Source organism: Leisingera sp. MMG026, from assembly GCF_021654205.1.
Lineage (GTDB): Bacteria > Pseudomonadota > Alphaproteobacteria > Rhodobacterales > Rhodobacteraceae > Leisingera.
This window is the reverse complement of record NZ_JAKFZM010000012.1, coordinates 1-57671: the sequence shown is the minus strand read 5'-3', so window position 1 is coordinate 57671 and position 57671 is coordinate 1. Positions and strand designations below refer to the sequence as shown.

The following is a 57671-nucleotide window of genomic DNA, read 5'->3' as shown; positions in this document are numbered from 1 at the left end:
CGAAGGCCAGATCAGCCCGTTCAACGCGCTGATGACCTCACTGTCGGCCACCATCGGTACCGGCAACATCGCCGGTGTTGCCACCGCGGTGTTCCTGGGCGGCCCCGGCGCGCTTTTCTGGATGTGGATGACCGCTCTGGTCGGCATGGCCACCAAATACGCCGAAGCTGTCTGCGCGGTGAAATACCGTGAAAAAGACGAGCTGGGCAATTTCGTCGGCGGCCCGATGTACTACATCAAAAACGGCCTCGGCGCGAAATGGGCCTGGCTGGGCGTTGCGTTCGCATTGTTCGGCGGTGTGGCTGCTTTCGGCATCGGCAACGGTGTGCAGGCCAATGGTGTGGCTCAGGTTCTGGAAACGAACTTTGGTGTGAACACCTCGGTCACCGGCGTGATCCTGATGGTTCTGACCGCAGCCGTTATCCTGGGCGGCATCACCCGCATCGGTGCGGTTGCCGGCAAACTGGTTCCATTCATGGCGATTGCATACATCATTGCAGGCCTGCTGGTTTTGCTGCTGAATGCTGGTGCAATCGGCAATGCGATCAGCCAAGTCTTTACCTATGCCTTTACACCCTGGGCCGCAAAAGGCGGCGCAGCAGGCGCGGCTGTCTGGCTGGCGATCCGCTTTGGCGTGGCTCGCGGCGTTTTCTCGAACGAAGCGGGCCTCGGCTCGGCTCCGATCGCCCACGCAGCGGCTGAGACCAAAGGTCCAGTTAACCAGGGCCTGATCGCGATGCTGGGAACCTTCATCGACACCATCATCGTGTGCTCGATCACCGGTTTGGCGATTATCGCTTCTGGCGCGCTCGACGCATCTGTGGCTGATTTCCTGGCCAACGGTGAAACCGAAGGGTTCAAGGCCATTTCCGGTGCGGCACTGACCTCGCTGGCATTCGAAACCACCTTGCCCGGCATCGGCGGCTCACTGATTGCAGTCGCCCTGTCGATTTTTGCCTTCACCACCATTCTGGGCTGGTCCTTCTACGGCGAGAAATGCATCGAATTCCTGCTGGGTGTGAAGTCGCTGATCCCCTACCGTGTCCTGTGGATCGTCATGATCTACTTCGGCGCAACTGCTGATCTGGGCTTCATCTGGCTGCTGGCGGATACGCTGAACGCCATGATGGCCATTCCTAACCTGATCGCCCTGGCCCTGCTGAGCCCGATCGTCTTCAAACTGACGAAAGAGTTCTTTGCCACCGGCGGCAAGTCGGAAGAAGCCGGCACAGCCGCCAAGTAACCGACCTCTTTGGGGGGCTGTAGCGGCCCCTCAGCCCCTTGCACTCATTTTACCACCTGAGGTGATGACAGATGGCCACGAAAATCCTGCTGACACTTGATCACAACGATGACCGGTCCTGGAAAAAGGCGCTTCCGCTTGCTTTGGAGCAGGCCAAGTTCTACGGTGCGGAGCTGCACGCTGTTTCGGTCATCCCCGAGATCATTCAACTGCCCAACCTGCCCGCCAACTATGGCGCCGGCGCCAAGGATCATGTGCGCAAGGCCGTGCAGGCGATCCTGGACAACGCCAGCGCTTCCGATGTGCCGGTGCATATCGAAGAAGGCAGCGTTTACCGCGAAATTCTCAAGCTTGCCCACAAAGAAGGCTTTGACATGATTGTCATGGCATCGGCCAAGGGCGACTTCCCGAACTATGAAATCGGCCCGAACCTAGCACGTGTCGTGCGCAACGCGCATTGCACCGTTATGGTTGTCCGTGACTGACCCCGTTTGAAAGGCTCAAGACTATGACCGACGCACCCAAACGCACCCCGCTTTATGACCTGCACGTCGAGCTTGGCGGCAAGATCGTCGATTTTGCCGGCTGGGAAATGCCGGTGCAGTATCCCATGGGCATCATGGGCGAGCACAAGCAGTGCCGCGAGAAAGCCGCTCTGTTTGACGTCTCCCACATGGGTCAGGTGATCCTGCGCGGCGACAATGTGGGCGAGAAGCTGGAAACGCTCTGCCCGCAGGCCTTTGCCACCCTGAAAGAAGGCAAGGCCCGCTACGGCTTCTTCACCAACGAGGACGGCGGCATCATGGACGATCTGATCGTCTCCAACGCCGGTGACCACTACTTTGTTGTGGTGAACGCGGCGCTGCGCCACCAGGACATCCCGCATATGCAGGCCAACCTGGACGGCGTCGAAGTCACCGAGATCTTCGACCGCGCGCTGGTTGCCGTCCAAGGCCCCAAGGCCGAGGATGTTGTGGGCGAATTGTGCCCTGCCGCCCGTGAGCTGAAGTTCATGGAAACCGTCCTGGCCGATATCGGCGGTGTAGAATGCCGCATCTCGCGCCTTGGCTACACCGGCGAGGACGGCTACGAGATTTCGATCCCGGACGCGGACGCAATCCGTGTGTCCAAACTGTTCCTGGCCCATGACGACTGCGAACCCGCAGGCCTTGGCGCCCGCGACAGCCTGCGCCTTGAGGCCGGTCTGTGCCTCTATGGCAACGACATCGACCAGTCGACCTCCCCGATCGAGGCCTCGCTGAACTGGGCCATCCAAAAGCGCCGCCGCGAAGAAGGCGGCTTCCCCGGTGCCGCCCGCATCCAGAAAGAACTGGCCGAAGGCACGGCCAAAAAGCTGGTCGGCATCAAGCCCGAAGGCCGGGCACCGGCCCGCCAAGGCGTGGAAGTCCAGAGCGAAGGCGGCGATACTCTTGGTGCCATCACCTCGGGCAGCTTCGGCCCCACCGTCGGCGGCCCGGTTGCCATGGGCTATGTTGCGGCAGATCATAGCGCAGCAGGCACCAAGGTGAACCTCATCATCCGCGGCAAGGCACAGCCGGCTGAAATCACCGCCCTGCCCTTCGTCACACAGAACTACAAACGCTAAGACATCATCAGGAGAGTCAAAATGGCCACCTATTATTCCGAAGACCATGAATGGATCACCGTTGAAGGCGATGTGGCAACCCTGGGCATCACCCAGCACGCCGCCGATCAGCTGGGCGAAGTTGTCTTTGTCGAGCAGCGCGAAACCGGCGACGAGTTCGAAAAAGGCGGCGAAATCGGCGTGATCGAGTCGGTGAAAGCAGCCTCCGAAATCTACGCACCGCTGGACGGTGAAGTGGTCGAGGTGAACGAAACCCTGGCCGACAACCCCGGCGCCCTGAACGAAAGCCCGGAAGCCGACGCCTGGATTTACAAGATCAAGCTGTCGGACGCGTCCCAGCTGGACGATCTGATGGATCTGGACGGCTACAAGGCCCTGATCGGCTGAACCTGTCTGCGGATCCGCTGCCGTTTGCGCGGATCCGCCCCTTCTTCTGGCTGAAAATATCCCCGCCGGAGGCTCCCGTGCTTCCGGCCGGACGTGACCCTTTCAAAGGAACGCTGCAATGGCCTTCAAACTTACCGATTACGAAGCCTATGACTTTGCCAACCGGCGCCACATCGGCCCGTCTCCGCAAGAGATGGCCGACATGCTGCAGGTGATCGGCTTCAAAACCCTGGACGAGCTGATCGACGCCACCGTGCCGCCCGCCATCCGCCAGAAAGAGGCGCTGGACTGGGGCCCGGCAATGACCGAGCGCGACGCCCTCTTCCACATGAAAGAAGTGGCATCCAAGAACAAGGTTCTGACCACGCTGATCGGTCAGGGCTATTACGGCACCACCACCCCGGCGCCGATCCTGCGCAACATCCTGGAAAACCCGGCCTGGTACACCGCCTATACGCCCTATCAGCCGGAGATCTCCCAAGGCCGTCTCGAGGCGCTCTTGAACTTCCAGACCATGGTCAGCGACCTGACCGGCCTGGACATCGCCAACGCCTCGCTGCTGGACGAAGCAACCGCCGCCGCCGAAGCCATGTCGATGGCGCACCGCGGTTCGCGCTCCAAGGCAAACAACGCCGCCTTCTTCGTCGACAAGAACTGCCACCCGCAGACCGTCGCCGTGATCCAGACCCGCGCCGAGCCTCTGGGCATCGACGTGGTGGTTGCGGATCCCGACGATCTGGATCCGGGCGCGGTCTTCGGCGCCATCTTCCAGTACCCCGGCACCTACGGCCATGTGCGCGACTTCACATCGGAAATCGAAGCCATCCACGCGCACAAGGGCATCGCCGTTGTCGCCGCCGACATCCTGTCGCTGGCCCTGCTGAAATCGCCGGGTGAAATGGGTGCTGATATCGCCATCGGCTCGACCCAGCGTTTTGGCGTTCCGATGGGTTACGGCGGCCCGCACGCGGCCTATATGGCGACCACCGACAAGCTGAAGCGCGCCATGCCCGGCCGCATCATCGGTGTGTCCGTCGATGCCCGCGGCAACAAGGCCTACCGCCTGGCGCTGCAAACCCGCGAACAGCACATCCGCCGCGAAAAGGCCAACTCGAACGTCTGTACCGCACAGGCGCTGCTGGCTGTTATCGCGTCGATGTATGCGGTCTACCACGGCCCCGACGGCATCAAGGCGATTGCTCAGTCGGTGCACCGCAAGACCTCGCGCCTGGCGGCCGGCCTGGAGGAGAACGGTTTCAAGGTTGAGCCGGAAGTCTTCTTCGACACCATCACTGTCGATGTTGGCCCGCTGCAAAAAACCGTCATGGAAGCAGCCGTTGCCCGCGGCGTCAACCTGCGCAAAGTGGGTGAAGACCGCATCGGCATCTCGCTGGACGAACAGACCCGCGCCGGGACCATCGAAGCCGTCTGGGCAGCCTTTGGCATCGACAAGAAAGACGACAGCGTCGCAAACCGCGCCTACCGTCTGCCCGACTATGCGCTGCGTGAAAGCGAGTATCTGACCCACCCGATCTTCCACAAAAACCGGGCCGAAGCAGAAATCACCCGCTACATGCGCCGTCTGGCCGACCGCGACCTGGCGCTGGACCGTGCGATGATCCCGCTCGGCTCCTGCACCATGAAGCTCAATGCCACCATCGAAATGATCCCGGTCACTTGGCCGGAATTCGGCAACCTGCACCCCTTCTGCCCCGAAGATCAGGCGCAGGGCTACCACCAGATGATCGACGATCTGAACGACAAACTGTGCCAGATCACCGGCTATGATGCGATCTCCCAGCAGCCGAACTCCGGTGCGCAGGGCGAATACGCGGGCCTTTTGACCATCCGCAACTACCATGCGTCGCGCGGCGAAGCGCACCGCAACATCTGCCTGATCCCGACCTCCGCACATGGCACCAACCCGGCTTCGGCGCAGATGGTGGGCTACAAGGTGATCCCGGTTAAAGCGGACGACAGCGGCAACATCGACGTCGCCGACTTCCGTGCCAAGGCCGAGCAGCACAGCGACAACCTTGCGGCTTGCATGATCACCTACCCGTCGACCCACGGTGTGTTCGAGGAAACCGTGCAGGAGGTCTGCCAGATCACCCATGATCATGGCGGTCAGGTCTATATCGACGGCGCCAACATGAACGCCATGGTGGGCTTGGCCCAGCCGGGCAAGATCGGCGGCGACGTTTCGCACCTGAACCTGCACAAGACCTTCTGCATTCCGCACGGCGGCGGCGGCCCCGGCATGGGTCCGATCGGCGTCAAGGCGCATTTGACCGAGCACCTGCCGGGCCACCCGGAATACGGCACCGCAGTTGGTCCGGTTTCGGCGGCTCCGTTCGGCTCGCCTTCGATCCTGCCGGTCAGCTGGGCCTACTGCCTGCTGATGGGCGGTTCGGGCCTGACCCAGGCGACCAAGGTTGCGATCCTGAACGCCAACTACATCGCAGCGCGCCTCAAGGATGCCTACAAGATCCTCTACACCTCGGAAACGGGCCGTGTGGCGCATGAATGCATCCTGGACACCCGCCCATTGGCTGATGACGGCAACGTCACCGTCGACGACGTTGCCAAACGTCTGGTCGATTCGGGCTTCCACGCCCCGACCATGTCCTGGCCGGTGGCGGGTACGCTGATGGTGGAACCCACCGAATCCGAGCCCAAGGATGAGCTGGACCGCTTCTGCGACGCCATGCTGTCGATCCGCTCGGAGGCGCAGGATATCATCGACGGCAAGATCGATCCTGAAAACAACCCGCTGAAGCACGCGCCGCACACGGTGCGCGACCTGGTGGGCGAATGGGACCGTCCCTACAGCCGCGAACAGGCCTGCTTCCCTCCGGGCAACCTTGGCGTCGACAAATACTGGCCGGCTGTGAACCGGGTGGACAACGCCTATGGCGACCGCCACCTGATCTGCACCTGCCCGCCGATGTCGGACTACGAAGAAAACGAAGCCTGATCCTTTCAGGCTCCGCGCCCTGCCGGCACCGCCCGGCAGGGCACCCCCGCATGACCCGCTCAGAGGAGAGAATGATGTCCCGTCTCGAACCGCTGACCGTGCCAGCTTCCCAGCACTCCGCTGACAGCGCGGCACTCGCCCGCTTCCACGACGTCGAAATCATCCTGCCGCAGGCCGAACCCCCTGCCGCGGCGCAGATGATTTGCGAAGTTTTCCGCGCCGCCAATGATCTTTTTCCGGACAGCGGCTACCGAACAGCCGTGCGCAACCTCAGCTCGCAAATGCGCGCCGTGCCCGCGGGGTGGAAACCGCAGACGGTCATTTTCCTGGGTGGTATCTCCAGCCGCTGGCCGCTCAATTCCGGAGAAAAGGCCAGCCTGCAGCGGATCTGCCGCCAGGCGCAACGCTGCCTGTTTGCCGGCAGCGCCATCTTCCTGCTGGCCGAGTCCGGTCTGCAGGCGGCATTCGAGACTGCGGTGCATTCGAATTTCGCCGCCGCCGCAGAGGAAGAGCAGCTGACCTGCGCCCCGGCCGGCACGCTGACTACCGCCGCCGGCCGCATCAACACTGCCGTCAGCAGCTTTGCCGCCCTGCGCCTGCTGGCCGGTTTCCTGCGCGCCGACCGCGGGCCGTTCATTGCCGATGCGGTCTGCGACTATCTCGGCCTGGCTTTTGGCCCGGCATCGGAACAATCCAGAATATCGCTGCAACTGCGCCAGACCGCCGGCGGCGACGCGCTGATCGTCAAGATCCTCGACCTGATGCAGCAGAACCTCGAAGAACCGCTGCTGATCCGCGACATTGCCCAGCAGGCCGGGGTCTCTCCGCGCAAGCTGGAGCGCCGCTTTCAGCAAAAAACCCGCACCAGCCCGCTGGCTGCCTATCGCAGGCTGCGGATTGAGAAGGCCCGTCAGCTGTTGCTGCACACCACCCTGCCGCTGGCCGAGATCGTCGCCGCCACCGGCTTTGGCTCGCGCAGCAACCTCACCGAATGGTTCAAGCGGGAATACAAAACCAGCCCGCTGGCTTTCCGCAAACAATACTACGCAGACAGCCACCCGGCAGGATCCGCCGCCTGAGAACAAGCTGGATCATGCATGTAAAAAGGCGGCCCTAAAGCCGCCTTTTGTCTGTTTGGGCCAGGTTCAATTGCCTGATCCGCTGTCCTCGCCGTCATTTGAGAGGGCGCCGGGGTCAAAGACATTGCCGAAACCGGAGCTGTTGCCCTGCGGCTCCTGCTCGGTCTCTGCGCCATCCTCTTCGTCCCCCGACAGGCTGCCGGGCGCAAAGACCCCGCCAAAGCCGGAATTGTTGCCGGTGCCGTTTGCGGGTGCGGATTGGGCCGGGGCGCCGCCCTGCTCTTCCAGCTGCTGCTGGCGGCGCAGTTCACGCTGACGGCGCAGCTCCTGGATGCGCTCTTCAGTCTCCAGGCGCTTTTGCTCCTGAATGTCGGCAATGCACTGCTGCGGGCTGTAGACCGTGGCGGTCCCCACCACTGCCACCGTTGCACAGGCCACAACAACCAGCGCCACCGCCGCAACATTGGAACTAAGGAACCCGGGCAGCCGCAGCTTGCCGTTTTCCAGTTCCTCCACCGTCGCCTTCTTACGGGCCGCTGCGACCAGTTCCTTGCGGCGGATGCCGGCCTCGTTCGCCAGCGCTGCAAACACCGTCAGCACCACGATGATAAAGGCCAGCGCCGAGATCGCCGGGGTGATGCCATAACGCACCTTCTGCGCCAGTTCGATGGTCAGCGTCGGGTATTCGCCGAAGGTGAAGGTGGTGGTGTTGTAGTTCTCAAAACTGGCCAGGAACGCCAGCACCGCGGCCGACGCGATGGCCGGCCGCATGAACGGCAGCAGCACCTTGCGGAAGGCCTGGGCATGGGTGGCGCCCAGATCCAGTGCCGCCTCGGTCAGCGCAATGTCGTAGCGCTGCAGGCGCGCCACCAAGACCAGCATGCAGTAGCTGGCGATGAAGGTCGACTGGCCGATGATGGTCAGGAACAGGCCGTTCGACAGCCAGCTGTCCGCGCCCAGCCCCAGCATCCGGTTGATCCGGTCCCAGAACACCAGGGTCGAGATACCAATGACCACGCCGGGGATCAGGATCGGCGCGATGATGATGGTGTAATAGGTCGCGCGCAGCTTAGGCCAGATCTGGGTCAGCATCAGCGCCCCTGCCAGCCCCATCGACACCGACAGCACAATCGTGCCCGCCCCCACCAGGACAGAGTTCCAGATCCCGTTCAAAATCCGTTCGTCCTGGAACAGGGCCGAGAACCATTCAAAAGTCAGGCACTCCCAGGGAGTCATCCGCGGAAACGAAGGCGAGTTGAAGGCAGTGGCCGACATGATCACCAGCGGCCCCAGCAGGTAGGCAAAGAAGATCGCCAGATAGACCCAGAGGCTTATGCGCATAAAGGAGAAGTTCTTCATTTGCCGATATCCCCCATGTTGACCTTGAACAGCCGCATGATGGCCAGCACCAGCAGGATACAGGTGACCAGCAGCACCACCGCGTAAGCCGCGCCCTGCGGCCAGTCGGAGTTGTCATTGAACTGCTGATAGATCAGCTGGGTGAACCACAAGGAAGACGGTCCGCCAAGGATCTGCGGTGCCGCCAGCGCGCCTGCCGACAGCATGAACACCATGGTGCAGCCCGAGGAAATACCCGGTTTAGCGTAGGGAATGACCACCCGCTGGTGGATCTTGGTCCAACTGGCGCCCATATCCCGCGCCGCCTCGATCTGGTTGCGGTCCAGGCTTTCGATCACGTTGTAGATCGGGAAGATCATCAAGAGGATGTAGGCATAGCCCAAACCGGCATAGAGCGCGATATCATTGCGGATAAAGTCAAACGGGGTGTCGAATACCCCCAGCCCCACCAGCATGTTATTAAGCACGCCGGTCTCGCCGAAGATGATGCGCAGTGCAAAGGCGCGCAGGATCTCGTTGATCCAGTAAGGGATGATCAGCATCAGCGCGAAGATGCGGATGTGATTGCCCTTGGTCTGGGCCAGATAATAGGCGATCGGGTAGCACAGGATCAGGTTGAAGATGGTGACGCAGACCGCTGCCACCAGGGTGCGGAAGAAGACATTGAGGTCGACAGCGTTGTAGCTCTGGCTGCCGCCTTCCGGTCCGAACACCAGATATTTGTAGTTTTCGACCGTATAGACGTCCTTGGGGCCGCCGATCTCTGGCGGCGGCAGGTTGGGACGGAATGAGAAGTCGAGCATCGACAGCTGCGGCAGAATAATCAGGCCGATGGTCCAGAACAGGACCAGGCCCAGCATCAGACTGCCCATGCCGAAACCGTTGCGTTTGAAGAACTCCCTCAGGAAGCTTGGCATGACATGGGCCTCCTCATTCCGCGGCCAGCTCACCGGCGGGAACACAGACGGCGTTTTTCGTCTCGTATTCCAGGGTGATGTTCTGGCCGGTGTGGTCATCAAAGGACTGACCCAGGTTGGGGATCGAGACCTTCAGCTCCTTACCGCCGTCGCCTTCCATGAAGATGTTGAAGCTATTGCCCTCGAACTCCTCGTGGTTGACACGTGCGGTCACGAAATGGTCGCCCGCCGCGCCCTGGGATGCCAGCGCAAAGGCCTCGGGACGGATGAACATCATCGCCTCGTCGCCTTCTTTCATGCGGCCCTGGTTGGCGGTGGAAACCCGCGCCACCAGATCGCCTGACCGGTTGGTGGCGATCAAGGCCTCGTCGCCCATCACCCGCTTCACCTTGCCGCGGAAGACGTTGTTTTCGCCCACGAAAGACGCCGCAAAGGCGGTGGCCGGATCGTTGTAGATGGTTTTGCCATCACCGATCTGGTCAATCACCCCCGCCTTCATCACCGCGATATTGTCGGACATGGTCAGCGCCTCGCCCTGATCGTGGGTGATGTAGATAAAGGTGATGCCGACCCGCTGCTGAATCTCGCGCAGCTCGGTGCGCATATGCTGGCGTAGCTTCAGATCGAGCGCCGACAGCGGTTCATCAAGCAGCAGCACATCGGGTTCGGCGCACAAGGCGCGCGCAATGGCCACCCGCTGACGCTGGCCGCCAGACAGTTCGGAGGGCAGTTTGTCGCCCTGTCCCGGCAGCGCGATCATGTCCAAAAGCTCATCCGCGCGCTTGCGCCGCTCCCTGGCCGAGGCGCCCTTGATCTCCATGGAAAACGTGATGTTCTCCCAGACCTTCATCAGCGGAAACAGCGCCAAATTCTGAAAGATCAGCGCGGTCGGGCGCTTGTTCGGCCCGATCCCCTTCATGTTATTGCCGCCAATCAGCACCCGGCCGTCGCTTGGCTCAAGAAAGCCTGAGACCGCCCGCAGGATGGTGGTTTTGCCGCAGCCCGAGGGCCCCAGAAAGGAGAAAAAATCCCCTCCATTGATGTTCACATTGGCATCGCGCACGGCGACAAAGTCACCGAACCGGATCCAAAGATTCTCGAGATCAACGCCGACCCCAGCACTCATTTGGCTTCTCCCCAGGGTGCAGATCCCCATTCCGGTGGCGCTCCACCGGCCCCGCAAGACCTGCTTCCCTTGTATTGTTGTTGATTGCGCCGTCCCGGCTGGCAGCCAGCGGCACGAAACCGGCCCCCGGGATAGATCTCCCGGGGGCCCGCATGATCAGGCGCTTCGCTTAGGCGCTTTTGAACTTGTTGACGAATTCGGTCCGCACGTCCGCATACCACGGCGCCTCGGCAGGCCATGGGTTCAGATTGGCCAGCGAGTTGCCCGGATAGGCTTCGGCAAAGTTCTTTTTGTAGACATCGCCCGAGTGGCTGTCGGCGCCCAGAACCGGCGAGTTGTAGCCATGGCTGTCGATTGCTTTGCCTGCCGGCTCCTGCTCGTAAGCGTAAGAGACAAAGGCATAAACCTGCTCTTCGTTCTTGGCGCCAACCGGCATCGAGATGCCGTCGACCCAAGCCATCGAGCCTTCGACCGGTGCCTGATAGTGCACAGGTTCGCCAGCAGATTTAAGCGCCAGCGGCGGGCCGTCCCAGGTCTGGCCGACCACCACGCCCTCGTTCAACAGGCCGTTCTTTTGGGTGTCCGCATCGTTCCAGATCAGTTTGATCCGGTTCTTGCGCGCCACGCACCAATCGGTGACCTGGCCCCAGACCTTACGCATGGTTTCCTCGTCGTCGTAAGCCGCCCAGATCGAGCCTGGCTCCATCTCGCCCGAGGCTTCCATGTAAAGACCCGCGCCCAGCATCATCGAATGCGCCCGGCCCATGGTCTTGCCGGCATTTTCTTCCGACCAGACATCGCCATAAGACGGCGCGTCACCGGCCGGCAGCCATTTGTCGGTACGGTAGGCAATGCCTTCGGTGCCCCAGATATGCGGCAGCCAATGCACGCCCGAACCGCCAAAGTTCCAGGCGTCGGTGCCGATCTTGGCCATCGCAGGGTTCACCGCGTCAATGTTGACCTTGTTCATGTCGAACGGCTTTAGCAGTTCCAGCGGCCCCCACTGCAGCGAGCGGTTGTTGGTCGGCGAAACGATGTCGAAACCCTGGCCCTTGGTGGCCTTCATCTTGTTGATGATTTCTTCGTTGGAACCGATACCGGTGTAATTCACCTTGATGCCGGTCTTGGCCTCGAAACCCGCGATGAATTCGGGCGGCAGATAGTCCGACCACATCAGAATGTTCACTTCGCCGGAAGACGCCAGCGCGCTTTTTGAGTAAAGCGGTGCCGCCAGTGCAGCAGCACCCGCGCTTTTCAGCACCGTGCGGCGGCTGATTGAAGTCTTTGCTGTCATATCCAGTTATCTCCCTTTGGACTGTTGTTTGTTGTTCTTATTGTTTCAACCGTGAAACCTTGCGGAGTCATACGCCCCGCCTACAGTGACAGTTTCCAAAACTGATAAGGCCAGAGTTTTCGCAATCCGGCTTTGCATAACGCCAGTTTCGGTGCAGTTAAATATCCTCCACGACAATGCATCGGCTGAAAAACCATCGCTGTGGCTGCAGTGTGCGCCCGTCGGCGCGAGGCGTCAATGTTCATAAACCCTTTACAAGGCAGCGGCATTTTCCGCGCAGGCGCAGGAAGCAGCTGCGCAAGGAGCGGATTGCCTGCGTAACAGCCCAACCGCATCCGGCCCGGCCATGGTGTCCAGCTTATTGGCAAGAATTGGCGAAAATCTAAAAAACCCCTCATGACGCAGCCGCGCAATTGTGGGAGACATATCCGATGCCCAGCCACTCCGCCCGCAAAGATCTGAGCCTGAAAGGGCTGGAACTGTTTCAGATCACCGCCCGCAAAGGGTCTTTGCAGGACGTGTCCGACGAGACCGGCCTGTCAGTCAGCACAATTTCGCACCACCTGCGCAATCTTGAGGATCATCTGGGTGTGGAGCTGTTCAACCACAGCCGCCGCCCCATGGTCCTGACACCCAAAGGCCAGGTTTTCCTGCGCAGCATCGGCGATGCGCTGCACACGATCCGCAAGGCCAAGGCGGAGGCTTCGGCCGGGAACATTTCCGAGGCCAGCTATCTTCGGCTTGGCACGATCGAGGATTTTGACAGCGACATCATCCCTGAACTGGCCGTATTCCTGTCCACCAGCATGCCGCGCTGCGATTTCATGTATCAGACCGATTCAAGCCATGCGATCCTGGCCATGCTGCGTGACCGGCAGCTGGATCTGGGCATCACCACCACCCCGTCTGAGCGATTGCGCGATCTGCAGGACAGGCCGCTGTTGCGCGATCCCTTTGTTGCGGTGCTGCCCAAATCAGACGAACCCATGCTGCAGGAGGTTATCGAAGGCCGCAGCACGCTGCCCTTCCTGCGCTTTGCCAGCAACCAGATCATTTCCCGCCAGATCGAAACCCAGTTGCGGCGGATGGGCCTGTCGCTGCCGCACCGGTTCGAATGCGCCAGCAATCAGACACTGATGGCCATGGTGGCAGCGGGTGCCGGTTGGACGATCACCACGCCGCTGCTGTTTTCCCGCGCCAAGCTGTTCCAGCCCAAACTGCAAATGGTCGCTTTTCCGGGCAAAAGCTTCTCGCGCACATTGGCCATCGTTTCGACGCCGGATTGCTCGCGCTCGATTCTTGATCTGGTCGACAGCCGGATGCGCACACTGATTGCTGATCACGCGATAAAGCCGTTCCAGCAAAGCACGCCCTGGCTTGCGGACAGCTTCACCCTGATCTCTTGACTGCCCCGCATCTCAATAGATCTTGAACCGCGCCCGGATCTCCCGGTCCTGCTCTGCGGTCAGATACGCTGGCTGATGGGTCTGCAATATTTTCTGCGCCCGCACCCGCGCCTGTGCCCAGGCATCCAATCCGCCCTTTTCCGTCCAGGTGCGCGGCTCGTCCCGGTCCGCAATCGCCGGATAGAAATAATCCCGCTCCATCGCCGCCAAAGTATGCTGGCCGCCCAGGAAGTGCCCCTCGCCCAGCACCGCCGCGCAGATCGCCTCGAACCCGAGGTTTTCTTCGCTCACCTCAATTCCGCGCAGGGCGCGGTAGGTGTGGGAATGCATCTCGTCATCCAGCACGAAGCCTTCAAAACTTACCCCCAGAAGGGATGCCGTCATGCCCGAGCTTTCATAGATCAGATTGCCCCCTGCCAGCGCTGCCGCCAGCGAAGTCAGCCCCTTCTCAGCCCCGTATTGCGCATCAATCGCCTTGGCGTCGGTCATAGAGCATGCCACGCCAGAGGGCAGCCCCAGCCAGTTCGACAGCTGCGCCGAGGCCGCATTCAGCACCGCCGTCTCGCCGCTGCCGCCAGAAAACGCGCCTGTACGCAGGTCAATCACCAAAGGCCAGTTGGAGAACACCATCGGGAAACCCGGCTGGATCGCATGGACCATCACCAGGCTGGCCAGGGTCTCGGCCAGTGATTGCGCCAGAAATCCCGCCAATGTGGCGGGTGCCGTTGCCCCGGCCTGGGCCGCAGTGATGCAGGACATTGGAATGTTGTGCCTGATACATTCATAGACAACGTCCACCGCATCCTCGCCATACCGCATAGGAGAGATGACCGGGCTGATATGCGCCTTGACGAAGGGACGTTTGGAGAACTCCCCCGGACCGCCTGCTGCGATATCCAGCATCTCCACAATCGGTGCCACATGCTCAGCCAGTGTGAACGACGTTGCCACCGGTTTGGTGGTGTTCTTCAGCAACGCATAGACCGTGTTCACGTCCAGGTCGTAATTATCCGGCACATCTGTTGCCACGCAACAGCGGGTGAACCAGGTGACATTGGCCAGGGTATCCTGCAGCCTGGTAAAGTCATGCAGGTCGGTCAGCGTCGAAGGCCGGTACACCCCGCTTTCCATATCCAGTGTCTGCACAGCCGCGCCGCCGGTGCCGAAATGCACCGCATTGCCGCCCACAGTGATTGAGCGGCTGTCATCGCGCCCATGCAGGACAAAGGTTTTGGCCGCCTGATCAATCGCCTGCTCCACCAGTTGCGGCGGGAATAGTACCCGCCCGGAGCCATCGTCCTGCGCCCCTGCCGCCAGCAGATCGGCGTGCAGCCGGGGCGGAACTTCCCCCATGCCAAGCTTGGCCAGCAATTCCAGTGAAGTGGAGTAAACCCGTTCCAGTTCCTCAGGGGTCAGCGGTTTATAGGCCCCGCCGATCTGGCCCGGCGGACAGGGATCCACGGCAGGCTTTGCCGCCCTCTGCGCCAAACGCTCCTGGCGCCCGCCCCGTTTGGCTCGCTGCTCTGCCATTCTTGTGACCTCCTGAGGTAAATCTTGCCCCAATGTTCCCGGCACAGCCGCAGGCTGGCAATCACAGCAGCATAACTGACAATTTATTCAACCAAATTTTCGAATTTATGGGAATTACACTCCCGTGCATTGCAGCCTGCCCTGACTGGGCGCTTAGTCATGCAAAATCCATCGGGAGGTCTCTTCATGAAATCGCGCACCAAGGTTGTGGTGATCGGCGGCGGCATCGCTGGCTGCTCCACCCTCTACCACCTCACTCAGGAAGGCTGGAGCGACGTCGTTCTTGTCGAACGCAACGAGCTGACCAGCGGTACCACCTGGCATTCAGCGGCACAGGTCACCAACTTCGGCATGAACCAGACCATGGTCGGCCTCAAGACCCATTCGATCAACCTGTACAAGGAACTGGCTGAGGACCCGGACTACCCGATCAACTACCACCACGGCGACGGCGGCATCCGGCTGGCCAATACCGAAGCACAGATGCAGGGCTATCGCCACTTTACCTCCATGGCGCGCGGTATGGAGGTGGCGTTCGAGGTGATCGACGCCGAGGAATGCGCCCGCCGCCATCCGCTGATCTCCACAGATAACCTGATCGGCGGGTTGTGGGATCCGCTAGACGGCGACATTGACCCGGCCCAGCTGTGCCAGGCGCTGGCGCGGCGCGCCCGCAAGGCCGGCGCCGAGGTCTACCGCAACACGCCGGTAACCGCCCTCACCCAGCACCAGGACGACACCTGGACCGTGCATACAGAACACGGGGATATCGATTGCGACATCGTGGTGAACGCCTGCGGCTACCGGGTGAACGAGGTCGGCGCCATGATGGGCGTGCACCACCCCGTCGCCTCGATGGAGCACCAGTATTTTCTGACCGAGGAGATCCCCGCGATCAAGGACGCAGACCACCGGATGCCGCTGCTGCGCTGCCCGATCAGCGATTACTATTGCCGCCAGGAAAAGAACGGCCTGCTGGTAGGTTTCTACGAACAGGACTGCAAAACCTGGGGTATGGACGGGATCGATCCGAACTTTGTGAACGCGCTCTGCCCCGATGATCTGGATCGGGTCACGGATGTTCTGGAAGGCGCCTTTGCCCGGATGCCCGCCTTGATGGACACCGGCATTCACACCGTGGTCAACGGCCCGATCACCTATACCATCGACGGCGCGCCGCTGGTCGGCCCGATCCCGGGCAAGCGCAACGCGTTCTGCATTATCGGCCTGCGGGCGGGCCTGGGCGAAGGCGGCGGCCACGGCTGGCTTTTGGCGCAGCAGATCGTGCATGGCGAGGCGAAGTACGACACCTGGTGCATTGATCCGCGCCGCTTTACGGGCCACACCAATGTCGAGCTGACCGCGCTGAAGGCGATCGAAGACTACCAGAACGAGTTCCGCTTCCACTTTCCGCATGAGCACCGCCCGGCGGGCCGCCCGGCCAAAACCACCCCGCTGACCCCGGTGCTGGCAGCCGAAGGCGCCAAATTCACCGTGGTGAACGGTTGGGAACGGGTCGACTACATCAAGCCTGCGCCTGACTTCCATCCTTCGCTCAGCTTCAACTTTGACGAAGCCTTTGACGTTGTGGCTGCTGAAGTGAAGAACATCCAGGACAACGCCGGCCTGGCCGAGGTCAACGGCTTCAACCGGTTCGAGATCACCGGCGCCGACCGCCACAGCTACCTTGACCGGATGTTCTGCGGCGCGGTGACGAAACGCGCGGGCCGGGTCGGGCTTGGCTACCTGTTGAACCACCACGGCATGATCAAGGGCGAGGCTACAATCGCCAACCTCCCCGCGTCCGAGCGCGGTCCGGAGCGGGTCTGGTACGGCTCGGCGGCGGCCAGCGAATATCATGACATGGACTGGCTCTCCCAGCACATCCAAAAGGACGAGGACGTGCAGATCCGTTCTCTCACCAACGATCAGACCATCCTGGTCCTGGCCGGCCCCCGGGCGCGGGACGTGCTCTCAGCCTGCGCCCGGGGCGACTGGTCGCGTGACGCCTTCCCATGGCTGTCGGTACGTGAATGCTTCATCGGCTTTGCGCCTGCCACGGTCATGGGCGTCAGCTTCTCGGGCGAGCTGGCCTATGAAATCCACGTCCCCAACGCCTCGCTCTATGCCGCCTATCTGGCGTTGCGGAAGGCGGGCGGGGCACACGGCCTGAAACTGTTTGGTGCCCGCGCAGTTGAGTCGATGCGGATGGAAAAGGGGTTCCTGCACTGGAAAGCCGACCTGATTACCGAATTCGACCCGTTTGAAACCGGGTTGGACCGTTTCGTGAAGATGGACAAAGGCGGTTTCATCGGCAAGGAGGCCTTGCTGAGGCGTCAAGCCGAAGGGCCGCGCAAGAAGCTGGTCACGCTGCAGATCGACGCTACCCACGCCCCGGCCCATGGCGGCGCCTCGCTGATGCAAGACGGCAAGGTCGCGGGCACCGTGACCTCCGGCGATTGGGGCCACCGGGTGGGCATGAACCTGGCCTATGCTTTTGTGGAACCGGCACTGGCAACCGAAGGCAGCGCGATGCAACTCGACCTCTGCGGCGATCTGGTGGCGGCCACGGTCATCGCACCGTCGCCTTATGATCCAGGCTTCGAACGCATTCGGGGCTGAATCTCTGTCAAACAGCAAAACGCCCGGGGAATTCCCCGGGCGCTTTCGTTTGTGTAACAGATTCTCAGATCAGCTGCGGCCTTTCCACGGCACCAGCCAGTTCTCGGCCATGCGCATCAGGATGTCGATGCCATAGCCGATGATGCCAATCAGCACGATCCCCATGATCACGATATCCGTCAGCTGAAACTTTGAGGCGGCGATAATCATCATCCCCGCACCCTTTTGCGCTGCAACAAGCTCGGCGGCCACAACGGTACCCCAGCAAACCCCCATCGCCACCCGCGCACCGGTAAAGATCTCCGGCAGCGAGTTCGGCACGATCACATGGCGCATGATCTGCCACTTGGACGCGCCCAGCGAATAGGCCGCGTGGATTTTCGAGATATTCACCCCGGAAACCCCGGCCCGCGCCGCAATCGTCATGATCCAGAGCGCGGCCAAGAACAGCAGTACGATCTTGCCGGTTTCCCAGATGCCGAACCAAATGATCACCAGCGGGATCAGCGCCAACGGCGGCACCGGCCGCATGAACTCGACAATCGGGTCGAACCAGCCGCGGAACCAGCCCGACAGCCCCATGGCATAACCCAGCGGAATGCCGACAATTGCCCCGGTCACAAAACCCACGATCACCCGTGTCAGCGACCAGCCCAAATGCTGCCACAACGAAAAGTTCTGATAGCCTTCCGAGGCAATCTCAAAGAACCGCGCCACCACCGTTTCCGGCGCCGGCAGCCAGATCGGGTTCATCTGCAACCCGCTATGCGGCGCAAAACTGATTGCTCCTTTGCCGGTCAGCGTCACCGTCCCGTCGCCAGCGTCCACTTGTGTTCCGGGGCCGATGGGTTCGCCGTTGATAGCGACGATCTTTGCGCCTTCCTTGCGCTTGACCTCGTCATTACGGTCAAAGATCAGAGTGGTAGAGCGCCCGGCCTGTGCCGCCAGTCCATCGTTCTTGGCAAAACCATCGCCCGGCTCCACCTCAAACTTGGGGCTTTCTTCACCAAACCCGGCCACCCTGACCGTGATGTCTGCGTCATCGGTGGCCCCGTCAGCATTCTCCAATGTGTAGGTGAATGTGGTTTCGCCGGTAAAGGGCCCCGGCACGTGAATGGGAAGCAGCTTGGAGCCGGTAAAGGCCGCCCAGATCACAAAGATCACAAGGACCGAGATGATCGAGGCCGCCCGGTCCGGCGTCACGGCGCTTTCATCGCCGAACGTTACGGTTTTCAAGCTGGTGAAATCCTGCTGCGACCGCATCCCCTTGCGGATAAGCTGAACCAGAAAAAAAGCACCGGCAAACAGCGCGATATAGAACAGTAGTACTGTCATGCAACTTGCTCCGTCCGGCCCATGATCTCCTCTTCCATTTCCCAGATCATCGAGAGGATCTCATCGCGGGTCTCGGCAAAGCCTTCGGATTTCTTGACGTCGCGCAGATCGGCATTCACCCCGCGTTCCGCAAAGGGCAGCTGGTATTCGCGGTGAATGCGGCCGGGGCGCGGCGCCATCACGATCAGACGCTCGCCCAGCAGCAGCGCTTCCTCGACCGAGTGGGTGATCAGGATGATGGTCTTGCCAGTCTCTTTCCACAGCTTCAGCACCAGGCCTTGCATCTTCTCCCGCGTCAGCGCGTCCAGCGCGCCAAGCGGTTCGTCCATCAGGATCACGTCCGGCTCATTTGCCAGGCAGCGGGCCAAGGCAACACGCTGCTGCATGCCGCCCGACAACTCATATACCGCCTTTTCCTTGAAATCCTGCAGGCCGACTATATCCAGCAGCCGGTCAGAGATCTTTTCCCGTTCCGCCCGCGCCATGCCTTTCATGCGCGGCCCGAATTCCACGTTGTCGCGCACGTTCATCCATTCAAACAGCGCGCCTTTCTGGAACACCATGCCGCGTTCGGCATCCGGCCCGGTGACACCATGGCCGTTCAGTTCAATCGCGCCTTCCGTCGGGGCCAAAAACCCGGCCAGAATGTTCAAGAGCGTGGTCTTGCCGCAGCCCGAAGGCCCCAGCACCGACATCAGCTCACCCGCTTTTAAACTCAATGAGACGTCTTTCAGCGCCTGGACAGAACTGCCATTGGGCAGATCAAAACGCATGGAGACACCCTTGATGTCCAATCCTGACATCTCTCCCCCTTCCTGCTTAAGCTGCGGATGCAAACGGCCCGGTAACCGGGCCGTTCACCTTCATCAGATTGTCGTGCACCAGATTGCCCTGGCTCAGTTCAGCGCAGCGTCCAGTGGTGCGCTGTCGACGGCGCCGTCATAGGACTCCAGCGCCGCTTCGATGCTGCCCGCATTCACAAACACATCCGCCACGCCCTTCATGAAGCTTTGAGCGCCGCCGCCCAGCCATTTTTCGGACAGCTGATCCTCGGCCGAGGGGAAGTTGAAGGTGGCAATTGTGGCCTCGGCATCGCCCAGGTCCATACCGGCATCCTTGGCAATCACCGGCAGCATCTCGTCCTTGTGATCACCCGAGTTCCACATTGCGTTGGCATCTGCGGTCACTTTCAGGAATTTGCTCAACAGTTCGCTATCCTCAGCGATGAACCCTGCCGGTGCGCTGGTTACATCAAACACCAGAATGCCCAGTTCTTCCTTCTCAGCGCCGGTCAACAGCACATTGCCATGCTCCACCATCCGCCGCAACGCGCCGCCCCAGCCGCAGACCATGTCCAGGTTGCCCTGGGCAAAGGCTGCCGCGCCGTCCGCCGGCGCCATGTCGACGACTTCCATCGAGCCGATATCAACACCGAAATGCGACATCTGCGACAGGAAATTATAATGTGCAGCGGTGCCGATCGGCACACCCACTTTCTTGCCCGCCAGCTCGCCTGCGTTGGTCTTGTCGATCTCCAGCGCCTCGGCCACCACACAGTTGTCGTTGTCGGAATAGCTGACGGCGACATCCACAATCTGGATGTCCTGGCCGGCGGAGGTTGCAACCACAAACGGCGGCACGCCCTGGCTCACCGCGATCTGCACATCGCCCGACGCCATCGCCGCCGACATTGCGGTGCCGGTGTCGAACGACACCCAGTTGATCTTGACGCCCAGTTCCTCCTCATAGGTGCCATTGGCCTTGGCAAACTGGAACGGCATCGGCCATTCCAGGAAATAGGCCACGGTAATCTCATCCAAATCAGAGGCATTCACAGCAGAGATGGAGGCAGCGGCGGCGCAGATTGTTGAAAGCAGGTACTTTTTGATCATATTGAAAGGTCTCCCAGTTAATTCGCCGGGCCCGTTCATTGCGAGCCTCATGGCTTTGATTTTTACACGGCAAACCATATCCGGGAAGCCGCTTCGCTATAGCAGAAAATCACGCTTTCGATAAAAGCAAAACTTAGATTTGATTTCTACGGATGCATTGGCGCAAACCTGTGGATAGCATATGCAAAGCGCAAGGGAGGACGCATATGCAAAAGACGCTGAGTCTACGCTGGCTGGAAGTGTTCCAGCTGATCTCCAAGTCGGGATCAATACAGAAGGCCGCCGCGGAAACCGGCCTGTCGATCAGCACCGTGTCCAATCACCTGCGCAGCCTGGAAAGCGCGCTTGGTGTTGATCTGGTGGACCACACCCGCCGCCCGATGGGGTTGACGCCTGCAGGCGTGGTCTATGCCCGCTATGTATTTGACGGGCTGATGACGCTTAAACGCGGCGAGGCCGAGATCCGCTCAGGCAGCTGGCAGCATGCCACCGATCTGCGGATGGCCTTGCTTGACGATTTCGACAACGAGGTCGGCCCGGAACTGTTTCAGTTCCTGTCTACCGCGCTGCCCCGCTGCAGTTTCCGCCATTACACCCGGCCCAGCCACGAAATCATTGAAAAGCTGCAGGAGCAGAAACTGGACGCCGGCGTCGCCACCCGTCCGGCCGGGCTGCTGCCGGATCTGATCGAATACCCGCTGATGCGCGATCCCTTCATTCTGGTGGTGCCCACCGGGTATTCCGGCAGCGTCGAGGATCTGACCAAAGCCGATGCATCTTTGCCCTTCCTGCGCTATTCCCGCGATCACACCATCGGCAAACAGATCGAAACCCAGCTGACCCGGCTCAAGATCTCTCTTCCCAACCGGTTTGAGCTGGAGTGCAACCAGTCGATTGTCGGTCTGGTCTCCGAGGGCAGCGGCTGGACCGTCACCACCGCTGCCAGCTACCACCGCGCCCAGCGCTTTCACGACAAGGTCAAGGTTGTACGCTTCCCCGGTAAGAGCTTTGCCCGCACGGTGTCGCTGTTCACCACCAGCGTCTATCCTGCGGCCACTTCGCAACTGATCCACCAGGCCTTGCAGAAATCCCTGCGCCACCATTTTACAGATCCTATCAGCGAACGCTTTCCCTGGCTGGCCGAGGAATTCCGCACTCTCCCAGCAAAAGGGAATTAGGCTGTCCGGCAATTAGAAACAAACATTCGTGTTTTTCGAAACCTGCAAGCCGCAGCTTGACCGGTCGGCCTGCACGGCGCTGTTTTAGGCGCAACCCGCGCCGTGCTGCCCCGGCACATCCGGCGGCCCTCCAATGGAAATGAGCTGACCCCAATGGCAATCACCTACCTCAAACAGGCCCAGCCCCGCCCCGCTGCCGAAAACAGCGGTATCCGCGATACAGTCGCCGGGATGCTGGCCAATATCGAACGTGAAGGCGAAGACGCGGTGCGCCGCTACGCGGAACAACTCGACGGCTGGACCGGCCCTATTGTGGTAACCGACGCCCAGCGCCGTGCGGCCTGCAACCGGGTTTCGCAGCAGATGAAGGAGGACATCCAGTTCGCCCATGCCAACGTCCGCCGCTTTGCCGAGGCGCAGAAGGCCACAATGGGCGACTGCGAGGTTGAGGTTATTCCAGGCCTGATCGCGGGCCAGAAGCAGATCCCGGTTTCCAGTGCCGGCTGTTATGTGCCAGGTGGCCGCTACAGCCATATCGCCAGCGCGCTGATGACCATCACCACCGCCAAGGTGGCCGGCGTTCCCCACATCACCGCAGTCTCGCCAACCCGCCCCGGAACCGGCATTCCCGACGCCATCATCTATGCGATGGATCTCTGCGGCGCCGACGTGATCCTGAACCTGGGCGGGGTGCAGGGCATTGCCGCCATGGCCCAGGGCCTGTTCGGCGCTCAGCCTGCCGATATTCTGGTTGGCCCCGGTAATTCTTATGTGGCCGAGGCCAAACGGATGCTGTTCGGCGAGGTCGGCATCGACATGTTTGCCGGCCCCACCGACTCGCTTGTGATTGCCGATCACACTGCCGATGTTGAAACCGTTGCTTGGGATCTGGTCAGCCAGGCCGAACACGGCGCCGACAGCCCGGTCTGGCTGGTCAGCACTGATGAGGCCCTGGCCGAGGGGGTCATCGCCCGGGTGCATGCGCTGATCGACCGCTTGCCTGAACCCAATCTCTCTGCCGCCCACCGCGCCTGGCACGAACGCGCCGAGGTGGTCCTCTGCGATAGCCGCGAAGAGGCCGCGCAGGCGGCCGACCGCTACGCGCCCGAGCACCTGCAAGTGCAGGCGGAAAATCTCGACTGGTGGCTGGACCGCCTGTCGGCCTATGGCTCATTGTTTCTGGGCAAGGAGACCACGGTGTCCTTTGGCGACAAGACCTCAGGCCCCAATCACGTGCTGCCGACCAGCGGTGCTGCACGGTACACTGGCGGGCTGTCGGTGCACAAGTTCACCAAGACGGTGACCTGGCAGCGCTGCAACGCCGCTGCCTCGCATGAGCTGGCCCAGCGCACCGCCCGCATCAGCCGGATGGAAGGCATGGAGGGCCATGCCATCGCCGCCGAACTGCGGCTGCTGCCGGAAACGGTCTGAAACTGTCAGGAGACGCAGCCCTCAGGACGGCGTCTCCAGCTGCCGGTCCAGATCAACCGGCCCCAGCACTGCGTCATCGGGAATACTGTTGAACCCGGCAACAGTACCGCCATAGCGCTCCGTAAACCGGGCGGCGTCCTCAGGCGTGGCAAAAGGCACAACTTCCGGTGCCCCCATGCCGCCAGCCACATTCGACCCTACGACGAAATGCGCGCCCTTGGCATCTATCCAGTTCATGGTGCCGGGATGCGCCCAGCTGGGCGCCGCGCCCATGTCGCTGACATAGATGGCAGTGATCTCCGCATCCCGCTCCGGGCTTTTGACATAGGCCGCCAGATCGCGCACCTGGGCAAAAAACAGCGGCACAGGGAAGCCATCCAGGTGAATCTGCCCCTTCGGCCCGCCGTGTTCGGAGACATTCATCTGGCAAAAATAGCTCAGCGCCACCTCCGTCAGCTCCACCGGCGCTGGCGGCGCCTTGGCCTCCTCTTCCTGACAGGCAGACAAGACCAGCGCGGCAGCCAGGATCAGGTGTCTCATGGCTCCACCCTCCGGAACGCGGCGCAGGCCAGACCGAAGCCCAGCGCCGGCCACAGCAGCAAGGACAGCGGCGCGGCCCAGCCGGGCAAGGCACTGGCAGCGCCAGCCATGCCGCTGGACAGCGCCACGCTTTCCGAGGCGGCGACATTCCACAGCCGGAACGCATCCGCCGGGTTGGCGACCATCACCCAAGGGAAGATTTTCTGGGTGAACACTCCGCCGCTGTCCATCACCACGGCGCCCAGAAGCCCGAGGTCATAAAGCACCACAAACATCAGCCACACGCCCGCCGACAGGCCAGCCGCGGCAGTGGCGCCGCTGGAAAGCGCCGACAGCGCATAGCCCAGCACCAGGAACACGGCTCCCAGCAGGATCGAGGTCAGCACCAGCCGCCCCAACGCCAGCAGGCTTTCAGGCCCCGCGCCGCCGAACCAGGCGGCAACAGCCCCCGCCGCGCCAAAACCGATGATCATCGCAATCGCCAGTGCGGCCAGATGCGCCATCAGCTTGCCCAACAGGATCTCTGCCCGCCCCGCGGGATAGGCCAGGAGCAGTGCAAGGCTGCCCCTGTCGCGGTCCCCGGCCACCGCATCAAACCCCATCATCAGCGCCAGCAGCGGCGCCAGATAGACCGACAGCGTGGTCATCGAGGCGACGGACACTGTCAGCATATCCACCCCCAGCGTCCCCGTCGGCGCCGAACCGGCAAAGGACAGCGCCAGCGCGAAGGCCAGCATGATCAGCGTGGCCATGAACAGCCAGCGGTTGCGGCGCAGGATCAGCATCTCGGCGCGGGCAATGGCAAAGGCGCGTCTCATTTGCGGTCCTCCCCTGAATAATGGCGGTAAAGGTCTTCCAGCCGCGGCGGCACCATGTCGATATCCGCCACCGCATCGCCCATGGCCGCAATCTTGCGCAGCTCGGCCATCTTGTCCTGCGGGTTGCACAGGATCTCGACCGAGGCGCCATTGATACGGCGCCCGCCGGTTTCAATTGCGATCCGGTCCGCTTGCGATGCACGCGCCTGCACCCTCAGCTTGACCGGCAGCCCGGCCTGGGCCGAAAGGCCTGCCAGCGTGTCATCCGCCACCTTCACCCCCTTGCGCAGAATGGCGATACGGTCGGTGCGCGCCTCCACCTCGGTCAGCGCGTGGCTGGCAATCAGCACTGCGGCGCCCTGCTCTGCCAATTCATTGATGATGGCGTACAGGTCCTGGCGCGAGATCGGATCCAGACCGCTGGTCGGTTCATCCAGCAGCGCCAGCTTCGGGCGGCCCAACAGCACCTGCGCCAAACCCAGCCGCTGCCGCATCCCCTTGGAATAGGCACCGATGCGGCGGTGCATGGCCTCACCCAACCCAACACGTTCCAGCAATCCGCCAATATCCGGGCGCTCCCCGGCCAGGCGGGCAAACAGCGACAGCTGTTCATGCCCGGTCAGTGCCGGGTGAAAGCTGACTGCCTCGGGCAGAAAGGCGGTGGCGGAACGCGCTGCCGCACTGCCGGGCGCCGCGCCGCAGATACGGATGCTGCCGCCCTCATGCCGGATCAGGCCCAGCACCGCCTTGATCAGCGTCGACTTGCCGGCGCCGTTGTGGCCCAGCAAAGCAAGCCGCTCGCCCGGTGCAATGTCCAGTTCGATGCCATGCAGAACCTGGGTTTTGCCTCGAAACTTGTCCAGCGCGCGGATCTGCAGCGGGCTGTTTGCCTTATCCATCCTGTTCAACCTTTCTGGCGGCCTCTGGCCGTTCCGGCCGCATCAGCGGGTGGCTGTCGATCACCCCGCCCGGCAGCAGCGCCGGGAAGGCCGATTGCGACCACTTCACCAGTTGCACCGCGGGTGAGCCCATCAGCAGCTTCGCCGCCGGCTGGGTCCACAGCACATGATCCATACTGTCATTCGGACGGTAGGGCGCATCGGCGATGCCATCCCCGTCCACATCAAAACCCGCGAAATCGGACCAATAGTTACCCTGGCCCGCCTCAGACCATTCCACCCATTTGGTGGAGACGAATTTCACCTGATGCCGGTTGCCGACAAAGGCATTGCCCACCATCCGGTTGCCCGCGCTGCCCGCGGTGAAATGGATGCCAATGCCGCAACCCTCAAACCAATTGCCCGAGAAATCATTCTTGTGCGCATTGTAGAGGAAGGTGCATTTTCCTTTGGCGCCCTTTACATAGTTGCCCCGGAACTCGCCCTGATTGGCGTAGTTCAGCATCACTCCATGATCGCGGTCATTCAGCGAGACGTTTCCCGTCACCTTGACGCGCGTGGAAAACATCACCGCATAGCCCAGGTGATTGCCTATCGAGACATTGCCGGAAACTTCGGAATTGTCCGCGTACATATAGTGCACCGCAAAACGCAGATCGCGGAACACATTGTTGGTGAACTTGTTTTTCCTGGAACTGTTCACAAAGATCCCGTCGCGGCCAAAGCGGATGTCATTGCCGTCGACCACCGCGCCCGGCGCGTTCCACACGTAAACCCCATTGCCGCGGGCATTCATATGGCGGTCCAAGCGGCCTTCGATCCGGTTGCCCTGCACCAGGCTGTCCTTGGCGCCGTGAATATCCACGCCATACAGGTTTCCCAGCAGCACATTGTTCAGGATCTGCGGCGCCTTCGCCGTCTTGGTAAGTTTGATGCCGCTGTCGATCCCCTGATGCGAGGAGCCGGAGCCCACAACGGTCAGGTTCTGCACGGTCACGCTTGGCCCAGTCACGGTGATCACCGATCCCTGGCCCTGACCGTCCAAGGTGGCGTGACCCCGCCCGTCCAGAATGACCGGCCGGTCCAGCACCAGAGTTTCTGCATATTCGCCGGCGGCGAGGCGGAGGGTGTCGCCATCCGCCGCCTGCGCCAGTATTTCAGCAATGGCCCCTGCCCGGTTGGGCACCTCCCAATCCGCCGCCCACGCGGGCGCCAGGCCGGTCAGGGCCGCAACCAGAGAAATGGGCAGGAGCCGTTTCATCGGTTACGCGCTCCGCGGCTCAACCAGCATCCGGCCGCGCATTTCCATGTGCAGCGCGTGGCAGAACCACTGGCAATAGTACCAGTGCACGCCCGGGCGTTCGGCCTTGAAGGTCACGGAAGCGGTTGCCTGCGGCCCGACCTCCATCGCAACGCCGAAGTTCGACAGGCAGAAACCGTGGGTCAGGTCATCGATGTCGTCCAGGTTGGTGACATAGACGGTGACCTCGTCGCCCTGCTTGACGGTGAACTTCTCCAGGCTGAAGTTCGGCGCCTGGCTGGTCATGTAAACCCGCACTTTGTCGCCGTCGCGCACAATGGTGTCCTGCCAGTCGTCCAGATCCACCCCATCTGCCTCGGCCTGTGCACGCGCGTCCGACCACATCGGGTCGTTGCGGTCCCAAAGGTTGACCGGGTTCACCTTGGAACGGTGCACGATGATCGAGTCATGCGGCTCGGCAAAGGTCGGGCCGTCGTGGACCACCGTCATCTTATCGCCGGAAATATCGATCAGCTGCTCGTTCTCGGGCTTCAGCGGGCCGACGTTCAGGAACCGGTCCTTGGAAAACTTGTTCATCGAGATCAGCCACTTGCCGTCCGCCTCGGCGGTCTCCCCCATCGAGGTGGAGTTGTGGCCCGGCTGATACTGCACGTCGACTTTGTCCAGGATCGGGTCCACATCAGCGCCGGCATAGGCTTCGATCGCCTTGGCAATGTCCCATTTCACCACCTGGCTGTCCAGGAACAGGGTGGTGTAGGCATAACCGCGGTTGTCAAAGGCGGTGTGAAGCGGGCCAAGGCCCAGCTGCGGTTCGGCAACCACTGCCGAGCGCGGATCGGCATCCGCATCAAACAGCGCGTCCAGCTTTTCGACATCAATCACCGATACGGTCGGGGACAGCTTGCCGTTGACGCAGACGTGCTTCTTGTCCGGCGCAGTGTTGATGCCGTGCGGCGAGTTCGGGATCGGGATATACCGGGTCAGCTTGCCCGGCGCGTCCTTGCGCCCATCGACAACTTTGGCACCGTTCAGCTCTTCGTAGTTGCCGGCCTCAATCGCTGCCTCAATCGCCGCGATGTTGAAAACAACAACGTGGTCCAGCTCATTCTCGGTCATCTCGGCCAGGGTCATGCCCATTTCCGAGTTGTAGGAGGTCGAATAGGCGTATTTGCCCTGATAGTCGCAGTCGGTGTTGTCCAGGTTGCCCGAGACGATCACCTGCCAGGCGACTTTCATGGTGTCGCCGTCGATGGCCGAGAAGATGTTCACATACTGCGACGGATCATCCAGGATCTGGCCGTCATTGATCAGCGGCGCCTCGTGCTCACCGTTGGCAAAGACATAGCCGGTGCGCGGGAATTTCTGCGGGCGCAGACCGTGGATGTCCTTGGCGTTGGGGATCTCGATGATCTTGTCGCATTTCATCACATCGCAGCGCACCCGGGCGACACGGGTGTTGGCCTTGTCGTTCATAAAGATAAAGCGGCCGTCATAGGTGCCATCGGTGAACGACATATGCGGGTGGTGCAGGTCGCCGTTGTCATAGGTAACCTTGCCGTTGGCGGCCAGGAATTCCTTGGTTTCCGGCAGCAGGCCCTCGGTCAGGATCTTCAGGGACTCGTTGGTCTGGCCCCAGCCGGTGGCCGAACAGCGGTTGAACACCGGGATCCGCATGAACTCCCGCATTGACGGCACGCCCAGGATACGCAGCTCGCCGGTCTGGCCCGAGGACCAGAAGCCATAATATTCATCCAGTTCGCCCGGTGCCAGGTTCACACCGCTTGCCGCTTGCGCGGGTTTGGCCCCCAGCAGCGCGGAGCCGGCGCCAGTGGCCGCCAGCACGGCACCAGAGGCAGTCGCCCCCAGAAGGCCGCGGCGGGTGACGGGCAGTTTATTTTTCAGATCTTCAGACATGATGTCCTCCTTCAGGAAACTTTTGTCCTGTTCGCGTTGGGGTGATTGGCGGGCGGCCTGCCCAGAGTGACGTCTGGTGCCGGGCTACCGGTCTTGGCCCGGCGTTTCAGCTGTTTGATCACAACCGGGCATTTGGATTCGGATTGATACAGAACCTGGCAATGCAGGCAGTCGACACATTCGTTCGGATTGATCTCACCGGTGGGGTGAATGGCCTGAACGGGGCACTCATTGGCACAGGTCTGGCAGGGGCTGCCGCATTCCTTGTAGCGGCGCAGCCAGTCGAACATCCGCACCCGCGCCGGGATCGCCAAAGCTGCCCCCAGCGGGCACAGGTAGCGGCAATAGAACCGCTCAACGAACAGACCCAGCCCCAGCAGCACCAGCGCAAATACCACAAACGGCCAGTCACGCACGAACTTCAGGATGATCGCGGTCTTGAACGGCTCCACCTCGGCATAGGTTTCCGCCAGCGGGATCGACACCATCGAGATACCGAACAGCCCGAGGAAGATCATGTATTTCGCAGGCCACAGGCGCTCGTGCAGGCCCCACGGCAGGGTGATCTGCGGCACACGGCACGCACGGGCGATCTTGTTGGTCAGCTCCTGCAGCGCGCCGAACGGGCACAGCCAGCCGCAATAGGCGCCCCGCCCCCAGAACAGCAGCGCGGCGGCCACGGCAAACCACTGGATGAAGACCAGCGGATCCAGCAGGAAAGCATCCCAGGAAAACCCGCCCCGCAAGCTGCCTGCCAGCGCCATCAGGTTCACCACGCTCAGCTGCGCATTGGCGTACCAGCCCAGAAACACCAGGGTGACGGTCAGGTATCCGATGCGGAACCAGTAAAAGACACGCGCATTCGCGGTGGCCTGGAACTGGAAGAAGAAAACCCCTGTCAGCACCAGCAGCATCACACCCAGAACCCCGATCTCCAGTGTGCGGTCCTTCCAGATCCGCTGCCACAGGGCTGCCTTTGCTGCAGCCTCGCCGGTGTCATCCGCCACCATCTTGGGTGCAGGTGCGGCAGGCAGCAGATATTGCTCCGGCAGTTTGTAGCCCAGATCAAAGGTCAGGAACGCCCGCTCCAGCGCCCCCACCGACCGCTGCACCAATAGCTGCAGGCGGAACGGTTCGGCCGGATCAAATTCCGCATCCGCCGGGATTTTGAACAGGTCCAGTTCACCAAAGCTGGGGCTGTCGCTCGTGGCCAATCCCCCCAGCCGCTTGTGCTGCTTGTCAAAGAACCGCACCGAAGCATCGCCCTGGATCAGCTGAATCCGGTCAAAGATACCACCCCGCACATAGCCCGACCCTTTGAAGCTGTAGCTGCCCCGCCCCAGCACCAGAATGGCATGCTCACCCTCCTTCAGCCAGGCCTTCAGGTTCCGGTACTCGGCCTCGCCCAGCAGCGACTTGCCGATCGACGGCACCGAAACCAGCGCCATTTGCATATCGATGAAAGTATCGTCCGGCGCTCCGGCCTCAGGCCGTTTGATCGCACGGCTGTCGCCCGTGGCCTCAAAGGCCGCGTTGATCTGGCCCACGTCCAGCGTCACCCGCCGGACCGAGCCGTCGCCTGCCAGCGCGGTCCAATCCGCGACTTCCTCGCGGGCCATATCGACCTCGCGCTTCGGCCCGTCCGCCTGCACCGGCGACAGCCCGCCCAGCCCCAGCGCCCGCGCCACCTTGATCCCGGCGCGCACCAGGCTGTCGTCGATCACCATAATGGTCACCGTCGCACCCGAGATGATGTCGAGATCATGGGCATCGCCGCCCGCCGCCGCCTCGGCCTTCAGGTCCAGCCCGGCGTAGCTTTCGGTCAGCTTGACCATCTTGGCGTTCGGGATGCCGATCAGCACGATCGGTTCCGAGTGTTTGACCAGCTTCACGCCGGTCAGCACCGCATCGGTGTCAATCGCGGCCACCACATGGATCGGCTTGCCGCTGTACCCGGTGGTTCCGACGAAATCGGAGGTCAGAAAGGCATAGGCGATTGTTTCGCCCGCCTTCAGAACCGGCGCAACCGGCACATCGCTGCGCACCGGGCCAAAGGCCTCGGCGCCGGGCACCAGGTCTGCAGGTTTCAATTCTGTAAGGAAGCTATCGAGGCTGTCTGCCTCAGCCGCTGCAGCAAAAAGCGCGGCTATTGTCATCACAAGGGCTGTCATCCAGCCCCGGAAGGCGCGTGTCAGGACCATGGCGCCTCTCCTTTCGTTAGAGTGGCTGCCACGGACGCGCGCAGGGCGCGTTCGGATTCTGTTTCTGCGACCAACGGAGGCCCGCGGCCCTCATGCCAGTATTGCGCCGGGTTCGGCTGCACCGCGGTTTCCGCAGGGAGCAGCACGGCGCAGCCGGCAGCCCGGCTGATGCCAGAGCGCAGGACGCTTACAGGCCCGGCCCCGTTTTCAGCAGCGCACAGCGGACAGGTGCTGCATTTGGGACAATCCTGCGGTTCGCTGCTGTCCGCGGAAGCGATCTGAATTTCCACCACGCCGAATTCGCCGCAGATCTCGATCCAATCACCGCCCGCCGCAGCCTGTGCCGCACCGGGGAACGCTGTTTGCAGCACCAGCATGAAAATGGCGCACACACCCGTCAGCCGCCGGAAAAACCCGGCGCGGCAAAACGATGATATGAAAAAGTTGCGCGGCATCTGTTACAAGATTCTCTTGCTGCATTCGCCGCTGACACTAGAGGGAACTGCAGTGCCGTTATTTGATGTATGTCAGATAAATCAGAGATTCCGGACCCTTTGACCAGGGTCCGGATGACAGGCTAACAGCCCGTCAGTTCAGCCTTTCTCGAACCGCCGGAAGGCCAGGGTTATCACGCCCGCAATCGCCATATAAACCACGGCAAGAAGCAACAGCGGCTCATAGACAATGAATGTATCTGACCGCACGCGGGAGGATACCGAGTAGATCTCGACCACCGTGATTGTCGCCACCAGCGGCGTCGCCTTCAGCTGCAAGATGGTTTCACCACCCAGGGTTGGCAGCACATTGCGGATTGCCTGCGGCAGCCAGATCCGGCGGAACATGGTGAACCGCGGCATGCCAAAGGATTTCGCCGCCTCCAGCTGCCCCTTGGCAACACTGGAAAACGCCCCCCGCATGACCTCACCCTCATAGCCCGCATAAGACAGCGACAGTGCAAGCACTGCATAAGGCCAGGCCTGCCGCAGGTACGGCCACAGCTCGGATGAGCGGATCCAGGGAAACTGCGGAAACAGCGAGCCCAGCCCGTAATAAAGCAGCCAGATCTGCAACAGCAAAGGCGTGCCGCGGATAATAGTGCAGAAGGTGCGCGCAGGAATAGACAGATACCAGGGGCCAACGGCCTGTGCCAGCCCCAGCGGCACCGCCAGCAGGAAACCTATGACTAGGGATGCCGCCAGGATCCAGATTGTGGTCCACAGCCCTTCCAGCGCCAGCGGCGCATACTTCGGCAGCCAATCCCAGCGCAGCGAAACCGCGCACCAGATCACCAGCGCCGCAAAGATCAGCATCATCACAATACGGTGCGGCTGCATCAGATCCCTGAGGCCGGTCATGACGTGCCCCCCCTCAGCGAGGGCTGGCCGCGCCGCGCCCATTTTTCAATCCGGGCAAAGACCGCGCCGGAACACAGCGTCACCATCAGATAAAGGAACCCGGCCGCCAGGAAAAAGGTGAAATAGGCCCGCGTGCTGCTGGCCGCCTGGCGGGTCTCCAGCGTCAGCTCATTAAAGCCGACAACCGCCAGCAGCGCGGTGTCCTTGGTGGCGATCAGCCACAAGTTTGCCAGCCCCGGCACCGCAAAGCTCATCATCGCCGGGATCGTCACCCGCCGCATGATCATGAAACCCGGCATGCCATAGGATTTCGCCGCCTCGATCTGGCCCACCGGCACCGCCTGGATGGCGCCGCGCAGCACTTCGGTGGCATAGGCCCCCTGCACCACACCCAAAACCCAGATACCGGCTGCAACGCCGTTAATCTCAACCCGGCCGCCGCCCAAGCCTTCGGAGATCTTGTTGATGATATCGCTGCCCACGTAATAAAGGATCAGGATCAGCACCAGTTCCGGCACCGCCCGGATCACCGTGGTGTAAATGGCGAGAAGATCGCGCGTGACCTTCCCGCCATAAAGTTTGCCATAAGCTCCGAACAGCCCGATCACCAGCCCCAGCCCATAGGCGCCAATGGCGATTTGCAAGGAATTGGCAAGCCCACGCAGCAGGTTGCCTCCCCAGCCCGACAGCGACAGCAGCTCTGCGCTGGCGCCAAGGCCCAGTAATTCGAACAGTCCGGTCATGGCAGCAGCTTAGTAGATGCTGGTGGTGAAGTATTTGGCAGTGATCTTCTCATGGGTGCCATCGGCCAGGACTGCGGCGATACCCTTGTTCAGCGCCTCGCGCAGTGCGTCATCGCCCTGCCGCACACCAGCGCCGACACCGCGGCCCAGGATCGCCGGATCATCAGCAACCGCGCCTTTGATCTCGCAGCAGCTGCCGGTATCGGAACCCACGAAGTCCGCCATTGCGATGCTGTCCGCCTGAGTCGCGTCGATGCGGCCCGCAAACAGATCCTGGTTGGCTTCATCCTGGGTCTGATAGACCTTCAGCTCGGCATCCTTAAAGTACTCCTGCGCATAGGCCTGGTGGATGGTCGAGGCCTGAATGCCCACGATCTTACCCGCCAGCGAGTCCGGGGTCGGCGCGATATCCATCGACTTGTCCGCCACGATCACCGCCGGTGTGTTGTAATAGGGATCGCTGAAATCAATGGTCTTCAGCCGCTCCTCGGTGATCGACATAGAGGCCATGATGGCGTCGATCTGCTGGCCGGTCAGCGACGGGATGATGCCGTCCCAGGCCACCGGCGTTATCACGCAGTCCAGTTCAGCCGCGGCGCAAACTGCGCCGATCATCTCGACCTCCCAGCCGACCCAGTTGCCGGAGCTGTCGAGCGATGCAAACGGCGGATAGGGCTCGGCGGCGATGCCGATCTTTACCTGTTCCGCAGCAGCGGCGCCAGCAGTCAGGGCGGCGGCTGCGGTGGCCGCGGCAAGCAATGCTTTCAGTTTCATTCTTCTCTCCCAGTTGATTATTATTGTGGTGGTAGTGGATCAGGCGACCGAGCTTAAGAATTGCTTCAGCCGCTCTGATTGCGGATTGCCAAAGACCTCGGCAGGCGGTCCCTGCTCTTCGATGCGGCCCTGGTACAGATAGACAACGTGGTTCGCGACTTCGCGCGCGAATTTCATCTCGTGGGTGACCAGCAGCATGGTGCGCCCCTCGGCGGCCAGATCGCGGATCACCGTCAGCACCTCGCCCACCAGTTCCGGGTCCAGGGCTGAGGTCGGCTCGTCAAACAGCATCGCCGACGGGTCCACCGCCAGCGCCCGGGCGATCGCCGCCCGCTGCTGCTGGCCGCCGGACAGATAGGCGGGATAAGTGTCCTCTTTGCCGCCCAAACCCACGCGATTCAGCAATTCATGCGCACGGGCGATGGCCTCGGCCTTGGGCACTTTCAGCACATGCACCGGCACCTCGATCACATTTTCCAGCAAGGTCCGGTGGGTCCACAGGTTGAACTGCTGAAACACCATCGCCAGCTTGGTCCGGATGCGCTCGATCTGCTTCTGATTGGCCGGGGTGCCGTCGCCCCGCATCGCCACGTCCTCGCCGCCGATCACGATCTTGCCCGAACTCGGCGTCTCCAGAAAGTTTATGCAGCGCAGCATGGTCGACTTGCCCGACCCCGAGCCGCCGATGATCGCCACCACATCGCCCTGACGGGCGGTCAGCGACACGCCTTTCAACACCTCCAGATTGCCGAACGACTTGTGCAGATCCTCAACCCGGATCGCCTCCCGGCGCGCGTCAGTTTCCAAAGCTGATGAGGCGGCAGCGGCTGTGTCCATAGTTGCGTCTTCCCGAATTTTCCGATTGCAGTAAGCCGCGACTCGCGTAATTATGCAAGCGTATAATTTCTATGCCAGGCAAATAACAGGAGCTGAGGTGACCGACGAGCGCCGCAAATTCAAACGCGAATCCGCCGAATCCCGGAAGGAAGCGCTGATTCTGGCCACACTGGAGCTGGTGGCGGAAAACGGCGTGCGCGGGGCTACGGTGCGGGGCATTGCCGAGCGCGCCGACGTAACCCAGGGGCTGATCCGGCATTATTTCAGCTCCAAGGAAGAGCTGATCACCGCCGCCTACGAACACCACATGACGGCCATGACCGACCAGACCTTTGCCCCGGCTGCCGGCACCGAAGGCACGGCACTGGCCCGGCTCACTGCCTTGGTGAATGCCTCGCTGACGCCGCCGGTGGTGGACCCGCGCGCCATCGCTCTTTGGGCCAGCTTCCTCAACAAGGTACAGCAGGATCCGCAGATGAAGGCGACGCACGAACGCACCTATGCCTATTTCCGCGACCAGCTGGAGGCGCTGATCACCGTAGCGCTCGAGGAAGCCGGCCGCCCGGCCCCGCCCGCACGGCTGCGCCAGCTGGCGATTGCCTGCAACGCGCTGATCGACGGGCTGTGGCTGGAGGGCGGTGCCTTGCCCGATGCTTTTGCACCGGAGGAACTGGCAGAAATCGGGCGGCAATCCATTGCCGCAATGACAGGACTTGATTTGGAACAAGGGGCGGGAACGTCATGAAGCTGACAGCAATCACCGAGCGGCTCGCCGGATTGGGCGGTGGCAAATGGGAGGTGCACCTAAAGGCGCGCCAACTGGCCGAAGCCGGTGCCGATCTGGTTGAGATGACCATCGGCGAGCCTGACGTGCCCACCCCGCCGGACCTGATCCAGACCGCCGCGCAGGCAATGCAGGCCGGCCGCACCGGCTATTCCGACGGGCGAGGCGAAGCCCGCCTGCGCGCCGCGCTGGCCGATGCCTATACTGCCAGCCGCGGGCGTCATTTCGGGCCGGAGAACATCCTCTGCTTCCCCGGCACCCAGACTGCGCTTTATGCGGTGCTGCAGGGCGTTGCGGAAACCGGCACCGAGGTGCTGGTGGGCGACCCGATGTATGCGACATACGAGGGTGTGATCCGCGCCTCCGGTGCGGACATGGTACCTGTGCCGCTGCGGCCTGAGGCCGGGTTCCGGATGCAGGCCAGCGACATCGCCGCGCGCATCACACCCCGCAGCCGCGCGATCCTGCTGACCACCCCGCACAACCCGACCGGCGCCATCCTGACCGCGGAAGACCTGCGTGAAATCGGCGCGCTGGCGATCAAGCATGACCTCTGGATCATCTCTGACGAGGTCTACGAGCATCTGATTTTCGAGGGCGCAGAGTTCATCTCGCCGCTCTCTGATCCTGCCCTGGCGGACCGGGTGATCGCGGTCTCATCGATCTCCAAATCCCACGCCGCACCGGGCTTTCGCAGCGGCTGGTGCGCCGGGCCTGCGGCCTTCTGCACCGCGCTGCTGCCAGTGTCGGAAACCATGCTGTTCGGCAATCAGCCCTTTATTGCTGACATGACTGAAAAAGCCGTGCGCGATGGCTCCGCGGTCGCCCCTGGCATGGCCGCCCGTTTTGCTGCCCGTGCCGACCTGCTGGTCCAGCGCTTGCACAGCGAGACAGAATTGCGCGTCCAACGTCCCGAAGCCGGCATGTTTGCCCTTATCGACGTCTCGGCCACTGGCCTGGACGGTGATGCCTACGCTTGGGATCTTTTGGACAGCGGCGTCGCCGTGATGCCCGGCTCCGCCTTTGGCGGCAGCCTTAAAAACTGGGTGCGCGTCGCGCTTACAATTGACGACAGCAGCTTTGCCACCGCCCTGGACCGGATCACCGCCCACGCAAACCGCAAGGCAAGGAGCGTCGCATGACCGCAAAAACAGTTGGTGAGGCTCTGATCGCAGGGTTGCAGAAACGCGGGGTTTCCTGCGTGTTCGGGATCCCTGGCGTCCACACGGTTGAGCTTTACCGCGGGCTGGCAGATTCCGGCATCCGCCACATCACCCCCCGCCACGAACAGGGCGCAGGCTTCATGGCCGACGGTTACGCCCGCGTCAGCGGCCAGCCGGGCGTCGCCTTTGTGATCACCGGCCCCGGCCTCACCAACACGCTGACCCCGATGGCCCAGGCGCGGGCGGATTCGGTGCCGATGCTGGTGGTCTCGGGCGTCAACGCCAGCGGCACCCTCGGCATGGGTCTCGGCCACCTGCACGAGCTGCCGGACCAGCACGCCCTGGCCAAAACCGTGGCTTTGGCATCGGAACACGTGGCGCACCCTGCCGGATTGGAGACAGCGCTGGATCACGCTTTTGCCCCCTTCTCCGCCGGCCGCCCCGGCCCCACGCACATACAGGTCCCGCTGGACGTCGCAGGCGCCGCATCCGACGACGGCGCAAATGCACTGCCCCCGCCCCCGCCGCAGCTGGACCCGGACCTGATCACCAAGGCCGCAAACCGGCTATCCGCGGCAGCAAATGTTGTAATCCTGGCCGGCGGCGGCATGAAGACGGCGGGTGCAGGCCTCCAAGCCCTGGCCGAACGCCTGGACGCCCCCGTCGTGCAAACCGTAAACGCCCGCGGCCTGATGCACGGCCACCCGCTGACCGTTCCAGCCAGCCCTAGCCTGCAAGCCACCCGCGCCCTGATCGGGGACGCCGATTGCGTGCTGGCCCTGGGAACCGAATTGGGACCAACCGACTATGACATGTACGCCACCGGCAGCATGCCCCGGATGGCAGGGCTGATCCGGGTTGATATCTGCCCTGCACAGCTGGCCCGGCATGAAACCGCGCTGGCCATCACGGGCCGCGCAGAAGACGCCGCCGCGGCACTTCTCTCCGCCCTGCCCGGACCAGCGAAACAAGGCCAGGGCGCTGAACGTGCGCAACACGCCCGCGCCGCTGCCTATGAGGAAATCGGACCGGACTACCGCCGCCAGGTCGAGGTGCTGAACGCCATGCGCGCCGCAGTTCCCGGCTCATTGATGGTCGGCGATTCCACCCAGCCGATCTATGCCGGCAACCTCTACTACGACCACGACCGCCCCGGCGGCTGGTTCAATGCCGCCACCGGATACGGCGCGCTTGGCTTTGGCATCCCCGCTGCGATCGGCGCCGCCATCGCCGCACCGGACACACCAGTGATCTGCATTGCCGGCGACGGCGGCGCGCAATTCTCGCTGCCAGAGATCATGGCAGCAGTGGACGAGGACCTGCCCATCACCTTTGTCCTCTGGAACAATCGCGGTTACGGCGAAATCGCCGCCTCAATGAAGGCCGTGGACGTCCCCGTGGTTGGCTGCGACCCGACCCCGCCGGATTTTGAGGCCGCGGCCAAATCTTTTGGCATCCCCTTCACCCGCGTGCCCATGGACCCGCAAACCATAGCCGCCGCACTCCGCGAGGCCAGCACCCGCGGCGCCCCCTCCCTACTTGAAATCGACATTGCCGGATCCGTTCCGGAACAGGAGTAACCCCCATGCGAAACCCCACATTTGAGTTCACCCGCGCCATCACCCGCCGCCCCGCCGCCTCCATTGCAAATGGACTGCGCGCCGAGGACATCGGCAACCCGGATCTGGACAGCATGCTGGCTGCCCATTCGGCCTATGTCGCGGCCCTGCGCAGCACCGGCGCCGAGGTGATCGAACTGGATCCGCTGGACGCATTCCCCGACGCGCAGTTTGTCGAGGACACCGCCCTGTGCCTGCCTCAGGGTGCCATCCTGATGCGCCCCGGCGCACCGTCGCGGCTGGGTGAAGTGGCTGAAATGGCCCCGGCCCTGCGCGGCTGCTACGGCGACATCCGCGAAATCAAAGGCCCCGGCCATATCGAAGGCGGCGACATCCTGGTAACCGGCACCGAAATCCTGGTTGGCCGCTCCGACCGCACCGACGCCGCAGGTGTAGCCGAACTTGCTGAAATCGCCGCCGGTTGGGGCCATACACTGCGCGAAGTCTTCACTCCGGAAGGCGTCTTGCACTTCAAGACCGATTGTTCGCTGATGGATGCCGAGACAATCCTGTCGACCAAGCGCCTCGACGCCTCCGGCTGCTTCAAAGGCTACCGTGTGCTGCATGTGGCCGAGGGTGAGGAAGCGGCTGCAAATGCCATCAGGTTCAACAATCTGGTGCTGATGGCAGCAGGTTTCCCGCGCACTGCAGACATGCTCGACAAGGCGGGCTACCAGGTTGTTGAAATCGACAACAGCGACTGTGCCAAACTGGACGGCGGCATGTCCTGCCTGTCCCTGCGGTTCTGACCCCGGCAGCAAAGGCCCTGGGCCCTTCCGTGCAGCGGCGGCAACCAACGCTGCGCGGATCATGGACGTTGCGACCAGGCTTGGCTGGCATGGTAATAGCTTTGCATTGCAGCAAAAAAATCTGCGGCCGGATCAGTCTAAGACCGACCTCATGATCGACATGAGCGTGCGGCAGCACTTCTTGGCACAGTCGGGAAAATTAGAGGAATGGCGCGAACTCGCCTGTTACGCCGAAAGTAACAGCCGTGCATGTTTTGCTATCAGTGCAGCGCTTGCCCCCCCTTGCTGCGGCTTCTGGATCGCCAAGGTGGCGGATTTCACCTCTTTAGGCAAAGCTCGCGCGGCAAGACTACATTTCTGATGCTGGCCGGGTCTGTGTGGGGCGGCGGCGGCACCGAAGGGTTTGTTCGCAATTGGCGCATGACGGAAAACGGAGCCGAGGCGACATTGGCCGATCACAGCGATCTGCTCTTGCCACTTGATGAGATGACGGCTGCAACGCCAGATCTGATCAGCTCGGTGAACTACTTGTTTGCTAATGGCCATGGGAAAAGCCGCGCACGTCGCGACGGATCTGCGCGCGCAGCACTGCAAACGCGGATCATCGCTCTATCATCAGAAGAGCAGGCAACCGCCCATCAACCTGGCACCGGCCGCAGTGGGACTCGCATGACAGGCGGTCAAGCCGTGCGAACTCAAGATCGGGCTCTGGTTTCTGGTTCGCCAACGCATAGTACTCACGCAGGGTAGTGTGCTTGGCCTGGCTCCGTTCCCTGCCGCGCTCCAGCCCGAACCGCTCCGAGACCAACTCGGCAAAGTCAGTTTGGATCTGCCGCAAAGTTTCTTTGCCGCCGATGAAGCTCTGCTGCATAAATCCGGTGACGGATTCATCTTCTGAAACCAGCGTGTTAGCTAGGATGTAAGAACAGACCCACACCCTCGACCTACAGGACCAGGAACTGGCCAGCCTACAATGAAGCACTCAAGCGCCGTGGCGCGCTGACGATCTGATTCGACCCCGGGATGAGCTGGGATGCCGTGCCGGCAGGCAGGCGCGGCCGCCAGCAGACCTACAGCGATGCTGCCATCCAGACCCGCCTGACGATGAAGCTGCTGTTCGGCATGGCGCTCCGGCAGGCGACCGGGTTCGTCGAGAGCCTGTTGCGGCTGGCCGGTCTCTACTGGACGGTGCCAGACTTCAGCACCCTGTCCCGCCGCCGGAAGAGCCTGGCCGTGAACATCCCCTATCGCGGCTCCAAGGGGCCGCTGCACCTGCTGATCCCCTCTCGTGACATCACTGCGTGATGCACTGCCGGGCAGCGGACAGCACCGGGGTCAAAGTTGAAGGTGAAGGCGAATGGCACGCCCGCAAACCCCCTCTCGCACATGCCATGCATGTGCTGCCGGGCAGCGGGCGGCCCCAAGCGCCGATCCTGCCTGACCTTCCCGACCAAATCCCCGACGAACAGGAGATCGGTAGCGTCACGGCAGATGGCGCCTGCGGTACGCGCAAGTGCCATGATGTGATCGCCGAGCGCGGCGCTGCTGCGGTCATTCCGCCCCGCAAGAACGCGAAGCCGTGGAAGACTATCACTGCCGGAGCCGGAGCTCGCAACGAAGCCCTGCGCGCATCCAAATACCTCGGCCGAGCCCTTTGGCGGCGATGGAGCGGATACCACCGCCGAAGCCGCGTCGAGATATGAGCCGGGCCAGAAAACGATCCGGGGAATCGTTTTCCCGGCGATTGGATGCACTGCATGAAATTGTTGGGCCAGCGGCTCGTGGCACGGGACTTCGACCGTCAGGCCGCCGAGGTCCAGATCCGCATCGCCGTCCTGAACGGCTACACCGCGCTCGGCATACCGGTCACGGAAGCTGCAGGATAAGTCCGTCCGGGGAAGGGGTAACCACGCACATCACACAATTTGTGCAACAGAGCCCCTGATGGATCAACTACGAGATAAAGCCCATTGCCATCACCGTGACGCCCTGGACCAAGTGTTCGGACCAAGTTCTTGGTGAGCTTTCCAGAGGTACAAGCCATCGAAAGCACCACATTTTATACCACGATGTGAACAGAAGCCGATCAAATCGAAGAAAAACGAAAAAAGCAACGACCGCAAATCACTACGCTCGTCCAGGGACTTACAGTCGTAAATCGCCGCCCATTGCATATCAATGAAATTGGTAGGTGGCGGAGACGAAGGGATTCGAACCCTCGAGACCCTTCCGGGCCTACTCCCTTAGCAGGGGAGCGCCTTCGACCACTCGGCCACGTCTCCGCTGACCCGTATATTTGCCAGAGCTTAGAGAAACAAGGCGTTTTTTCAAATTTTTACTGTGTCAGAAGAACAGGGAGATTCCCCCTGTTTTCCGGGAACTTTTACGGAACTGCACGTGATTCACGTGCAAAATCCGCGCAGGAATGTTCACATAATGTTCACGACAACCGGCCTGGAATTGATTCCCCCGCTCCAGCCGTAATGAGGCCGCAAAGGCGAGTGCTGCCATGCAGTCATGGATGAAGGGCTCGCGATCCTAGACGCCGCGTTGATGGGCATCGGCGAGCGCGGTGACCTCATCACGCTTCACCTCGGCTGTTTTACCACATGCAAGAACGGATGCTGTTTTCGCTTTGAGGCGGCGTGAAATCTTACGCCGTTGCAGCAAATTCGGTCTGGGCTAACTGCCGTCATGCGGCGGCACAGCACCGAGAGACCAGTGCCAACCTTCCCCAGGCCAACTTTGATCTGCTCAATCCAGCCCGAGGCGGCCATAGACCGAAGACCCTGGGCCAACGATGCTGCGCGTGCGAAACTTCCGGGTCACTTCCCCGCAAGCGCCCCCTCGGCAGGGCTAAACTGCCTCATATGGTGCTGCGGGACGCACCGGGGGCAGCGGAGCGCAGGAGGACTAAGCCGCTCCTCGGCATTTGCGCTCATGGCCACGGGCGTGCGTCGCCCAAAACGAGGCACATTTGGCTGGCTTAGCAAGCTGCCTGACGACTGGGGCCTTCTCAATCATCAGACAGGAGGCTCCCATGACAAAGGAGAGAATGACCCGGCTGCGCCAGCGGATGATCAAAGACATGAACATCCGCTGGCGGAGAAGACCCAAAAGGCCGATATCCGTAACGTGAAGCACTTCGCGGCCTTTCTTGGCCGATCACCCGATACGGCGACACCCGAGGAGCTGCGGTCGTATCAGTTGAAGATGACTGAAGACGGGGTATCAGCCAGCACCTTCTATGTTCGGATCATTTCCTTGCGGTTCTTCTTCGGTGTGACCTGCGGGCGCGAAGAGATGAAGCGCTTCATGCAGTTCCACAGCAAGCCCCGCAAACTGCACGTGGTGCTCTGCGTCGAGGAGGTGGCCGACCTGTTGGCCGCGGTTCCCGGCCCCGGGCTCAGGTATCGTGCCGCCCTTGGCATCAGCTACGGAGCCGGTCTGCGCGCCTCCGAGGTATGCAACCTCAAGCTCACGGACATCGACAGCGACCGTATGCTGATCCATGTCGATGATGGAAAGGGCCGGCAGGATCGTGGGGCGATGCTGTCGCCCAACCTGCTTGCGTTGCTGCGCGACTACTGGCGCGTGTCCCGTCAGGAGGGATGGCTCTTTCCGGGAAAGCCGAAGATCAATCCACTGTCACCACGACAGTTGAACCGGGCGTTCACTTCGGCCAAGCACATGGCGGGCATCAATAAGGCGGCAACGCTGCACACGCTCCGCCACAGCTTTGCGACGCATCTGCTGGAGGCCAACACCCCCTCTCGGCAGCATCCTGAGGATGCGCCTGCCGGGCAGCGGATGTCCGGGTCATCCAGGTGTTGCTCGGCCATGCCAAGCTGAGCACCACGGCACGCTACACGCAGTTAGCCACAAAGACGATCTGCAGCACAGTCAGGCGAAGACGGTTGCTGAAGGCTTCGATACAGGCATTGTCCGCAGGTCTTCCTAGGCGAGGGAAATCCCAGCTCGGCCTTGTTCAGGTATCCGCTCATCTCTAAATCGTTTCTTCGGCATCGGTACATTCCCTCTCCTGCCAGAAATGTACCCAAAAGTCCGCTCACACTCCGGACCGGTTTCACGGGTCCGGTCCCGGCCTAGGGCAACAGCGCCAGGCGCCGCAGAAACAGTGATTTCACCGCATCCGCCTCCACCGTCATGCAGACCTTGACTGGCGCCCGTCCGCTGTCCGGTGCTGCCAGGGTCGCGCCGGAGGTTTCGCCCTCGCAGGACACCTCAAGCGGCACGTCGCGCATTGCGAACAGGTCCGGATGGGTGCAGGCAATCACCGCCGCCGGGTCGTGCAGCGAACAGCCGTTGAGGCCCGCAACCTCTCTGTAGAACTTGATATAGAAATGCGACATCTGTTGCAGCATGCCGCCCAGGTCGGGCGATTTGGCGGCGATGGCGGCAAAATCCTCCGGCCGGCACAGGATCCGGTGGGTAACATCCAGACCCACAAAGACCACCTTGGCGCCGCCCTGGCAGACCACGTCCGCCGCATGCGGGTCGTGATAGATATTGGCCTCGGCGTGGGGCGTGATATTGCCGCCCTCTTCCAGCGAACCGCCCATCACCACGATGGATTTGACGTTCCCGATGAACTCCGGATCGCGCTGCATTGCCAGCGCAATGTTCGTCAGCGGTCCGATCGGGCAGACCACCAGTTCGCCCCTGTGCTCGCGCGCCATGCGGCACAGGAAATCCGCAGCCTCCTCGTTCAGCGCCCGGTCCTTTGGCTCGGCGGCGGGGATATCGCCAAAGCCCTCCTCGCCATGCACATAGGCCGAGGGTTTGAACGGCGGCAGCACCAGCGGCGTGGCGGCGCCGCCGGCCACCGGTACATCCAGCCCGGCGGCCTCCAGCAGGCGCAATGCATTGCGGGTGGCAGTGGCCGTCGTGACATTGCCAAAGATCGTGGTCAGCCCCAGCAGATCAATATCCGGCGCCGCGGCAGCATAAAAGATCGCCATCGCATCGTCGATGCCCGGATCGGTGTCGATAATCAGTTTCACCATCTGTTTGCCTCCCGGCTTACTTGAACTTGTCCATCAGCTTTTCCATCGCTGAGCGGGTGTCGGGCGCAGGCTCCTCCCGGGAGGGTTTTTCCGCCTCCGCCTTGGGCTTGGTGGTTGAGCTGCGCGGCGGCGCCACGCGCAGCGCAACTGCATTCATGAACTTGCCGCCGTCGCCCCTGGCCAGGTCCGCCGCGCCGTCCGAGATGCCGCGCATCACATCGTCCAGCCAGCCCTCATCCGCTTTGGGGAAGTCACGCAGCACATAGCCTGCCACCGCGTCCTTGTGGCCCGGATGGCCAATCCCCAGCCGCACCCGCGCATAGTCCGCGCCGATATGGGAATGGATCGAGCGCAGACCGTTGTGGCCGGCATGACCGCCGCCCTGTTTCATGCGCGCCTTGCCCGGCGCCAGGTCCAGCTCGTCATGCAGCACAACCACATCAGCCGGCGTCAGCTTGTAAAACCGCATCGCCTCGCCCACCGACTGGCCAGAGAGATTCATGAAGGTCTGCGGCTTCAAGAGCAGCACTTTTTCGCCACCCAGATTGCCCTCGCAGATCAGCGCCTGGAACTTGGACTTCCAGGGGCTGAACCGGTGATCACCGGCAATATTGTCCAGCGCCATAAACCCGATGTTGTGGCGGTTGCGCTCGTATTTCGGGCCGGGATTGCCAAGGCCGACAAAGAGTTTCATGGGCGGAGCTCAATCTGCGTTTCAAGGAAGCCGATTGATGCCCTATTTGGGCTGCGGAATCCAGTGCCGCCGGCTTCAGGCATAGGACCGGTCTGCCGCAAAGGGCGCCAGATCCACATTGGGCTGCCGCCCCTCCGCCAGATCGGCAATCAGCCGCCCGGTGATACCGCCCAGGGTCAGGCCGATGTGCTGATGGCCAAAGGCATACAGCACCCGCTCCGACTGGGGGCTGCGGCCAATCACCGGCAGCGAGTCGGGCATCGTCGGGCGGTAGCCCAGCCACTCGCTGTCCGGTTCCGGCAATGCGCCCAGCATCTCTGCGCCCTTGCGGGCGATATAGGCCAGGCGGCGCTTGTTCGCAGGGGCGTCCAGCGCGGCGATCTCCACTGTTCCTGTCAGCCGCAAACCGTTCGCGTGCGGCACCGCGTAAAACCCGGCCTCGCCCCAGCCGACGGGCCGGGTCACCCGGTGCGCCTCGTCCCTGAACATCACATGATAGCCGCGCTCGGTGCCAAGCGGCAGTTTCTGCGTGCCCGTGCCCTCGATCCGGCGGGAGAAGGCGCCGCAGGCAATCACCGCATGGCCAGCGGTGAGGCTCTGCCCCTCTGCCTGCAACTCCACCCCGCAGGCTGAGGGCCTCACGGCCTCAACCGCCGCCGTCAATGCTGAACCGCCCAGCTCAGTGAAGGCCCGGTGCATCCGGGTGATGAATTCCTGCGGATCACGCAAGTGCCGTGCGGCGTGAAAATGCACCGCGCGTTTGACTGGCAGATGCAGGCCCGGCTCCATCTCAAGCGCTTCATCCGGTCCGACCTCCCGCCAGGGCACGCCCAGCGCCCGGCGGCGCTCCAGCCCTGATGTGGCGGCCTTCCCGGCCTTCCCGGTGGACCAGACCGACAGCTGGCCGCGCGCCACCACCAGATCGCCGGCGCCTGCGGCCTCGATCAGCGGGTTTATTCCGGCATCGGCATGGGACAGCAGATCCGCCAGGTGGTCCGCTATCCGGTGCGAAGGTGCGGCGCGGCAATTGGCCAGAAACGACAGCATCCAGCGCGGATTGCGCAGCGCATGGGCATAAGACAGCGACAGCGGGCTGTCCTTGGAAAACATCAGGCCGGGCAGCGACGTCAGCACCGACGGGTCATTCACCGGCAGGCAGGCATAAGTCGCCAAGGTGCAGGCATTGCCGTAACTGGTGCCGGATCCGGGCGGCTCCGGGTCCATCAGCAGCACCCTGTGCCCGCGCATCTGCGCCCACAGCGCGCAGCTCATCCCCACCGCGCCTGCGCCCGCTATGGCAATGTCAAAATCCGCCATGCCCGTCCCTCCCCTGTCCTCAGGCGGAAATGGGGCAGCGGCGCAGGGAAAAGTCAATCACTCGCCTGCAGGACCGGCAAACAAAAAACGGGCCCCCGCAAAGGGAGCCCGCCAACCTTACCCCAATGGGCGCGTTTTTTATTCTTCGGCAGCCACTGCTTCGGCTTCGCCTTCTTCGCCTTCTTCGTCATCCGATGCGGTCAGGCCGCCCGGGGATGCGATGTTGGCGATCACGAAGTCGCGGTCGATGGTCGGCTTGGCGCCGACCGGCAGCTCGATCGACGAGATGGTGACAACGTCGCCGATGTTCAGGCCTGCCAGATCGACAACCAGCTTCTCGGGGATGTCGCCGGCGGTCACGACCAGCTCAACCTCGGGGCGGGTCACGTTCAGCATGCCGCCTTTTTTGACGCCGGGTGCTTCGTCCTCGTTGATGAACTCAACCGGGATGTACAGGTTGACTTTCGAGGTGCGGCGCAGACGCATCAGGTCGAGGTGGGTCGGCAGGTCCTTCACCACATCACGCTGAACGTCGCGGCAGATCACGCGCACGTCGTCCTGGCCTTCCACTTTCAGGTTCCACAGAGTGGACTTGAACTGGCCGGCTTTCAGCTTTTTCAGCAGAACGTTGAACGGGATCTGGATCGCAACGGGATCCACGTCACCACCGTAAACAACGCCCGGTACCATGCCTGCGCGGCGCGCAGCGCGAGCGGCGCCCTTGCCCGTCCCCGCACGTACTTCGGCGACGAGATCAGGAATCTCTTTTGCCATGTCAATTCTCCAATGTATCTAGGGCGGAGTGCCTCCAAGGCTGTCACCCCGCGTGAAGCCGTGCCTATAGACCGCTTGCGGCAATTTGGGAAGGGGCAAAGCCCCCCTGCCCGGTTCCGGGGCCGCGTTATTCCTGCCAGCGCCCGCCGAAATCCTGCGGCACCAGCAGATTATGGCGCCCCAAGCCGTCAACCGAACGTTCGCCGCACAGTGCCATGGTGGTGTCCAGCTCCTTGCGAATCACCTCCAGCGCCTCGGCAACACCCTTTTGGCCCCTTGCCCCCAGGCCGTAAACAAAGGCACGGCCGATCATGGTGCCGGTGGCCCCCAGCGCCAGTGCCTTCAGCACGTCCTGGCCAGAGCGGATGCCGCTGTCCAGATGCACCTCGACGTCACTGCCCACAGCATCCATGATTTCCGGCAGCATCCGGATCGAACTCAGCGCGCCGTCCAGCTGCCGCCCGCCGTGGTTAGACACCACGATGGCGTCGGCGCCCAGTTTGGCGGCCATCCTCGCGTCCTCAGCGTCAAGGACCCCCTTCAGGATCACCTTGCCGCCCCACATTTCCATCAGCTTTTCGACCTTGCCCCAGTCCAGCGCCGGGTCAAACTGCTCGGCCGTCCAGGCGCCCAGCTGCGAGGTGTCCGAAACGCCGTGCACATGGCCGACGATATTGCCGAAGTTGCGCCGCTTGGCACCCAGCATCTGCAACCCCCAGGTCCATTTCGTCATCAGGTTGGCGATGGTCGCGGGGGTCAGCTTGGGCGGCGCCGACAGCCCGTTCTTCAGATCCTTATGGCGCTGGCCCAGGATCTGCAGATCCAGCGTGATCACCAGCGCCGAGCATTTGGCATCCTTGGCCCGCTGGATCAGGCGGCGGATATAGTCCTCGTCCTTCATCGTGTAGAGCTGGAACCAGAATGGCTTGGAGGTCGCTTCCGACACTTCCTCGATCGAGTTGATCGACATGGTGGACAGGGTGAACGGCACCCCGAACGCCTCGGCGGCCCGCGCCGCCTTGATCTCGCCATCGGCGTGCTGCATCCCCATCAGCCCCACCGGTGCCAGCGCCACCGGCATCGCCACATCCTGACCGATCATTTGGGCCGCGGTTGTCCGCCCCGTCATGTCCACCGCCACCCGCTGGCGCAGGCGGATCTGCTCGAAGTCCGAGGTATTCTCGCGGAAGGTCTGTTCGGTCCAGCTGCCGCTTTCGGCATAGTCGAAAAACATCCGCGGCACACGGCGTTCATAGATGCGCTTCAGGTCGTTGATATTTGTGATCACCGGCACCGGACTCTCTCCCGCTTTCATTTGGTAAGGTTTTCTTACCAATTCATCAAAGCAAAGGCAACGCCGCGATTGCCGCACCCCGGAAACGCAAAAACCGCACCCGAGGGTGCGGTTTTTACAGTCAATTTGCGCTTTGAAACTCAGCCCTTGTGGGCGCCATCCGCCAGCGATTTCACAAATGCCAGCACCTCATCCGGCGACTTGCCTGCGCCGATCTGGCTGACAATGGCGCTGCCCACCACGGCGCCGTCCGAGATTGAGGCGATGTTCTGCGCCTTCTGGGGCGTGTTGATGCCAAAGCCCACGATAATCGGCAGATCGGTGGCCGCCTTGATGCGGGCAACCTCGGGGCCGACGTCGGTAGCCTCGGCCTCTGCCGCGCCGGTGATGCCGGTGATCGAGACGTAATAGACAAAGCCCGAAGTGTTCTGCAGCACCTTGGGCAGGCGCGCGTCATCGGTGGTCGGGGTCGCCAGACGGATAAAGTTCAGCCCCGCTTTTTGCGCCGGGATGCACAGCTCGTCATCTTCTTCCGGCGGCAGGTCCACCACGATCAGACCGTCAATGCCGGCCGCCTTGGCGTCCTTCAGGAAAGCTTCGACGCCACGGTTATAAATCGGGTTGTAATAGCCCATCAGCACGATCGGGGTGGTGTCATCGGTTTTGCGGAAATCTGCCGCCAGCTGCAGCGTCTTCTCCAGCGTCATACCGCCGTCCAGCGCGCGTTGGCCTGCCAGCTGGATTGTCGGCCCGTCAGCCATCGGATCGGTGAACGGCAGGCCCAGCTCAATAATGTCCACACCGGCGCCCGGCAGCCCTTTGACCACTTCCAGCGAGGTGTCATAGTCGGGGTCGCCCGCCATCACATAGGTGACAAAGGCTTTCTTTCCGGCGGCTTTCAGGTCGGCGAATTTGGCATCAATGCGGGTCATGGGCGGGCCTTTTATTCAGGTTTCCGCCATGGTGTGCCGAATGTTGCGCGGGAAATCAATCCCGGGCCGCGCGCAGGCCCGGGAATGCACTTGTTAGCGGTTCAGCGGAATATGCCAGCGCAGCGTCAGCGAATTCACGCCCGGGTTCTGATCCGCGGTCGAGGCGTTGGATTTGTGGCTAAGCGCCAGCGACACCGCCTTGCCATTGTGAAACCGCTTGCCAACCGCCAGCAGGCTGCGGATTTCAAAGGTCGAGCCCAGATCATTGCCCAGCGAGCTTTCGTGATAAGCGCCCGGCATCACGCTGGTCTCAATGAACCAGTTGTTGTTCAGGTCAACCACGCCGCTGATGCCGACGCCGGCAAATACATCGCCGGTCTCCTGTACCTCCAGCGCGGCGCCGAACCGCGCCGACAGCAGCCGCCCCTCGTGGAACGGCGCGTGCAGATACTCCACCGCAAACAGCGCGCTGTCTTCGGAACCCGCACGGGAATAATTGGAATAGCCCAGCCCCAGCGTCATTTCCTGGGCGGCGGCAGGCATGGCTGCGGCAGCACAAAACGCGGCCGCCAGCAAAGCTGTCTGTTTCATTTCTAGCCCCTCGCAGAATTATTTTCTTTGCACCAAGATATTTTAATTTGCTGCTTTTCCTAGTCACCTCACGAAAAAGCAATATGAGGGATTACTGTGCGGCCCCGCACAGAGAGCGATTGTGGCACATATGCCAGCCATCCTTGCCTTGCGTGCAGGCCCAATGCTGCCTAGAAGCAGCTCCCAAGTGGTATCAGGAGGCCGGTATGGGCTTTAAGATGGGAATCGTCGGCCTGCCCAACGTGGGTAAATCGACGCTGTTCAATGCGCTCACCAAAACCGCCTCGGCGCAGGCGGCCAATTTTCCGTTCTGCACGATTGAACCCAATGTGGGTGAGGTCGGTGTGCCGGACGCGCGTCTGGACAAGCTGGCGGCGATTGCCGGCTCCAAGCAGATCATCCCGACCCGGATGACATTTGTCGACATCGCCGGCCTGGTCAAAGGCGCGTCGCAGGGCGAAGGCCTGGGCAACCAGTTCCTGGCCAACATCCGTGAAACCGACGCAATTGCCCATGTGCTGCGCTGTTTTGAAGACGGCGACGTGACCCATGTGGAGGGCCGCGTCGACCCCGTCGCGGACGCCGAGGTGATCGAGACAGAGCTGATGCTGTCGGACCTTGAAAGCATCGAGAAGCGCCGCGCCAATCTGGTTCGCAAGCTGAAGGGCAACGACAAGGAGGCTTTGCAGCAGGACCGGCTGCTGGCCGCCGCGCAAGCGATGCTGGAAGACGGCAAGCCCGCCCGCCTGGTCGAGGTTGACGCCGATGACGCCAAGGCCTGGAAGATGCTGCAGCTTTTGACCACCAAGCCGGTGCTCTATGTCTGCAACGTGGGCGAGTCGGAATCGGTCGAAGGCAACGCGCATTCCGCCAAAGTGGCCGAAATGGCCGCGGCGCAGGGCAATTCCCATGTGATCATCTCGGCCCAGATCGAGGAAGAGATCAGCCAGCTGGACGCCGACGAAGCCCAGATGTTCCTGGAGGAAATGGGCCTGGCCGAGGCCGGTCTCGACCGATTGATCCGCGCAGGTTACGAGCTGCTGCACCTGGAGACGTATTTCACTGTCGGCCCCAAGGAAGCCCGCGCCTGGACCATCCGCACCGGCACCGCAGCGCCGCAAGCGGCCGGCGTGATCCATGGCGATTTCGAGAAGGGTTTCATCCGCGCCGAGACCATCGCCTATGACGAATTCATCGCCTGCAATGGCGAGCAAGGCGCCAAGGAAGCCGGCAAGATGCGGGCGGAAGGCAAAAGCTACGTCGTCAAAGACGGCGATGTTCTGCACTTCCTGTTCAGCAAGTAACCCGGGGATTGCAGCCTGATTTTCAACCGCCCGCCAGGCAAGCCTGGCGGGCGGTTTGCGTTTTGCAGCCAGTTGCGGCAATCCTGTGTAAACTTGGCATTTCAAGCCGGAACCTACGGGACCGGCGGCGCAAACGCGCTATCCTTAACCCTGAACGCGCCAAGGACGGGCCTCATGGAAAAAGACGACAGCATCAATGTTCTGGGCGGCCCGCTGGCGCCTTGCTCCACTGCGCCGGTGACCGGATTTTTCCGCGATGGGCATTGCAATACCTGCGCCGAGGATCAGGGCAGCCATACAGTTTGCGTGGTGATGACCGCGGAATTCCTGGCGTTCAGCAAATACGTCGGCAATGACCTGTCGACCCCGCGGGCCGAGTTCGGCTTTGCCGGCCTGCAGCCCGGCGACCGCTGGTGCCTGTGCGCGGCCCGGTTCCTGCAGGCAGCGGATGAGGGCTGCGCACCCAAGGTGCATCTTGAGGCCACCCATCAGCGAGCACTCGAGATTGTGCCGCTCAGCATTCTGCAAAGCTATGCCGCCGATCCGGCCTGAACCGGCCCGGCTTGCTGGATTGACCTGCCCGATTGCCCTCCCGGATTGACCGGCAGCGGGAAATACCGTTATTGCATCGTCAAGCCAGCCCGCCGGACCCTCGCCTGCGCCAGCCTCCCTGCATTTCACCACACCGACAAGGAGGCTCCTGCATGAGCTACATCGCCATGAACCGCTTCAAGATCCGCCCGGGCCGTGAAGCCGATTTTGAGACCATCTGGAAACAGCGGGAAAGCCGCTTGAAAGAGCTGAAGGGGTTCCGCGAATTCCGTCTGCTGAAAGGCCCGGAAGGCAAGGATCACCTTCTCTATTCCAGCCATGTGATCTGGGACAGCCGCGAAGATTTTGAGGCCTGGACCAAATCCGAACAGTTCCGCGCTGCGCACCGCGATGCAGGCAAGCGCGAAGGCGAAAGCCCGATCCTGGGGCATCCGCAGTTCGAAGGCTTCGAAACCGTCCTGCATGAGGCCTGAGCTAAACTGAAAAAGGCGCCCTGCGGGGCGCCTTCTGTGTTACCGGGATGTTGCCGTTACTCCTCGAAGCTGCGGCCTTCTTCGGTGTCGGACATATCGAAGCCCAGATGCTTGGCAACGGTGAACACGTCCTTGTCGCCGCGGCCGCACATGTTCATCACAATGATGTGGTCCGACGGCAGCTTGGGTGCGATCTTCATCACATGGGCCAGCGCGTGGCTGGGCTCCAGCGCCGGGATGATGCCTTCGGTGCGGCAACTGACCTGGAAGGCTTCCAGCGCTTCCTTGTCGGTGATCGAGACATATTCAGCGCGCCCGGTTTCATGCAGCCAGGAATGTTCGGGGCCGATGCCCGGATAATCCAGACCGGCGGAAATCGAATAACCTTCCTGAATTTGCCCGTCCTCATCCTGCAGCAGATAGGTGCGGTTGCCATGCAGCACACCGGGGCGTCCGCCAGTCAGCGATGCGCAATGCTGGATCCGGTCATCCACACCCTTGCCGCCGGCCTCAACCCCGATGATTTTCACCGAGGGGTCATCAAGGAACGGGTGAAACAGGCCGATGGCGTTAGAGCCGCCGCCGATTGCGGCGATCACGGTGTCCGGCAGGCGGCCTTCGCCTTCCTGCTCGGCCAGCTGCCAGCGGACTTCTTTGCCGATGATCGACTGGAAATCGCGCACCATCGCCGGATACGGGTGCGGACCTGCCGCGGTGCCGATGCAATAGAAGGTATCGCGCACATTGGTCACCCAGTCGCGCAGCGCGTCATTCATCGCGTCCTTCAGGGTGCCGCGGCCCGAGGTGACCGGGATCACTTCAGCACCCAAAAGGCGCATGCGGAACACGTTCGGCGCCTGGCGTTTCACATCATGGGCGCCCATGTAGACGATGCACTTAAGGCCGAACTTAGCGCAGACGGTGGCGGTGGCCACCCCGTGCTGGCCTGCACCTGTCTCGGCAATGATCCGGGTCTTGCCCATACGGCGTGCCAACAGGATCTGGCCCAGCACGTTGTTCACCTTATGCGCACCGGTGTGGTTCAGCTCGTCACGCTTCATATAGATCTTGGCGCCGCCCAGTTCGGTGCTCAGACGCTCGGCGTGGTAGAGCGGGCTGGGACGGCCGACGTAATGCGTCCACAGATCCTTCATCTCCGCCCAAAAGGCAGGGTCGTCCTTGGCCCGGTTGTATTCAGCCTCAAGACTCAGGATCAGCGGCATCAGGGTTTCCGAGACAAACCGCCCGCCAAAGATGCCAAAACGCCCCTGTTCATCCGGACCGTTCATGAAGCTGTTGAAAAGATCGTCGGCCATGGTTCTTCCCTCTCTCGCAGCGCCCGCAATGACTATAGCGCGCCGCTGCCTTGGTAAAGAGGGGTTGAAGCAAGCAGGCACATCCGGCGAAGGCCGATGCCCTGCCGGAATGGCAGTCTGCTGCTGCTTGCTGGCGGTCCTGAAAATCCAGAGGATACGCCTGCGTGCTAAACGTTGGCTCTGCACGATCCAAATGAATGAGGCCCTGCTTCTAGGTGCCGGAAGTTTCAGGTCCAGCGTGACCGCAATCAGGGGAGAGCATGGCAGAACGGGTTTAAGTCGGCGTGAGGGCCGCGTACGCCGGCTGCGCAACACCCGGATGGCATACCAGGCAGGCACGGTCGCGAAGTGAGTATTTTTGGAAAGATGAAGACATGGGACGATGCATCTTCATCTTTCTCCAAATACTCAAATCCCGCCTGCTGCCGCATTTGCATCGGCTGCTGCGGCGCGGGGCTTCAGCCGCGGGCAGCGTGCGCTGCCCGGGTGAAAACTTCGATTAGCGCGGCGTCTTTCTGTCCCGGCGCGTTTTCAACACCGGAGGAGACATCGACCTGACGCGCACCGGTCATGCGGATCGCCTCGGCGACATTGTGCGGGGTCAGGCCGCCGGCCAGCATCCAGGGTTTCTGCCAGTACTTGCGGCCCGCCAGCAGCCGCCAGTCAAAGGCCAGACCATTGCCACCGGGCAGCGTGGCTTCCTTGGGTGGTTTGGCGTCGATCAAGAGCTGATCGGCCACCTGTTCATAAAGCGCAATCTGCGGCAGGTCGGCGGCATCGGCGATGCCCACTGCCTTCATCACCGGCAGGCCGTAGCGGGCGCGCACCTCGGCCACCCTCTGCGGGCTTTCTTTGCCATGGAGCTGCAACATATCCAGCGGCACCGCGGCTGTGATCGCATCAAGCTCTGCATCTGCGGCGTTAACTGTCAGCGCCACCTTGCACAGACCGGCGGGGGCCTCGACAGCCAAAGCTGCGGCCTGTTCGATGCTGACGTGGCGCGGGGATTTGGGAAAAAACACAAAACCGGCATAAGCCGCCCCTGCCCCGGCAACGGCCGCAACATCCTGCAGCGCGCTGAGGCCGCAGATCTTGACCCGGATCTCTGTCATGGCGGTGTCAGCCTGCGTCTTCCAAAAGCGCCAGAACTTCGTCTTTGCCTTCGTTCTTCTGCTTTTTCAGCTTGCTCACTTCGCGGTTCAGCCTGCGCGCCTCGCGCGTCTTCTGCGCGGCTTCGCTGCGGTGCTTATGCTCGCGCAGCCATTCCCACAGGAAGCCGATCACCAGCCCGGCGCCAACCCCGCCCAGCACCACCGCAAACAGCGGCAGCGCAATGGTGAAGTTGAAACCAAAAAGCTCGCCCAGTGCCGAGGGCATCAGTTTCAGCTCAACAAAAGACCGGTTGGCAAGGGCAACCGACACCAGCACAATGGCCAGAGACCCCAGAACCGCGTAGCGAATGTAACGCATCAGGCTTTCCCGTTCAGGCGGTCCCTCAAGAGCTTACCAGTCTTGAAGAACGGCACATGTTTTTCATCGACATGGACCGTTTCACCGGTGCGGGGATTGCGACCGGTCCGCGAGTCCCGCTTTTTGACCGAAAAGGCGCCAAAGCCGCGCAGCTCAACCCGGTCGCCGCGGGACATCGCATCGGTCACTTCCTCGAACACCGTGTTCACGATCCTCTCCACATCCCGCTGATACAGGTGCGGGTTTTCGTCTGCAATCATCTGAATCAACTCAGAGCGGATCATGTTCAATTTCCTCCCAGGCTGCCGGTATGTTCTGGCTATTATTTTGAGAGTATAGGAAAAATTCTTGCGTGGGGGAACAAAATGCCGCCGGTCCGGCAGCTTAATCGGCGGGAGTTCACCGGGTTTTCCGCCTCCAGGCTGCCATTTCGGGGCTGCAAGCTGCCGCCGCAGTGCAGCAATCCCCGTTGCTAGGCGCGCTGCGGCGACTTGATTCGGAGCGGCAAACAGCCCCCGGATCACACAGCCCCCCCCCGCCCCCCACTGCGGTGCGCCGGCCACAGCGGCGTGATTTTTCCCTGCCGCCAAATCTGCTGAGACCGGTTGATTCCGCCGCCAAGGGCGGCCCAAGCCGAAACCATTCACTTAACCGGCAGCGCAGGATGCGGCATGCAGCCGCCGCATACGCCGCAAATGAAACTTTATTTCCACAAGGTAAAATAATTTGTTGTAAAGCGCCCTGGATCCGCCATCCTTTCCGTGAACCAGGCGTGTCAGAGAACCTGACCCGCCCGGTGCGTTTCGAACCGGCATGCTCGGCCCATTGGCGGCAGCATAGGCCGGCCTGTCAAAGCTGGTGGCAAACAACCGGCGGGAAGACAAACCAACTTGGAGAAAACTGGAAATGCCATTGGACGTGAGCACGATACACGCTCAGCAAGTTACGCTGAATTCACTGGTGCAGAATATTCTGTACGCTTCTGGGATCGTCGGAGCCATTCTGGTCGTCGTCGGCCTGCTGCTGATCGACGCAGGCACTGCCCGGCGCAGGAATCTGTTCAACTCGACGATAGAAAAGACACTGGGATTCTTCCTGGGGTTTGCGACCTACTATATCATCGGTTTTGGCCTGTGGGCCGGGCAGTATTACATCATGGAAGGCGCGACCATGATGGACTCCATCAAGGATTGGTGGCTGGGCGGCGCCCTGACCAATGCGATGGCGCATCATACGGATCCGGGGACCTTTCCGGGGCTGAACACCTTCCAGATCTTCATCTTTTTCCTAGCGGTGTTTGCCGGCATCATCAACATTCTGCTTCATTTCGCGGTGTCGGAACGGATGAAGGCCTCGGCCTATTTCATCACCTGCATTGTGGCCACGGTGGTGTCCTCAGCCCTCAGCTGGGCGACCTGGGGGTCGGTCGGGCCGCTGACCAATGCGGGCTTCCACGACTTCTTTGGTGTGGGTTTCGTGTATCTGTTCCCGGCCGGAATGGCGCTGGTATTCACCCCCAAGCTGGGCGCGCGCCCCGGCATGATGGCGCCGCACCCGCGGATCTCGGCCTATCTGGCACCGAGCATCGGGTTGTGCGCTCCGGGCCTTCTGCTGATCTTTGCCGGCCTGCCGATGGTGATCCTGTCCTGCCTGTTCTTCTTTGATCCCGAAGCGCTGGCCATCAGCATCACCATGGCCGACACCAGCGTCGGCATCGCAATCAACAATTACGCGTTGGTCTGGGCCGGCGGCGCAGTGACCGGCTTGCTGATCGCCTATGCCACCGGCAAATACGCCTATACCCTGCTGGGTCCGCTGGCGGGCTATGTCGCCGGCGCGTCCGGGTTCGACGTCTACCTGCCCTGGCAGGCGTTCATTGTCGGGCTTGTGGCGCCCTTTGCGGCCTATGCGGTTTATGAGTTCACGCTGAAGCGCGGCATCGACGAGCACAAGCTGTTCCCGCTGTTCCTGGGCTGCGGCACTCTGGGCATGGTGATGCTGGGCCTGTTCAAGGCCGGCACCCCGCGCGGCGGCTACTTCGGGGTTGAGGAAGGCGCCTATGCGTTCCAGCACGGGGAAATTTCGCTGGTGATGCAGCTGGCGGGCACGGCTGTCTGCATCGGCACCGGTGTTGTCACTGCGCTGGTTCTGTCCTTCATCCTGGAGCGGACCGTGGGGCTGCGGGTGCCGGAGGACGACCAGATCGACGGGCTGGACGGCAAGAACTGGGACCTGGAGCCGGATGTGGTCACTCACGCGGACAGCCTGCAGCGCGCCTGATCGCGCCGGGAGCGAGAGAGAGGCCCTGGCGGAAGCCGGGGCCTTTTACGTTCGCAACCCTGATACGGCGGGAATCGGCTATAGTCACTCTCATCAACAAAGAGGAGACCGCCATGCTGTACCCGCTTGCCTCGCTTGAGGCCGACAAACTGGACGCGATCAAGAGTCTGGAAAAGGACATCGGCAGCCCTGTGGTGGCGCTGGCGGGTGTCGAGGCAAACACCGCCTCCCTGCCCGAAGACCAGCTGAAGAAACTGCAGGAGCTGGAATCGGAACTGGGCGTCGTGCTGGTGGCCGTTAGACCGAACTAACGGGCGCAGCGGACAGGCACGGCACTGGCCCGGACGCGGATGAAACGCCGGCCGCTGCGGTGGCTGCGGTGCGGCACAATGAGGAAACCACTCTCGCGGTATTGGCGCTTGGGGCAGGCGTTTTGCATTGATCTGACCGCTGTGCATTTGCGAATGGGCGCGTCTGTCTGACGATTGGGACCTTCTCAATTTGATGACAGGAAGTTCTCGTGACCGGTCAATATTTTCCCAAACTGCGCCAGCGTTTTGCCGAAGACATGCAAATCAAGGGGCTGCAGCCGAAGACGCAAACGATGC

Annotated in this window: 50 protein-coding genes, 1 tRNA gene and 2 pseudogenes (1 of these 53 running past the window's edge); 22 read left to right on the top strand and 31 right to left on the bottom strand. The window is 62.0% G+C overall.

Translation table 11 applies throughout. The features are described 5' to 3' along the window. The 6 genes from L1069_RS08600 to L1069_RS08575 form a co-directional block, all read left to right on the top strand. Positions 1-1243 carry the 3' portion of a sodium:alanine symporter family protein gene (locus L1069_RS08600; protein WP_129371894.1) on the top strand. Its footprint begins 173 nt before the window's first position, so 1243 of the gene's 1416 nt are visible here — the last part of the coding sequence; its start codon lies beyond the left edge, outside the window; the stop codon is at positions 1241-1243. A 71-nt stretch (positions 1244-1314) separates the two neighbouring features. Further along, positions 1315-1728: a universal stress protein gene (locus tag L1069_RS08595; protein ID WP_134830447.1), complete on the top strand. Its 414-nt coding sequence runs from the start codon at positions 1315-1317 to the stop codon at positions 1726-1728. A gap of 23 nt (positions 1729-1751) precedes the next feature. Further along, complete coding sequence (gene gcvT / locus L1069_RS08590) at positions 1752-2849, top strand: glycine cleavage system aminomethyltransferase GcvT (RefSeq protein WP_129371896.1); 1098 nt, start codon at positions 1752-1754, stop codon at positions 2847-2849. A 21-nt stretch (positions 2850-2870) separates the two neighbouring features. Continuing rightward, the gene (gene gcvH / locus L1069_RS08585; protein WP_237455378.1) at positions 2871-3236 is read left to right on the top strand and encodes a glycine cleavage system protein GcvH; all 366 of its coding nucleotides are present in this window, start codon (positions 2871-2873) and stop codon (positions 3234-3236) included. A 118-nt stretch (positions 3237-3354) separates the two neighbouring features. Then, positions 3355-6213: an aminomethyl-transferring glycine dehydrogenase gene (gene gcvP, locus L1069_RS08580; RefSeq protein ID WP_237455377.1), complete on the top strand. Its 2859-nt coding sequence runs from the start codon at positions 3355-3357 to the stop codon at positions 6211-6213. A 74-nt stretch (positions 6214-6287) separates the two neighbouring features. Next, positions 6288-7292, top strand: a complete 1005-nt coding sequence (locus tag L1069_RS08575) for a helix-turn-helix domain-containing protein (protein WP_237455376.1) — start codon at positions 6288-6290, stop codon at positions 7290-7292. A gap of 66 nt (positions 7293-7358) precedes the next feature. Here the strand turns inward: L1069_RS08575 and L1069_RS08570 are convergent, their stop codons facing one another. The 4 genes from L1069_RS08570 to L1069_RS08555 form a co-directional block, all read right to left on the bottom strand. Next, a complete protein-coding gene (locus tag L1069_RS08570) occupies positions 7359-8651 on the bottom strand; it encodes an ABC transporter permease (protein WP_237455375.1) in 1293 nt (430 codons plus the stop codon). Continuing rightward, positions 8648-9568 carry an ABC transporter permease gene (locus L1069_RS08565; RefSeq protein ID WP_129371900.1) on the bottom strand — a complete coding sequence of 307 codons (921 nt, stop codon included), beginning with the start codon at positions 9566-9568 and terminating at the stop codon, positions 8648-8650. Before L1069_RS08565 ends, L1069_RS08570 begins: the two co-directional genes overlap by 4 nt. 13 nt (positions 9569-9581) lie before the next feature. Further along, positions 9582-10694, bottom strand: coding sequence for an ABC transporter ATP-binding protein (locus tag L1069_RS08560; RefSeq protein WP_237455374.1), 1113 nt, complete (start codon positions 10692-10694; stop codon positions 9582-9584). A gap of 169 nt (positions 10695-10863) precedes the next feature. After that, entirely contained in the window at positions 10864-11988 is a 1125-nt protein-coding gene (locus tag L1069_RS08555) for an extracellular solute-binding protein (protein ID WP_129371902.1), read from the bottom strand. A gap of 431 nt (positions 11989-12419) precedes the next feature. On the opposite strand from L1069_RS08555, the gene L1069_RS08550 reads away from it, so the two are divergent. Beyond that, entirely contained in the window at positions 12420-13394 is a 975-nt protein-coding gene (locus tag L1069_RS08550) for a LysR family transcriptional regulator (protein ID WP_129371903.1), read from the top strand. Between the two features lie 12 nt (positions 13395-13406). Here the strand turns inward: L1069_RS08550 and L1069_RS08545 are convergent, their stop codons facing one another. Next, positions 13407-14924, bottom strand: a complete 1518-nt coding sequence (locus L1069_RS08545) for a trimethylamine methyltransferase family protein (protein ID WP_237455373.1) — start codon at positions 14922-14924, stop codon at positions 13407-13409. Between the two features lie 186 nt (positions 14925-15110). On the opposite strand from L1069_RS08545, the gene L1069_RS08540 reads away from it, so the two are divergent. After that, on the top strand, positions 15111-17546 hold the full coding sequence (locus L1069_RS08540) for an FAD-dependent oxidoreductase (protein WP_237455372.1): 2436 nt from the start codon (positions 15111-15113) through the stop codon (positions 17544-17546). Between the two features lie 69 nt (positions 17547-17615). Here the strand turns inward: L1069_RS08540 and L1069_RS08535 are convergent, their stop codons facing one another. The 3 genes from L1069_RS08535 to L1069_RS08525 all read right to left on the bottom strand — a co-directional run bounded on the left by L1069_RS08535 (position 17616) and on the right by L1069_RS08525 (position 20773). Beyond that, entirely contained in the window at positions 17616-18881 is a 1266-nt protein-coding gene (locus tag L1069_RS08535) for an ABC transporter permease subunit (protein ID WP_134830454.1), read from the bottom strand. Further along, entirely contained in the window at positions 18878-19684 is an 807-nt protein-coding gene (locus tag L1069_RS08530; protein ID WP_237455371.1) for an ABC transporter ATP-binding protein, read from the bottom strand. Before L1069_RS08530 ends, L1069_RS08535 begins: the two co-directional genes overlap by 4 nt. A 93-nt stretch (positions 19685-19777) precedes the next feature. Beyond that, positions 19778-20773, bottom strand: coding sequence for an ABC transporter substrate-binding protein (locus L1069_RS08525; protein ID WP_237455370.1), 996 nt, complete (start codon positions 20771-20773; stop codon positions 19778-19780). Positions 20774-20979: 206 nt separating this feature from the next. Here L1069_RS08525 and L1069_RS08520 point away from each other — a divergent pair, with 206 nt between their 5' ends. Next, positions 20980-21951 (top strand): LysR family transcriptional regulator, encoded by a 972-nt coding sequence (locus L1069_RS08520; RefSeq protein ID WP_129371909.1) that lies wholly within the window; start codon positions 20980-20982, stop codon positions 21949-21951. 153 nt (positions 21952-22104) lie between these two features. After that, on the top strand, positions 22105-23382 hold the full coding sequence (gene hisD, locus L1069_RS08515; protein WP_237455369.1) for a histidinol dehydrogenase: 1278 nt from the start codon (positions 22105-22107) through the stop codon (positions 23380-23382). A 21-nt stretch (positions 23383-23403) separates the two neighbouring features. Here the strand turns inward: hisD and L1069_RS08510 are convergent, their stop codons facing one another. The 11 genes from L1069_RS08510 to L1069_RS08460 form a co-directional block, all read right to left on the bottom strand. Beyond that, entirely contained in the window at positions 23404-23922 is a 519-nt protein-coding gene (locus tag L1069_RS08510) for a nitrous oxide reductase accessory protein NosL (protein ID WP_237455368.1), read from the bottom strand. Continuing rightward, positions 23919-24740 (bottom strand): ABC transporter permease subunit, encoded by an 822-nt coding sequence (locus L1069_RS08505; protein WP_129371912.1) that lies wholly within the window; start codon positions 24738-24740, stop codon positions 23919-23921. The genes L1069_RS08510 and L1069_RS08505 overlap by 4 nt, the downstream gene beginning before the upstream one ends. Then, positions 24737-25639: an ABC transporter ATP-binding protein gene (locus tag L1069_RS08500; RefSeq protein WP_129371913.1), complete on the bottom strand. Its 903-nt coding sequence runs from the start codon at positions 25637-25639 to the stop codon at positions 24737-24739. The genes L1069_RS08505 and L1069_RS08500 overlap by 4 nt, the downstream gene beginning before the upstream one ends. After that, positions 25632-26900 (bottom strand): nitrous oxide reductase family maturation protein NosD, encoded by a 1269-nt coding sequence (locus L1069_RS08495; RefSeq protein ID WP_237455367.1) that lies wholly within the window; start codon positions 26898-26900, stop codon positions 25632-25634. The genes L1069_RS08500 and L1069_RS08495 overlap by 8 nt, the downstream gene beginning before the upstream one ends. Positions 26901-26903: 3 nt before the next feature. Next, positions 26904-28814, bottom strand: coding sequence for a TAT-dependent nitrous-oxide reductase (gene nosZ / locus L1069_RS08490; protein WP_237455366.1), 1911 nt, complete (start codon positions 28812-28814; stop codon positions 26904-26906). An 11-nt stretch (positions 28815-28825) separates the two neighbouring features. Continuing rightward, complete coding sequence (locus tag L1069_RS08485) at positions 28826-31015, bottom strand: NosR/NirI family protein (RefSeq protein WP_237455365.1); 2190 nt, start codon at positions 31013-31015, stop codon at positions 28826-28828. After that, on the bottom strand, positions 31006-31470 hold the full coding sequence (locus L1069_RS08480; protein WP_237455364.1) for a hypothetical protein: 465 nt from the start codon (positions 31468-31470) through the stop codon (positions 31006-31008). The genes L1069_RS08485 and L1069_RS08480 overlap by 10 nt, the downstream gene beginning before the upstream one ends. A 138-nt stretch (positions 31471-31608) precedes the next feature. Beyond that, complete coding sequence (locus tag L1069_RS08475) at positions 31609-32370, bottom strand: ABC transporter permease (RefSeq protein ID WP_237455363.1); 762 nt, start codon at positions 32368-32370, stop codon at positions 31609-31611. After that, positions 32367-33113 carry an ABC transporter permease subunit gene (locus L1069_RS08470; protein ID WP_129371919.1) on the bottom strand — a complete coding sequence of 249 codons (747 nt, stop codon included), beginning with the start codon at positions 33111-33113 and terminating at the stop codon, positions 32367-32369. The genes L1069_RS08475 and L1069_RS08470 overlap by 4 nt, the downstream gene beginning before the upstream one ends. A gap of 9 nt (positions 33114-33122) precedes the next feature. Then, positions 33123-33887: a transporter substrate-binding domain-containing protein gene (locus tag L1069_RS08465; protein WP_129371920.1), complete on the bottom strand. Its 765-nt coding sequence runs from the start codon at positions 33885-33887 to the stop codon at positions 33123-33125. A 39-nt stretch (positions 33888-33926) separates the two neighbouring features. After that, complete coding sequence (locus L1069_RS08460) at positions 33927-34724, bottom strand: ATP-binding cassette domain-containing protein (RefSeq protein ID WP_129371921.1); 798 nt, start codon at positions 34722-34724, stop codon at positions 33927-33929. 97 nt (positions 34725-34821) lie between these two features. On the opposite strand from L1069_RS08460, the gene L1069_RS08455 reads away from it, so the two are divergent. From L1069_RS08455 to L1069_RS08430, 6 genes and pseudogenes are all read left to right on the top strand, one after another. Continuing rightward, complete coding sequence (locus L1069_RS08455) at positions 34822-35469, top strand: TetR family transcriptional regulator C-terminal domain-containing protein (protein ID WP_237455362.1); 648 nt, start codon at positions 34822-34824, stop codon at positions 35467-35469. After that, positions 35466-36650: a pyridoxal phosphate-dependent aminotransferase gene (locus tag L1069_RS08450; RefSeq protein ID WP_237455361.1), complete on the top strand. Its 1185-nt coding sequence runs from the start codon at positions 35466-35468 to the stop codon at positions 36648-36650. Before L1069_RS08455 ends, L1069_RS08450 begins: the two co-directional genes overlap by 4 nt. After that, positions 36647-38251 carry a 5-guanidino-2-oxopentanoate decarboxylase gene (locus L1069_RS08445; protein WP_237455360.1) on the top strand — a complete coding sequence of 535 codons (1605 nt, stop codon included), beginning with the start codon at positions 36647-36649 and terminating at the stop codon, positions 38249-38251. Before L1069_RS08450 ends, L1069_RS08445 begins: the two co-directional genes overlap by 4 nt. Before the next feature lie 5 nt (positions 38252-38256). Beyond that, the gene (locus L1069_RS08440) at positions 38257-39039 is read left to right on the top strand and encodes an arginine deiminase family protein (protein ID WP_237455359.1); all 783 of its coding nucleotides are present in this window, start codon (positions 38257-38259) and stop codon (positions 39037-39039) included. A 61-nt stretch (positions 39040-39100) separates the two neighbouring features. Then, entirely contained in the window at positions 39101-39400 is a 300-nt protein-coding gene (locus L1069_RS08435) for a DUF927 domain-containing protein (protein ID WP_237455358.1), read from the top strand. Between the two features lie 563 nt (positions 39401-39963). Beyond that, positions 39964-40925 (top strand): annotated as a pseudogene (locus L1069_RS08430) (IS5 family transposase); the annotation flags it as partial. A 306-nt stretch (positions 40926-41231) separates the two neighbouring features. On the opposite strand, the gene L1069_RS08425 reads toward L1069_RS08430, so the two are convergent. Next, a tRNA-Ser gene (locus tag L1069_RS08425) sits at positions 41232-41321 on the bottom strand. A gap of 758 nt (positions 41322-42079) precedes the next feature. Here L1069_RS08425 and L1069_RS08420 point away from each other — a divergent pair. Continuing rightward, positions 42080-43049: pseudogene (locus L1069_RS08420) on the top strand (tyrosine-type recombinase/integrase). A gap of 96 nt (positions 43050-43145) precedes the next feature. Here the strand turns inward: L1069_RS08420 and L1069_RS08415 are convergent. From L1069_RS08415 to L1069_RS08385, 7 genes are all read right to left on the bottom strand, one after another. After that, a complete protein-coding gene (locus L1069_RS08415) occupies positions 43146-44066 on the bottom strand; it encodes a nucleoside hydrolase (RefSeq protein WP_237455356.1) in 921 nt (306 codons plus the stop codon). A gap of 16 nt (positions 44067-44082) precedes the next feature. Further along, a complete protein-coding gene (gene pth, locus L1069_RS08410) occupies positions 44083-44760 on the bottom strand; it encodes an aminoacyl-tRNA hydrolase (protein WP_237455355.1) in 678 nt (225 codons plus the stop codon). Between the two features lie 75 nt (positions 44761-44835). Beyond that, entirely contained in the window at positions 44836-46077 is a 1242-nt protein-coding gene (locus L1069_RS08405; protein ID WP_237455354.1) for an FAD-dependent oxidoreductase, read from the bottom strand. Between the two features lie 138 nt (positions 46078-46215). Continuing rightward, the gene (locus tag L1069_RS08400; protein ID WP_237455353.1) at positions 46216-46851 is read right to left on the bottom strand and encodes a 50S ribosomal protein L25/general stress protein Ctc; all 636 of its coding nucleotides are present in this window, start codon (positions 46849-46851) and stop codon (positions 46216-46218) included. A gap of 127 nt (positions 46852-46978) precedes the next feature. Then, positions 46979-48145: an L-lactate dehydrogenase gene (locus L1069_RS08395; RefSeq protein ID WP_237455352.1), complete on the bottom strand. Its 1167-nt coding sequence runs from the start codon at positions 48143-48145 to the stop codon at positions 46979-46981. Positions 48146-48285: 140 nt separating this feature from the next. Further along, positions 48286-49077, bottom strand: coding sequence for a tryptophan synthase subunit alpha (trpA, locus tag L1069_RS08390; protein WP_237455351.1), 792 nt, complete (start codon positions 49075-49077; stop codon positions 48286-48288). Positions 49078-49170: 93 nt separating this feature from the next. Next, positions 49171-49668, bottom strand: coding sequence for an acyloxyacyl hydrolase (locus tag L1069_RS08385; RefSeq protein ID WP_129371939.1), 498 nt, complete (start codon positions 49666-49668; stop codon positions 49171-49173). A gap of 206 nt (positions 49669-49874) precedes the next feature. Between L1069_RS08385 and ychF the strand changes: the two genes are divergently transcribed. From ychF to L1069_RS08370, 3 genes are all read left to right on the top strand, one after another. After that, a complete protein-coding gene (gene ychF / locus L1069_RS08380; protein ID WP_129371940.1) occupies positions 49875-50972 on the top strand; it encodes a redox-regulated ATPase YchF in 1098 nt (365 codons plus the stop codon). Positions 50973-51146: 174 nt separating this feature from the next. After that, positions 51147-51524 carry a DUF2237 domain-containing protein gene (locus L1069_RS08375; RefSeq protein ID WP_237455350.1) on the top strand — a complete coding sequence of 126 codons (378 nt, stop codon included), beginning with the start codon at positions 51147-51149 and terminating at the stop codon, positions 51522-51524. A gap of 152 nt (positions 51525-51676) precedes the next feature. Further along, on the top strand, positions 51677-51997 hold the full coding sequence (locus tag L1069_RS08370; protein ID WP_129371942.1) for an antibiotic biosynthesis monooxygenase: 321 nt from the start codon (positions 51677-51679) through the stop codon (positions 51995-51997). Between the two features lie 56 nt (positions 51998-52053). On the opposite strand, the gene trpB is transcribed toward L1069_RS08370, so the two are convergent. The 4 genes from trpB to ihfB form a co-directional block, all read right to left on the bottom strand. Then, positions 52054-53313 carry a tryptophan synthase subunit beta gene (trpB, locus tag L1069_RS08365; RefSeq protein ID WP_237455349.1) on the bottom strand — a complete coding sequence of 420 codons (1260 nt, stop codon included), beginning with the start codon at positions 53311-53313 and terminating at the stop codon, positions 52054-52056. A 458-nt stretch (positions 53314-53771) separates the two neighbouring features. Continuing rightward, positions 53772-54425: a phosphoribosylanthranilate isomerase gene (locus L1069_RS08360; RefSeq protein WP_237455348.1), complete on the bottom strand. Its 654-nt coding sequence runs from the start codon at positions 54423-54425 to the stop codon at positions 53772-53774. Between the two features lie 7 nt (positions 54426-54432). Beyond that, the gene (locus L1069_RS08355; RefSeq protein ID WP_129371945.1) at positions 54433-54783 is read right to left on the bottom strand and encodes a LapA family protein; all 351 of its coding nucleotides are present in this window, start codon (positions 54781-54783) and stop codon (positions 54433-54435) included. Further along, a complete protein-coding gene (gene ihfB / locus L1069_RS08350) occupies positions 54783-55067 on the bottom strand; it encodes an integration host factor subunit beta (RefSeq protein ID WP_129371946.1) in 285 nt (94 codons plus the stop codon). Before ihfB ends, L1069_RS08355 begins: the two co-directional genes overlap by 1 nt. A gap of 622 nt (positions 55068-55689) precedes the next feature. On the opposite strand from ihfB, the gene L1069_RS08345 reads away from it, so the two are divergent. Together L1069_RS08345 and L1069_RS08340 are read left to right on the top strand one after the other, a co-directional pair. Further along, positions 55690-57063 carry an ammonium transporter gene (locus L1069_RS08345; RefSeq protein ID WP_237455347.1) on the top strand — a complete coding sequence of 458 codons (1374 nt, stop codon included), beginning with the start codon at positions 55690-55692 and terminating at the stop codon, positions 57061-57063. Positions 57064-57176: 113 nt separating this feature from the next. Then, a complete protein-coding gene (locus L1069_RS08340; RefSeq protein WP_237455346.1) occupies positions 57177-57374 on the top strand; it encodes a hypothetical protein in 198 nt (65 codons plus the stop codon). The last annotated feature ends 297 nt before the right edge of the window (positions 57375-57671 follow it).

Coding starts and splice junctions, on each gene's coding strand:
- L1069_RS08595 (WP_134830447.1), top strand. CDS start 1,315: ATGGCCACGAAAATCCTGCTGACACTTGATCACAACGATGACCGGTCC.
- gcvT (WP_129371896.1), top strand. CDS start 1,752: ATGACCGACGCACCCAAACGCACCCCGCTTTATGACCTGCACGTCGAG.
- gcvH (WP_237455378.1), top strand. CDS start 2,871: ATGGCCACCTATTATTCCGAAGACCATGAATGGATCACCGTTGAAGGC.
- gcvP (WP_237455377.1), top strand. CDS start 3,355: ATGGCCTTCAAACTTACCGATTACGAAGCCTATGACTTTGCCAACCGG.
- L1069_RS08575 (WP_237455376.1), top strand. CDS start 6,288: ATGTCCCGTCTCGAACCGCTGACCGTGCCAGCTTCCCAGCACTCCGCT.
- L1069_RS08570 (WP_237455375.1), bottom strand. CDS start 8,651: ATGAAGAACTTCTCCTTTATGCGCATAAGCCTCTGGGTCTATCTGGCG.
- L1069_RS08565 (WP_129371900.1), bottom strand. CDS start 9,568: ATGCCAAGCTTCCTGAGGGAGTTCTTCAAACGCAACGGTTTCGGCATG.
- L1069_RS08560 (WP_237455374.1), bottom strand. CDS start 10,694: ATGAGTGCTGGGGTCGGCGTTGATCTCGAGAATCTTTGGATCCGGTTC.
- L1069_RS08555 (WP_129371902.1), bottom strand. CDS start 11,988: ATGACAGCAAAGACTTCAATCAGCCGCCGCACGGTGCTGAAAAGCGCG.
- L1069_RS08550 (WP_129371903.1), top strand. CDS start 12,420: ATGCCCAGCCACTCCGCCCGCAAAGATCTGAGCCTGAAAGGGCTGGAA.
- L1069_RS08545 (WP_237455373.1), bottom strand. CDS start 14,924: ATGGCAGAGCAGCGAGCCAAACGGGGCGGGCGCCAGGAGCGTTTGGCG.
- L1069_RS08540 (WP_237455372.1), top strand. CDS start 15,111: ATGAAATCGCGCACCAAGGTTGTGGTGATCGGCGGCGGCATCGCTGGC.
- L1069_RS08535 (WP_134830454.1), bottom strand. CDS start 18,881: ATGACAGTACTACTGTTCTATATCGCGCTGTTTGCCGGTGCTTTTTTT.
- L1069_RS08530 (WP_237455371.1), bottom strand. CDS start 19,684: ATGTCAGGATTGGACATCAAGGGTGTCTCCATGCGTTTTGATCTGCCC.
- L1069_RS08525 (WP_237455370.1), bottom strand. CDS start 20,773: ATGATCAAAAAGTACCTGCTTTCAACAATCTGCGCCGCCGCTGCCTCC.
- L1069_RS08520 (WP_129371909.1), top strand. CDS start 20,980: ATGCAAAAGACGCTGAGTCTACGCTGGCTGGAAGTGTTCCAGCTGATC.
- hisD (WP_237455369.1), top strand. CDS start 22,105: ATGGCAATCACCTACCTCAAACAGGCCCAGCCCCGCCCCGCTGCCGAA.
- L1069_RS08510 (WP_237455368.1), bottom strand. CDS start 23,922: ATGAGACACCTGATCCTGGCTGCCGCGCTGGTCTTGTCTGCCTGTCAG.
- L1069_RS08505 (WP_129371912.1), bottom strand. CDS start 24,740: ATGAGACGCGCCTTTGCCATTGCCCGCGCCGAGATGCTGATCCTGCGC.
- L1069_RS08500 (WP_129371913.1), bottom strand. CDS start 25,639: ATGGATAAGGCAAACAGCCCGCTGCAGATCCGCGCGCTGGACAAGTTT.
- L1069_RS08495 (WP_237455367.1), bottom strand. CDS start 26,900: ATGAAACGGCTCCTGCCCATTTCTCTGGTTGCGGCCCTGACCGGCCTG.
- nosZ (WP_237455366.1), bottom strand. CDS start 28,814: ATGTCTGAAGATCTGAAAAATAAACTGCCCGTCACCCGCCGCGGCCTT.
- L1069_RS08485 (WP_237455365.1), bottom strand. CDS start 31,015: ATGGTCCTGACACGCGCCTTCCGGGGCTGGATGACAGCCCTTGTGATG.
- L1069_RS08480 (WP_237455364.1), bottom strand. CDS start 31,470: ATGCCGCGCAACTTTTTCATATCATCGTTTTGCCGCGCCGGGTTTTTC.
- L1069_RS08475 (WP_237455363.1), bottom strand. CDS start 32,370: ATGACCGGCCTCAGGGATCTGATGCAGCCGCACCGTATTGTGATGATG.
- L1069_RS08470 (WP_129371919.1), bottom strand. CDS start 33,113: ATGACCGGACTGTTCGAATTACTGGGCCTTGGCGCCAGCGCAGAGCTG.
- L1069_RS08465 (WP_129371920.1), bottom strand. CDS start 33,887: ATGAAACTGAAAGCATTGCTTGCCGCGGCCACCGCAGCCGCCGCCCTG.
- L1069_RS08460 (WP_129371921.1), bottom strand. CDS start 34,724: ATGGACACAGCCGCTGCCGCCTCATCAGCTTTGGAAACTGACGCGCGC.
- L1069_RS08450 (WP_237455361.1), top strand. CDS start 35,466: ATGAAGCTGACAGCAATCACCGAGCGGCTCGCCGGATTGGGCGGTGGC.
- L1069_RS08445 (WP_237455360.1), top strand. CDS start 36,647: ATGACCGCAAAAACAGTTGGTGAGGCTCTGATCGCAGGGTTGCAGAAA.
- L1069_RS08440 (WP_237455359.1), top strand. CDS start 38,257: ATGCGAAACCCCACATTTGAGTTCACCCGCGCCATCACCCGCCGCCCC.
- L1069_RS08435 (WP_237455358.1), top strand. CDS start 39,101: ATGGACGTTGCGACCAGGCTTGGCTGGCATGGTAATAGCTTTGCATTG.
- L1069_RS08415 (WP_237455356.1), bottom strand. CDS start 44,066: ATGGTGAAACTGATTATCGACACCGATCCGGGCATCGACGATGCGATG.
- pth (WP_237455355.1), bottom strand. CDS start 44,760: ATGAAACTCTTTGTCGGCCTTGGCAATCCCGGCCCGAAATACGAGCGC.
- L1069_RS08405 (WP_237455354.1), bottom strand. CDS start 46,077: ATGGCGGATTTTGACATTGCCATAGCGGGCGCAGGCGCGGTGGGGATG.
- L1069_RS08400 (WP_237455353.1), bottom strand. CDS start 46,851: ATGGCAAAAGAGATTCCTGATCTCGTCGCCGAAGTACGTGCGGGGACG.
- trpA (WP_237455351.1), bottom strand. CDS start 49,077: ATGACCCGCATTGATGCCAAATTCGCCGACCTGAAAGCCGCCGGAAAG.
- L1069_RS08385 (WP_129371939.1), bottom strand. CDS start 49,668: ATGAAACAGACAGCTTTGCTGGCGGCCGCGTTTTGTGCTGCCGCAGCC.
- ychF (WP_129371940.1), top strand. CDS start 49,875: ATGGGCTTTAAGATGGGAATCGTCGGCCTGCCCAACGTGGGTAAATCG.
- L1069_RS08375 (WP_237455350.1), top strand. CDS start 51,147: ATGGAAAAAGACGACAGCATCAATGTTCTGGGCGGCCCGCTGGCGCCT.
- L1069_RS08370 (WP_129371942.1), top strand. CDS start 51,677: ATGAGCTACATCGCCATGAACCGCTTCAAGATCCGCCCGGGCCGTGAA.
- trpB (WP_237455349.1), bottom strand. CDS start 53,313: ATGGCCGACGATCTTTTCAACAGCTTCATGAACGGTCCGGATGAACAG.
- L1069_RS08360 (WP_237455348.1), bottom strand. CDS start 54,425: ATGACAGAGATCCGGGTCAAGATCTGCGGCCTCAGCGCGCTGCAGGAT.
- L1069_RS08355 (WP_129371945.1), bottom strand. CDS start 54,783: ATGCGTTACATTCGCTACGCGGTTCTGGGGTCTCTGGCCATTGTGCTG.
- ihfB (WP_129371946.1), bottom strand. CDS start 55,067: ATGATCCGCTCTGAGTTGATTCAGATGATTGCAGACGAAAACCCGCAC.
- L1069_RS08345 (WP_237455347.1), top strand. CDS start 55,690: ATGCCATTGGACGTGAGCACGATACACGCTCAGCAAGTTACGCTGAAT.
- L1069_RS08340 (WP_237455346.1), top strand. CDS start 57,177: ATGCTGTACCCGCTTGCCTCGCTTGAGGCCGACAAACTGGACGCGATC.